Here is a 57671-nt window from a genome sequence, read left to right on the forward strand (position 1 = left end):
CAACCCGGCGAACACCATCCATTGGATGACCTGGGCCGGCTGCTGGAACGTGCTCCCGCCGAAGTCCTCGCTTCACGCCTGCCCGGTGCGGAGGGTAGGCTGGCACGGCTGGAAACCCAACAGAAGCGCCAGGCAGCGCCGCTGCCTTACTCGTTGTCGGCCCTGCAGGTCGATGCCGCGCGCCGCTACAAGCTGTCGGCCAAGATGGTGCTGGATGCCTGCCAGAGCCTTTACGAACGCCACAAGCTGATCACTTACCCACGCAGCGACTGCCGTCACCTGCCCGAAGCGCACTTCGCGCTGGCGCAACGGACTCTGCAAGGCGCCTGTGGCGGCGATGGCACCCTGCGGCAGTGGTTCACCGGCGCCGACTTCACGCGCCGCTCCAAGGCCTGGAACGACCGCAAGGTTGGTGCCCACCATGCCCTGGCGCCCACCGGCACCCAGGCCGACATGAGCCGCCTGTCGAACACCGAGGCCAATGTGTTCCGCCTCATCGTGCGCAACGTGTTGGCACAGTTCTATCCGACGCTGGAGTTTCGCGAGATCAAGGCCGAGTTCGAGATCCTGGGCGAGATGTTCCGTGCCCAGGGCCGCGAGATTCTCGAGCCTGGCTGGAAGCCGCTGTTCACCACCCGCGACGAAGCCCCGCCCTTGCCACCCCTGCGCGAGGGCGAGCCGGCCAGAGTGATCGACCACGGCGTGGAAGACCGCGAGACCCGGCCGCCGGAACCGTTCACCGATGCCAGTCTGATCAAGGCGATGATGAACATTGCCCGCTATGTCGAGGATGCCGAAGTCAAACGCACCCTGCGCGACACCGATGGCCTGGGTACCGAAGCCACCCGCGCCGGCATCATCGAAACCCTGCTTACCCGTGGTTATCTGATTCGCCAGCAAAATGCCCTGCGCGCCACCCGTACCGGGCATGCGCTGATTCAGGCGCTGCCGGAGGCCGCCAGCCGACCGGAGCGCACCGCCCTGTGGGAACAGCGCCTGACGGCCATCGCCGAGCAGGACGCTGTCCCAGCGCCCTTCCTCGATGGCCTAGTCACGGATCTTCGCGAGCTGCTGGCCGCAGCCGATGCGATGCGCATGCGTGAGGCTTTCGGCAATGCCCAAGGGGTCGAGGCGCCGGCACGCACCAAGCGCCAAGCCAAGGGCCGGCGCAGTAGCGGGCCTAGACGCTCGAGCAACGGCAAGCCGGCAGCGCGACGCCGCCGTTCGAACAAGGAACCGTCATGAGCCGCCAGACGCATCTGATCGTCGGTCCCGGCGCCCTGGGCAGGTTGCTGGCCGTCTCCCTCGCCGATCAGGTACCGGTCGCATTGCTTGGGCGGCGCCAACCGCCGAGCACTCTGACCTTGACCAGCCCCGAAGGCGAGAGGCGTGTTCGCAACATCCTCGGTTTGGTGGCCGAAGACCTGCCCCCCGAGCTGGCGTCGGTGATTCATATCGCCACCAAGGCCCATGCCGCGGAGTCGGCCTTCAGCGCCATCGCCGACCGCGTGGCCCCTGATACACCGCTGGTGCTGTGGCAAAACGGCTATGGCGTTCAGGAAACCCTGACTCACCGCTGGTCGGGGCCGGTGCTGTGCGCGACCACCACCGAAGGTGCCTATATCCAAGGTGACGACGAAGTCGTTCACGCCGGCCATGGCCACACGGCACTCGGCCAACTCAAAGGCCAGCACGGCGAACTGGTCGCACGCCTGGCCGACACACTCACCGACGCCGGGCTTCCCACCACACCCGTCGACGACATCCGACTGCGGCTGTGGCACAAGCTGGCGATCAACGCCGCCATCAACCCGCTGGTGGCCCGCTTTCGGATTCGCAACGGCCAGCTACGCGACCGCCCCTTCCGCCCCATGGTCGAAGCCGTAATCGTCGAAGTCGCCGTCATCATGGCCGCCGAACGCATTCCCGAACCGCCGGATGGCTGGCATGACCTGGTGTGGAAGGTCATCGAAGGCACCGCCAACAATCGTGCCTCCATGCTGCAGGACGTGCTGGCTGGTCGCCCCACCGAACACGACGCCATTCTCGGCCCACTGCTCCGGGCCGCGAATCGGCACGGCTTGCCATGCCCGACCCTGCAAGGGCTATACGACGCCTTGAACGCACGTTGAGCGGCGGATCACCTCACCCTAGCCCCTCCTCATACCCAACAGCACGACTTCCTTCTCGATCTCTTGACCCGGCAGCGGACTCAGGGCTTATGCTCTATATTCAATCAGTCGGCAGGGTGATATTCCCGAATGGAACTGTTACCTTGCGGCTTTATCAACCTACTTACAGGGAGTCACACAAATGAGTCTCAGAATCGGTGATACCGTTCCGGATTTCACTGCGCAAACGACAGAGGGCACCCTGAATTTCCACGAATGGATCGGCGACAGCTGGTGCATTCTCTTTTCGCATCCCAAGGACTTCACCCCGGTTTGCACCACCGAGCTAGGCTATATGGCCAAGTTGAAACCCGAGTTCGACAAGCGCAACACCAAGATCATCGGCTTGTCGGTGGACCCGGTCGACAATCATACCGCCTGGTCGAAGGACATCGAGGAAACGCAGGGTACGGCTCCCAACTACCCGATGATCGGCGACGAAACACTGGAGGTCGCCAAGCTCTACGACATGTTGCCGGCCGACCTGGAAGGCACTGCCGAGGGACGTACCCCTGCGGACAATGCCACCGTGCGGTCGGTATTCGTCATCGGACCGGACAAGAAGATCAAGGCGATGCTCGTCTACCCCATGACCACCGGGCGTGATTTCAACGAGGTGCTGCGTCTGCTGGATTCCGTCCAGCTAACCGCCAAGCACACCCTGGCCACACCGGTGAACTGGAAGCCCGGCGAAGATGTCATCATTCCGCCGTCGGTCAGCGACGAGGAAGCCAGGCAGAAATATCCGGAAGGCTTCACCACGCTGAAGCCCTATCTGCGTACGGTCAAACAGCCGTCCTGATGGGACGGATAGGGGCTCTGGTCCTCTAGGGCCCCTCTTTAACTTTCCCACTCGAGCCGCGCTTCGAGCCCTCCTTCCTGACGGTTGCGCAGGGTTAGCTGTGCTTGCTGACGTTTGGCCAGCTCCACGGCAATGGACAGCCCCAAACCACTGCCACTGATCCGCTGATCGGCAACACGTCGAAACCGCTCGGTCACCGCCTCCAGCAGTTCCTCGGGGATCCCCGGACCAGTGTCGCGAATACTCAGCCATGTGCCCCGCTCGTCACGACCAAGCGCCACTTCGACCCGGCCACCATCGGGTGTGTAGCGCAGTGCATTGTCGAGCAGGTTGCGGATCAGAATGCCTAACTCAGTGGTATCGCCCTCTACCCATAGCGGTGCCGATTCCCTCACTTCCAGCTTCTGGGCGTGGGCCTCGGCCAGTGGCCATAGCTCCGCCGCCAGTTCCAGCACCAAGGCACGCAAGTCGAGACGTTCGACTAGCGTCATCCGCTGGCTGTCGAGACGCGCCAGAATCAGCAACTGATCGACGACTCGCTGCAAGCGCTCGATACCGTCATAGGCTTTGCGCAGCGAGGCCTGCTCACCGGCCATGGCATTGTCGAGATGAATCTTCAATGCCGCCAACGGTGTGCGTAACTCATGGGCGGCATCGGCGGTGAACCGTCGCTCGCGTTCCAGGGCTTCGCTCAGGCGACTCATGAAATCGTTGAACGCATCTCGCAATGCCACCAGCTCCCGCGGCACCGCGAGTTCGATATGGCTGAGGTCACGGGCACCACGTCCCTTCACTTGTCGTGAAAGACGTGCGATAGGCTCAAGACCACGGTGGATCAGCATTCCCATCAGTACCAGCAACACCGGCAAGGCAATCAGCATGGGCAGGAGGTCGGCCAGAGCCACCTTGCGTGACAGTTCGTCGTGAAAGTCCTCGCTCAGGCCGATGCTCAACCAGCTCTGCCCCTCGTTAAGCGGCAAGCTGAACACTCGCCAGCGCTGACCGCCGTATTCCTGCCAGCGATAGCCTTCCCTGTCGGGTCCCGGAAAGGGACCGGCATCATTCCATTCGGCTCCCAGCAACCAAGGGCTGCCATCGGCGTTCCAGACCCCGACGGACAACATCCGCTCTTCATGGTGGTATCGCTTGCTGGAAGACGAGTTGTCATCGGGCGCTTTATCACCATACCAGCGCGCCGGATGCCCCGGCTGATCCAGATGACGGGCAATCCTGGCATAGGTGTCGCGAGGTGTCTGCGGGTCAACCAACGCCGAAACGATACGCCCTTGCAGACTCAGCTGCGCATCCAGGATTTCTTCCATCTCGTGATGGGTGATGAAATAGGCGGCGACCAGGCTCAGTGTGGCGACAGCCACCAACACCAGTGCCAATGTCGAGGTCAGGTAACGACGGATGGAACTCATGCCACTCGACTATCCAGGCGATAACCGATCCCACGCACGGTAGCGATCAGCTTCTTATTATCGAGCTTGCGACGCAGGTGGTGCACATGCACCTCCAAGGCGTTGGACGCCACTTCCTCGCCCCACCCGTAGAGCAGGCTTTCCAGACGTGAGCGTGGCAGCACCTTGTCAGGGTGACGCGCCAGCTCCAGCAACAAGGCGAATTCACGCCGTCCCAGGATGACCTCCTGCCCCTGCCAGCTCACCCGATGCTGGGCCTCGTCGATCGCCAGCCCGCCAAGGATCAACTCCTGAGAGGCACGACCTTCGGAACGACGCGTCACCACCCGCAAGCGGGCCAGCAGCTCCTGGAGGTCAAAGGGCTTGAGCACATAGTCATCGGCACCGGCGTCCAAGCCGCGAATGCGTTCCTCCACGGCATCGCGGGCCGTGAGTATCAACACCGGCAAACGACTATGACGACGAATTTCGGCCAATACCTCCAAACCGTCGATATCGGGCAAGCCCAGGTCGAGTATTACCACCGAGAAATCCTCGGTCTTCAAAGCCGCCAGAGCATCGACGCCCCGTGACAACCAGTCCACCGCATAGCCAGCACGTATGAGAGCGGTCTTGACGCCATCACCAAGCAGCGGATCGTCTTCCACCAGCAACACTCGCATCGTCTGTCCTCACTAGGGTTTGTCCGAAAAGTCGCCGAGCGATGGCCAGACAAGGCAAACATCAGCGAAAAGACGGAGTTTACGTGGTTGTAAATGAGTACTTTGAGCTGATTTTTAACGCCGTATGGGCGAGCGCAGGTAGTTTTCGGACAAAGTCTAACTCCTGACCGCCATCATCGACGCTGTGCCTTAAGGTTTCCTTAATGGCGCCGCTCTCACCGGCATAGCTATCGGCCACCGAAGCTTAAGGATACCTTAAGCTAATGGCACCAGGCTGAGCGAGTCCATCATCCATCGAGGTCATCGCGTATGCCTGCCCCTCTGGTCTCCCTAATCGTTCCCGCTAGGGACGAAGCGGACAATCTGCCCTCACTTCTCGACGAAATCGAGCGAGCCTTGGGTACGCTCGATCATGAAGTTCTGGTGGTCGACGACGGCTCTCGCGACCATAGCTGGGAGCTGCTGTGCGAACGTGCCGCCGACGATCCACGGCTGATGGTGTTGCGGCATGCCGTGAGTGCCGGTCAGAGCACCTCGATCTGGCATGCAGCCCGCCTCGCACGTGGCTCTTGGCTGGCAACCCTGGACGCCGACGGCCAAAACGACCCGGCCGATATCCCTCGCTTGCTGGAGCAGGCGCAACGCAACGACGTGGCAATGATCACCGGTCACCGCACCCTGCGGCGGGATAGCTGGCTCAAACGCGTTTCGTCGCGCATCGCCAACTGGGTACGTACGACGCTGCTGGGCGATGCCACACCGGATACCGGATGCGGTCTCAAGATCGTGCGTCGCGATATTTTTCTCACCCTGCCCTATTTCGATCACATGCACCGCTTCCTGCCCGCCCTGGTTCAGTCCCAGGGCGGGTGTTGCCTGTCGCTGCCGGTCAATCACCGGCCCCGGCGGGCGGGCCGTTCCCACTACGGCTTGCACGATCGCCTGTGGGCAGGGCTGGTCGACCTGCTCGGCGTGATGTGGCTATGCCGGCGATCACGGTTGCCGATCATGAAGCCTCCCTTGGGAGCCTGCGACGATATCGTCCGTCATTCGAAGGAGGTCGCATGAACCAGAGCGGAATGTGGCTGACGGTAGGATTTCTTGGCCAGGCATTATTCAGTGCACGCTTTCTGGTGCAGTGGCTCGCTAGCGAGCGTGCGCAGCGCAGCGTGGTACCACTGGCCTTCTGGTTCCTGAGCCTCGGAGGTGGCGCGACCCTGCTGGCCTATGCCGTGTACCGCCGCGACCCGGTGTTCGTGCTGGGTCAGGGAGCGGGGCTGATCATCTACCTGCGCAATCTGATGCTGATCCGTCGCGAAACATGCCAGCGGGAGACCGCCGCATGATGGACACGTTCGCCTGTCTGCCGACATTCACGCGTCGTCACGCACGTTTGGCAACATGGCTGCTGGTGTTGCTCGCGCTGCTCGTGCTGGGACTGGGCATCGGCCTCCGCGATCCCTGGCCCGCCGACGAACCGCGTTTCGCACTCAATGCCCTGGAGATGGTCACGACCGGCGAGTTCTGGCTTCCTCATCGCGGAGGGGAACTCTATCCCGACAAACCACCGCTGTTCATGTGGGCCACGGCCTTGAGCATCGCTGTCACTGGCTCAGTGCGGGCGGGATTCCTGCTACCGTCACTGTTCGCCGCCCTGGGTACCCTCGCCCTGGTGATGGACCTGCTACGCCGCTTGCATGGTCGCCGAATCGCGCTGTTCGGTGGCGTCGCGCTGCTGGCCTCGCTGCAGTTCACCCTGCAGGCCAAGACCGCGCAAATCGACATGCTGCTAACCTTCTTCACCACCCTGGGCGCCTATGGTCTGCTGCGCCATGCCTTGCTGGGCCCGGCATGGCGCTGGTGGCGTGCGGGGTGGGCCGCCATGGGATTAGGGATTCTGACCAAGGGGGTCGGCTTCCTGCCATTGGCTCTGCTGCCCGCCTGGTATTGGTTGAGTCGCGATGGCCGGCTGACGCCTTTGCGCTTTCGCGAGTTGCTCGTTGGCATGGGAATAATGCTGGCAGTGATCGCCCTGTGGGGGTTACCGATGATCGTCATGACCACTCTCGGCGACGACCCGTCACTCGCCGCCTATCGCGACAATATCCTGTTCAAGCAGACCGGCGAGCGCTATGCCAACGCCTGGCACCATATCAAACCCTGGTATTACTACCCACTCCAGGTGCTGCCCTGGGCCTGGATGCCACTGACACTGGCCCTGCCATGGGCGGTACCCGCCTGGTGGCGGCGCATCGAACGTCGTGACGCACGCTACATCCTGCCGCTGAGTGCCATGGTGTTGATCATCGCCTTCTTCAGCCTGTCAGCGGGCAAGCGTGGCGTCTACATGCTGCCCACCATCCCATTGCTGGTACTGGTCATGACACCATTGTTGCCAGGGCTGTGGAGACAACGCGGCCTGCAGCGTCTTGGAGCGGCCACACTGGTGCTGCTGGGAGGCATTCTGCTTGCTGCTGGTACGCTGGGCAGTCTGGGCCTGCCAACCTTGCAAGCACTGGCCGAGCGACACGACCTATCGCCCTGGGCCTGGTGGATCACGCTCGGTGTGGTCGCTTTCGCCCTTCTCGGCTGGTTCAAGCCGCGACGCGGCCTGCTGGCACTGACGCTATGGCTCGCCGTGTTCTGGGTACTCTGGTCGACTTGGGGCTATGGCCTGATGGACGCCACACGCTCTCCCAATGCCATGATGCAGCGCTTAGCCGCGATCACTGGACCTGATGCCTGGTTGGCACTGCCTGCTTTCGATGAGGAATTCCTGCTCCATAGCCGCCAGCCAAGCGTGCACTTCGGCTCCCACACCCCAATCGAGTCGCAACTCGAACGCGCTTATGCCTGGTTACAGCAAGCCCCCGACACGCGCTGGATGCTCATCGACCAGGGGCACCGCGACGACTTGGCATGTGTCATGCTCGATGAGGCCCGGGATCTCGGCTTTCAGAACAACGAAACGTGGTGGCTGATTCCCGGCACAGCCGTTGTCGACTGCCAAGGTGACGAAGATGCCGCACCACTTTTCGTCGCTCCAACCAGCCTGCCAGCCTCCCGACTGGCGGTCGTGGCCAACGATGGCTAATGTAAAGGAGTCAGTCACCCGGACGCGTCCACCTTGCCGAGGTTTCGCGCCAATGGTCATGAACATGTTTCCCAAGCTTCGGCATGCCGCTGTCGTGGCAGCGCTTCCCATGATGATGGCCAGCGCCATCAACGCCGATGAAGACGTGCCTTCTTATGCCAAGGCAGGGGACTTGATGCGCCTGGATAACGGTGTGGTGATCGAAGGTGCCGACCTGACCAGCCCCGATGGCTATACCACGGGGTTTCGTGTGACGGCCGGCTTCAGCCCCTCGCAGTTGCCACGGCTAGACTTCGGGGCGGAACTGGCCTACCGCGAAAGCGACGAAGTGCCGACCTCGCTGAACAGTCAACATCTGATCCTCGACACTGTCAGTCTCGGAGGCGCCGTGCTGGCTGGTGTGCGAGTCGGCCGCCTGGGATTTTATGCCAAGTCCGGCATCGCAGGCTGGCATGGCGATTCGGTAACGCGTGAGAACGCTTTCCCATCCGAGACTGGCGGCACCACTTGGCTACAGGGTTTCGGGGCCAAGTTGCAATTCGATCGCCTGATCAGCCGCCTCGAATACGAGGAAATAGATGCGCCGAGCCTGGCGCATCTGAATCTGGCTACCGCCTCGATCCATTATCCCTTTTAGGCTTTGCCTTCTAGCCGGTGTTGCGCAGGCCTGCGGCTATCCCCGCCATGGTCACCATCAACGCACGGGAGAGTTCCGGGCTGATGGCACCATCGGCATCGCGATTGCGCTGCAGCAGCTCGGCCTGCAGGCCGTGCAACGGGTCGATGTAAGGATTGCGCACCTCGATGGCTTGCCGGATCAGCGGCGTTTCCTCGAGCAGTTCCTGCTGGTCGAGGATGTGCAACAGTACGTTCTGCAGCCGGACGAAACGCTCGCGCAGATCCTTGCCCAGCGCTTGCAAGGCCGGCTCGTCCACCAGGCGATGCTCGTAATAGGCGGTGATCTCCACGTCGCCCTTGGCCAGCAGCATCTCCAGCATGTCCAGATAGGTACCGAAGAAGGGCCAGTTGTCGCGCATCTCGCGCAGGCGTTCCAGGCCACCCTCTTCTTCCAGACGCGTACTGAAGGCATCGCCACTCCCCAGCCAGGCCGGCAACATCAAGCGAGTCTGGGTCCAGGCGAAGATCCACGGGATGGCGCGCAACGTTTCCACCCCACCATCCTGGCGACGCTTGGTGGGACGCGAGCCCAGTGGCAGACGCCCCAGCGCGCCCTCCGGCGTGACTGCGCGAAAATACGGCACGAAATCCGGATTCTCACGCACTACGCCAACATAGCCGCGATGGGCGATATCGGCCAGGCGATCCATCTCCTCGCGCCATTCGGGCCGGGGAGATGGCGGCGGCAGCAGTGTGGCCTCGAGCACCGCACAGGCGTAGATCTCCATCGAGCGTAACGCGATGTCCGGTTGCCCGAACTTGAAGCGAATCATCTCGCCCTGCTCGGTGACGCGCAGGCTGCCGTTTACCGAGCCCGGTGGTTGCGACAGGATTGCCGCGTGTGCCGGACCGCCTCCGCGGCCGACGGTCCCGCCACGACCGTGGAATAGGGTCAGGTCGACGCCATGCGATTCACAGACCTGAACCAGCGTTTCTTGTGCCCGGTACTGAGCCCAAGCAGCGGCAAGCTGCCCGGCATCCTTGGCCGAATCAGAGTAGCCGATCATCACTTCCTGGGCGTCGCCCGCCAGGTAACGGTAGCCCGGCAAGGCCAGCAGACGGTCGATGACGTCGCCGGCACGATTGAGATCGTCCAGGGTCTCGAATAGCGGCGCTATGGGCAGGCGCACGTCACCGCCCACTTCCTTCATCAACAGGGCCACGGCCAGGACATCGGAGGGTTGGGCGGCCATGGAAATGATGTAGGTCCCCAAGGCTTCGCGCTGTTCCCGGGCGATGACACGGAAGGTGTCGATCACCTCGCGGGTCTCGGTGGAGCATTCCCAGCGACGGGGAATCAGCGGCCGTGGCGATTCGAGCTCGGCAAGCAGGAAGTCCTGGCGTTGCGTCTCGTCCCAGTCGCGATAATGCCCCAACCCCAGGAAATCGGTCAGTTCCTCGAAGACCTGGGCATGCCGGCTGGCTTCCTGACGAATGTCGAGCTTGGTGAGGGTCACGCCGAATACCGCCACACGACGCAGGGTATCCAGCAGCACGCCATTGGCGATGGTGTCGAGCCCCACGTCGCACAGCGAGCGGTAGCAGGTCAACAGCGGAGCATAGAGCTGGTCGCGATTCTCGATGATCGGTCCGCCTTCGTAGGGACGACCGTCAAGACACGCCTTTGCCCAGTCGCGGGTAGCCTCGACGCGCGCCGCCAGGCGCTTGAGCAGCACACGGTAGGGCTCGGCTTCGTCGCCGACCTCGGCCCGCAATGCGCTGTTGGCCTTCCACATCGAGAGCTCGGCCTTCAATTGATCGAGGTCACGCAGATAGAGGTCGGCGGCCATCCAACGTCCCAGCAACAGTACCTCGCGGGTGACCTTGGCGGTGACATTGGGATTGCCGTCGCGATCACCTCCCATCCAGGAGGCGAAGCGCAGTGGCGCGGCGTCCAGCGGCAAGCGCTCGCCGGCGGTTTCCAGCAGCAGCACATCGAGATCGCGATGGAAATCGGGCACCGCCTGCCACAGCGAGTTCTCGATCACTGCGAATCCCCACTTGGCTTCGTCCACCGGGGTCGGGCGCTCGTGGCGAATCTCGTCGGTATGCCAGGCCTGGCTGATCAGTTCTTCCAGGCGGCCATGTACGCGGCTGACCTTCTCTGGGTAGTCGCTCGAGGCTTCGATGGCCGTCAGGCACTCATCGATGGCGTCGTACTTCTGGATTAGGGTGCGGCGAATGACTTCGGTGGGATGCGCTGTCAGCACCAGCTCGACACGCATGCCGGCCAGGGTTTCCACCAGCTTGCGCGGTGAGTGCCCCCGCTGCTGGGCACGCTCGAGCAATTCGCCCAGCACCGGCTGGGAGCCGGGTTTGTAGTCCTCGACGCGACGAAAGCGCGCCCGGTAGTGCTGTTCGGCGATATTGGCCAGGTTGAGGAACTGGTTGAAAGCACGCGTCACCGGCAATAGGTCGCGATCGGGCAGCCGCCGCAGGTACTCGATCAGCTCGCGACGTGCCGGCTGATCACCCTGGCGACCGCGCTTGGCATAACCACGGATGGCTTCGATCCTGTCGACGAAACCATCCCCCAGATCGTCGGCAATGGTCCGTCCCAGGCTGTCACCCAACACCCGCACATTTTCGCGCAGGGATTCATGCAAGTCGTGGCTCATGGACTCCCTCCTCATGGCATCGCGGGTATTGTCCCACGACACTCAACGATTGGTTTCGATGCGCTTGGCCTGTTGCCAATGTCGCTCCATCTCATCGAGGTCGGCCTCGCCGAGACGTCCCTCCTCGGTCAACGCCGATTCGACATGACGGAAGCGCCGCTCGAATTTGGCATTGGTGGCCCGCAGCCGTTGCTCCGGGTCGGTTTTCAGGGTGCGTGCCAGGTTGACCACGGCAAACAGCAAATCGCCAACCTCTTCCCTTGCCAATTCACTCTCGTCGGCTGCCAGGGCCTGTTCGACCTCCTCGAGCTCTTCGCGAATCTTGGCGATCACCCCGCGTGCATCGGGCCAGTCGAAGCCGACCCGCGCGGCACGCTTGGACAACTTGGCCGCGCGCGACAGTGCCGGCAGGGCACGCGGTACATCGTCAAGCACCGAAGTAGAGGCTCGTTCGGCACGCTCCTCGGCCTTGAAGCTTTCCCAACGCGAATGGACCTGGTGTGTCTCGACCTCGGCCGCAGTCGCTCCACCGCGTCGCGAAGCCAAGGTACCGTCGGGAAACACATGGGGGTGGCGACGCAGCATCTTGGCGGTCAGCGCATGTACCACGTCGTGGAAGTCGAAGCGCCCCTCTTCCGCGGCGAACTGGCTATAATAGACGACCTGAAACAACAGGTCGCCGAGCTCTCCGGGCAGTTCGTCGAAGGCTCGACGCTCGATGGCATCGGCCACTTCGTATGCCTCTTCCAGGGTATGCGGTACGATCGAGTCCCAGTCCTGCTTGAGATCCCAGGGACAGCCATCCCGTTCGTCGCGCAGCACCGCCATCAGGATCAGCAGGTCTTCGAGGTCATGTCGACGATCGTTCATACCTGCCGCCTCTTGTGCTTGCTGCCCTTGGCACCACTGCGTAGACGCTTGACGTCGATCACGTTCGGCAACTGCTGAATACGCGAGAACAGCCGTCCCAGCGTCTCAAGCCCATCCACTTCCACGGTGATCGACAGGCGCGCGAGGCTGTCGTCGGTATTGGTTCGCGTATTCACCGACAGCACATTGACCTTGTCGTGACTGAGCACGCCGGTGACATCGCGCAGCAATCCGGAACGGTCCCAGGCTTCGATCTCGATATCCACCGGATACTGAGTATGGGCACGCTCGCCCCACTCGACGTCAACGATGCGCTTGGGCTCGTCGAGCCGCAATTGCAGGATGTTGGGGCAGTCCTGACGGTGGATGGTCACTCCGCGCCCTTGGGTAATGAATCCCACGATCTGCTCTCCGGGGACCGGATGACAGCAATTGGCCATGCTGGTCTTGAGATTGCCGATTCCCAGCACTGTGATCCCGTCGCTGGGGTCCTTGCTCGGAGCACGCCTGGGCTTGGCCAGCAAGCGGTCGAGCTGCTCCTGATCGTCGCTGTCACCGAATAACTGCTGGGCCTGGTGCAGTACTTGGCCGATACGCAGATCACCGGCTCCCAAGGCCGCATACATGTCATCGGGCGATGCATAGTTGACCGCTTGGGCCAGCTTGTCGAGGTCGATACCCTCGATGTCCAGCCGTTTCATTTCCTTGTCGAATAGCGCCCGGCCTTCCTCGAGGTTCTGGTCGCGAGCCTGCTGCTTGAACCAGGCCTGGATCTTGGATCTCGCCCGAGAAGTACGCACGAAGCCTAGCGACGGATTCAACCAGTCGCGACTCGGCCCACCCTTGGTGGCAGTGAGGATCTCCACCTGCTGGCCGGTCTTGAGCTTGTAGGTCAGCGGCACGATCCGGCCATTGACCTTGGCACCACGACAGCGATGCCCGATTTCGGTATGCACCCGGTAGGCAAAGTCAATCGGTGTGGCGACCTTGGGCAAATCGATCACGTGGCCGTCAGGGGTGAAGACATAGATCCGATCCGGTGCCACGTCGCTGGCCAGCCCCTCACGCAGATCGCCGAGATCGCCGACTTCTTCCTGCCATTCGAGCACTTGGCGCAACCAGGCGATCTTCTCCTCGTAGCTGCGACTCTTGGCGTCGGTATCGTGCCCCTTGTAGCGCCAGTGAGCACAGACACCAAGCTCGGCCTCCTCGTGCATGGTGAAGGTGCGGATCTGAATCTCCAGCACCTTGTTCTCGGGGCCGATCACCGCCGTATGCAGCGACTGGTAGCCGTTCTTCTTGGGGTTGGCGATATAGTCGTCGAACTCGTTGGGCACGTGGTGCCAGCGCGAATGCACAATGCCCAGCGCCGTATAGCAATCGGCAACCTCGGGTACCAGGATGCGCACTGCCCGCACGTCATAGACCTGGGAGAAATCGATGCGCTTGCGCTTCATCTTGCGCCAGATCGAATAGATGTGCTTGGCACGACCATCGACGTCATAGCGGGTGATCCCCTGTGCCTCGAGCAGCCCCTTGAGGGTTTCCACCACATCATTGATATAGCGGTCGCGATCAAGGCGCTTCTCGGCCAGCAACGAGGCGATGGCCTTGTAATCGTCTTCGTGCAGGTAACGGAAGGAGAGGTCCTCCAATTCCCACTTGAGGTGCCCGATCCCCAGCCGGTGGGCCAGCGGTGCATAAATATCGAACACCTCGCGGGCCACCCGCAGCCGCTTCTCGCGGGTAGCATCCTTGACCTGGCGCAAGGCGCAGGTACGCTCGGCGATCTTGATCAACGCCACACGCACGTCGTCGATCATAGTCACCAGCATCTTGCGCAGGTTGTCCTGTTGATTGTGTTGCGACAGCCCCTGGCTCGGTGCCTGATGACTGATCGCCGCCATCTGCAACACCCCCTCGATCAGGCCGGCGACCTCATCGCCAAACTGCTTGGCGATAGCCTCGACCCCGATCAGGCCTTCGCGAACCGCACGATACAGTACCGCAGCTTCGAGCGAAGGTTGATCGAGCCGGAGTTCTCCCAGGATATCGGCCATTTCCAGGCCGGTGCGAAAGCTCGAACCATCGACCAGCCAGGCCTTGTGCGGGCGCTCCGCCTCTTGCGCCAGCCGCTCGGCGAGCTGGCATGCCTCGCGCATCTCATCGACATCGCGCAGCGTCGCATCTTCTTGCAAGCGTGCCAACCACCGATCGATATTGACGCTACCGTCATCGCTCAGCGGCTGGTCTTCTCGCACCTTAACCATGTCCCAGCACTCCTCCTTTGGTGTCGCGCCCGGTATCGCGTTCGAAGAGCAGCATCGACTCCAGATGCGCCGTCTGCGGGAACATGTCCGCCACGGCCGAACGGACAATGCGGTAACCTCCTTGCACAAGCCATGCCGCATCGCGAGCCAGGGTCGCCGAGTCGCAGGAAACATAGAGGATACTCGGCACGCGGCTGTCGGAGAGCCAACGGCACACGCTCTCAGCGCCTTCACGGGGAGGATCGAGGACCACCAGGTCGACGCCATCCCGTGACATCTCCTCCAGTGACTCGGCCCTACCGAGATCCGCCTGCCTAGCCTCTACATGTCTCAGCTCGTTGCGCCGGGCATTGTCGGCAAGGCATTCCACCATGGCTGGATTTCCCTCCACACCGGTTACCGCCGCGGTCTGAACCGCCAGCGCCAGACTGAAGTTGCCGACCCCGGCGAACAGGTCGAGCACCCGCTCGTCGCCGCCCAGCGACAACCATTCGAGCGCCGTGTCGACCAGGCGCTGGTTGATCTCGGCGTTGACCTGCAGGAAGTCGCCCGGTGCGAAACCCAAGCACAGCTCGCGGGAACCACTCTTCAGGGTATAGCGCAGATCGGGCGACTCGGTCAGCCAGATGAGTCGTGGCGACTCCCGCCCTACCAACCAGGCTAGTGCCACCCCGTGCTCGGTGGCGAAAATTCGCCAGGAATTGGCATCGGCAGGATTATCACGCAGTTGGCGCACCACCACGCAAGGGCCAGTATCACTGGCCAACAACTCGATATGGCCGACCTGGCGCGGAGCCTGCAGGGTGGCAAGTTGACGACGCAAGGAATCCAACAAGCAGGAAAGCGATGGCACCAGGATGGTACATTGCTGAATATCCACCAGATGGTGGCTATGACGAGCACGGAAACCAAGATGCACCTGCCCCTGGGCATCGACCTTGACCCCCAGGCGAGCACGCCGCCGATAGCCTTCGCCGGACGCAGCGATCAATTCGGGTTTGGCGGTCAACTCGATGCCTTGGCGGGTCAATTGCTCGACCAGCACTTCTCGCTTGTGATCGCGCTGTGCCGCCAAGGCCAGATGCTGCAGATCACACCCCCCACATTGCCCGAAATGCTGGCATTGTGGCGTCACACGCTCGGGCGATGCCTCTAGCAACTCTCGCGGATGCGCTTCATCGAAACGTTTGCGCGAGCGATGCACCGCCACCTCGAGCCGCTCGCCGGGCAAGGCGCGATCGACGAACAACGTCTTGCCGGAAGCCGAACGCGCGATTCCACGACCATCATGAGCCAGACGCAGGATCTCGATACCCTGCTCCGGGGTCGCCTGACGCCCGATGTCTTTGGCGCGAGGCTTGTTCGGCGCCGGCCGCGGTGACCGACGCTTGCCCAACATGGCCATCTCAATGCTCCGGTGCGAACAGGCCAGTGGACAGATAACGGTCGCCACGATCGCAGACGATGAACACGATCACGGCATTCTCGACTTCTTCGGCGATACGTAGCGCACCGGCCAAGGCACCACCCGACGATACGCCGGCGAGGATACCCTCTTCACGTGCCAGACGACGCATATGCTCCTCAGCCTCGAACTGGCCGATATCCAGTACCCGATCGACCCGCGAAGCGTCGAAAATGCTCGGCAGATATTCGGGAGGCCAGCGGCGGATACCGGCAATGCTGGCACCATCCTCGGGCTGCAGGCCCACGATTTGTATCTCGGGGTTACGCTCCTTGAGATGCCGGGACACCCCCATGATGGTACCGGTCGTGCCCATCGAGCTGACGAAGTGGGTAACACGTCCTTGCGTCTGCTCCCAAAGCTCGGCGCCGGTGGTGCGGTAATGGGCCAATGGGTTGTCCGGGTTGGCGAACTGATTGAGTGGCTTGCCCTCACCGCGAGCAATCATGGTGTCGGCGAGATCACGCGCGCCCTCCATGCCAGCTTCCTTGGTCACGGTGATCAGCTTGGCACCATAAGCCGCCATGGCTTGCTTACGCTCACTGGACGCGCTTTCGGGCATGATCAGCACCATACGGTAGCCCTTGATCGCCGCGGCCATGGCCAGGGCGATACCGGTATTGCCGGAAGTTGCTTCGATCAGGGTATCGCCAGGACGGATTTCGCCACGCGCCTCCGCCTCGGCCAGCATCGATAACGCCGGACGATCCTTCACCGAGCCGGCCGGGTTGTTGCCTTCGAGTTTGGCCAGCAGGGTATTGTTCCGCCCCGCCGCGATGCGCTTCAGGCGCACCAGAGGCGTGTTGCCGACCACATCCTCGAGCGTTGGGAAATGCATCTAACCTTCCTTCTGGAAAAGCCTGTGCGCATTATATCCGTGCCGGACGACAGGTGACAGGTATTACACCGCCCTATGGCATACTAGGGAATCTCGATTGTCGTTACTGGATATCCGCAATGCCGATGAGAACGCGCCTGTTGCTGCTGCTGTTGGGTGCTCCCCTGGCTGTGATGCTGCTGCTTTCCTTCCAGTCGATCCGGCACGACGCCCAGATTCGCAAGGCGGGCCTGGAGACACGCCTGATCACTAGCGCCGAATTGTTGGCCCCAGCCGTGGGCAATGCCCTGTCCCAAGAAGCATCGGGGCTGCTGCACGACCTTGCCCAGCGGTTGCTCAACATCGACGAAGTCCGCTCGCTGCGCATTCATGACCGCCAAGGTCGAACCTGGCTGCACCTCGGCCAACAACAGCCCAATGTCGCTCCACCGAGCACGGCCGATACCCGCTTGCTCGACGCCGACGATCATTGGTATCTGAGCGTTCCCATACCCGAGCAAGCCCGGCAAGGGGCCCCGACCGAGCTATGGCTGACGTTGGCCGTCGACACCACCTCCCTGGCACTGGGCACCTACCGCCAACTGGCGATCACCGCGCTGACCGGCCTGGTCACCGGACTGCTACTGTTCTTGCTGGCCTATCTCGCCAGTCGACGCCTGACACGGCCCCTGCACGATGCCCAACAAGCCCTGCTGCGTCTCAATGCCGGCGACTACCGGCATCGCATGTCTTCCCGAGGACCCAAGGAGGCGAAGCAGCTCGCCGCAGGAATCAATGCACTGGCCGAACATCTGAGCCACGCTCATGACGACATGCAACGCCATATCGAGCAAACCACCCACGACCTCCAGGAGTCGATGGAAACGATCGAGATCAAGAATATCGAACTCGACATGGCCCACCGCCGGGCACTGGAGGCCAATCGTATCAAGACCGAATTTCTGGCCAACATGAGCCACGAGATTCGCACTCCCTTGAACGGTATCATCGGCTTCTGTCAGCTGCTGAGCCGCTCCCCGCTGGACACCCGCCAGCGGGAATGGCTGGAGCACGTGCACAAGGCATCCGACAGCCTGCTGTCGTTGATCAACGATATCCTGGATTTCTCCAAGATCGAGGCCGGCAAACTGGAGTTCGAGGCCGTCGATCTCGACATGGTGGCGCTGGTGGACGACGTGCTTGGCCTGCAGGCTCCCCAGGCACATCAGAAACGCCTCCACCTGCTCGCACTGGTCTACGACGACGTACCAGCCCAAGTGCAGGGTGACCCCTTGCGCATCAAGCAGGTCCTGACCAACCTGGTCCACAATGCCATCAAATTCACCGAACATGGCGAAGTGATCGTGCGCGTCACGGTCGAGGATTTCCTGGCCGGACAGGTCACTCTCAAGATCAGCGTCAGCGACACCGGCATCGGCCTTGATCCCGAATGCCACGACCGGCTGTTCAAGGCCTTCAGCCAAGCCAGTGTCAGCGATACCCGCCAGTATGGCGGCACCGGCCTGGGCCTGATGATCTGTCGACAACTCGTCGAGCAGATGGGCGGCGAGATCGGTGTTGAAAGTCAACCGGGCCAGGGCACCACCTTTGCTTTTACCTTGCCTTTGCTGGCTCGGAGTCTCGAGGAACGTCCTCCCGAACTGTCCCTGCCGGGCACCCCGATCACCCTGCACGAAACTCATGCACCGACTCGCCGCGCCCTGATGCACCTGTTGAAACGCTGGGGGGCCCGCGTGACGCTGCTCGATGCTTCCTCGAGTGCCGATGCCGAGTCGCCGGTCCTGCTGCTGGCTGGTTTGCAGAGCGAGGATCTGGAGGGTGCGGCACTGGCGGATTGGCAGGAACGCCTCGATGCCATGCTCTGCCCGGCGGTGCTGTTGATCAATGCCAGTGCCTTCGATGTACCCGATCTACATCTGCCGCATGGCGGGGAAATCCTCACGCGCCCGCTGTCGCGTCAGGTATTGGCCTCGACACTGGAAACCCTGCTCAAGGGGCGTTCGCACCAGGCTCCACACCCCTTGCCGACTTCCCAACGGACTTCTTCCCGTGTCCTCGTCGTCGACGACACGGCATCGAACCGTCTCCTGGTCAAGGAACTGCTCACCGACCTGGGGCTGACTGCTCTGCTCGCCGCCAGCGGCGAGGAAGCCCTGGCTCTGGCACAAAGCGAACCACTCGACCTGGTGTTGATGGACATTCGACTACCCGGCATGGACGGAGTCGCCACTACTCATGCCCTGCGCAAGCTGGGCGGTGCCTGGCGACACTGCCCGATCATTGCCGTGACTGCCCACGCCCTGGAAGAGGAACGACGCCGACTACTACAAGAAGGTCTGGACGACGTACTCATCAAGCCACTCGACAGCCAGGAGTTGGCACGTCTGCTCAGTCAGCATCTCAACATGCCGCTGACGCCGTCGACTTCGACACCCGACACCCTCTCCGGCGAATTCGAGGAAGTAGTACAGGAAGGTGAATTGCCGATCGTCGACATGGCGCTTGGCACTACCTTGGCCGGCGGGCACGAGTCTCTCGCCAGGGAAACCCTCGACCGCCTGCTGGACAGTCTCGAAGACAGCGATGCGGCGTTGCGTCAAGCCTGGCGGGACAATGACGCCGAAGCCTTCCTGGATGCCATCCACGCACTCAACGGAGCCTGCCGTTACTGCGGGGTCCCCCAATTGGCCCTGATCGCCGAAACACTAGAGACACGTCTACGCACCCGTGGTCTGGCCAAGGTAGAGACGTTGCTCATCGAGCTCTTCGATGCCATGGCGCGATTGCGCGCCTGGCAGGCAACGAATCAGTTCTCGAGCACCACGAAGGCACACGCCAATTCATCCTCGTCGCTCAACGACAAGTGAATGCGGCGCACTCCCGCGCTCTCGGCAAGCCGTCTGGCCTGGCCGGAGAGTTGCAACGACGGTCGACCGAGCGTGTCGTTGACCACCTGGATATCGGTCCAGCGCATCCCCCGGCGCAAGCCGGTGCCCAGCGCCTTGACGAAAGCTTCCTTGGCGGCGAAACGCTTGGCGAGATAGGCTGCCGGCGCCGGCTCGCCGGCCAGTCGTTCGCGCTCCACCTCGCCCAGCACACGCAGTGCGAAGCGCTCGCCGTGACGTTCCATGGCAGCGGAAAAACGCTCGATGCGCGCCAGGTCGGTGCCGATGCCGATGATCATTGGCAACAACCGCTGCCGGACTCGTCGTCGTGATCATGCTCCTCGAGTGCCGCGACCAGGCCCGCTTCCTGGCCAGCGATAGCCAGCCGCTTCATTTCCGCCACGGCTTCCTTGAGGCCCACGAACAACGCCCGAGCGATGATGGCATGGCCGATGTTGAGCTCGTGCAAGCCGGGAATGGCGGCAATGGCCTCGACATTGTGATAGTTCAGACCATGGCCAGCGTTGACCGTGAGTCCCAGCTCTCCCGCCAGCTCCGCAGCGGCAGCGATTCTCGCATGCTCAAGGCGGGCAGCAGTGCCTCTTGCCTCGGCATAGGCACCGGTATGCAGTTCGATCACCGGTGCCCCCACCTCCTGGGCAGCCCGGATCTGCTCGGGCTCCGGATCGATGAACAACGAGACTTCGCAACCCGCCGCCGCCAGGCGCTTGCAGGCTTCCGAGATTGCCTCTCGGTTGCCCACCACATCCAGGCCACCCTCGGTGGTCAGCTCCTCGCGCTTTTCGGGTACCAGGCAAACATGAGGCGGCCGCACGTACTCGGCCAGGGCGATCATCTCCTCGGTCACGGCCATTTCGAGGTTCATGCGAGTATTGAGCACATCCTGGAGCAGCCGCACGTCCCGTTCCTGGATATGTCGCCGATCCTCGCGCAAGTGCACAGTGATGCCATCGGCCCCCGCCTCTTCGGCAAGCAACGCCGCTTGTAACGGATCAGGATAGCGGGTACCGCGCGACTGACGCAGGGTGGCGATATGATCGATATTGACACCGAGCAGGATTCGGGGCGCATGCATGGAAAATCTCCGCAAAAGGATGTGTTCCATCAGGATATCAGTTACCCCGCCGACGCGCGGCGAGCCGCTGCATCAAGTCGCGGGAACGCAAGGGGGTATTGCCCAGCAAGGGGGCCAGCGCAGCACGAGTCAGAACCTTGGCGGGGCCGGCCAGTCCGGGCGCTGCCCAGTCACCTTGAGCGAGCAAGCGCAGGGTACGGCCATCGAGCCCCCCGCCCGCCCCCACGTCCAGCGCTTCGAAGCGATGAGCTTCAGCACGGTAGACATAACGACGGTGGGGATCGAGCTCGGCATCGTTCAGATCGCAGAATCGTGGCTCGGCATCCAATGCCTCGAGCACGGCGACCTCCAAGCGGCGCAAAGCTGGGGCGCGGGCCTCGGGACGCGGCAAGGCGTCGAGCACGGCCGCGTAGAAAGCGAACACCTCGCGCACCGGATAGAGCAGAGGCAATACTCGAGTCAACAGTTCGTTGGCGTAGAAACCGCACAACAGCCCTTCGCCCGCCAGCATTGCTGCGCTGCCATGGGTCTCCATGAGTCGCAACCGCTTGAGATCACCCTCGCCCACCCAAGTTACGTGCAGTGGCGCGAAAGGCTGCAGCCGAGCGCGCGAACGGCTGCTCGGTCGCTGCACGCCCTGAGCCACCGCCCGCACTCGACCGTGTTCCAGCGTCAGCAGCTCGACCAGCGCACTGGTCTCGCGATAGGGCTGCTTGTGCAAGAGATAGGCAGGCTGAGGCTGCATCTTAAATCCTTGATATCAGGAGAGAGCTAGCCAAGCGCAGGCAGGGTTCAACGATATCAGTCCAGGTCGTAGCCGAGGCTCTTGAGGGCCCTGTCGTCGTCCGACCAACCACGCTTGACCTTGACCCACAGGTTCAGCATCACCTTGGCACCCAAGGCCCGCTCCATCTCCAGTCGCGCTTCACGGCCGATCTTCTTGATTCGCTCGCCGCTTTCGCCGATCAGGATCTTCTTCTGGCCCTGCCGCTCCACCAGGATCAGGGCACTGATATGGATCACCCGCCCCTCGTCGCGAAACTCCTCGATCTCGACGGTCATCTGGTAGGGCAGCTCGTCTCCAAGCTGACGCATGACCTTCTCGCGCACCAGCTCGGCGGCCAGGAAGCGCTGGCTGCGATCGGTGATCTGATCTTCCGGGTAGTAGTGGATGCTCTCGGGCAGGTACCTGGCGACTTCGGCTTCGAGCTCCGGCACATTGGTGCCGTGCTTGGCGGACAGGGGCAGGATCGCCGCGAACTCTCGCTTGGCACTGACCTGTTCGAGCCAGGGCAATAAACTGGCCTTGTCCTCGAGCCAATCGACCTTGTTGATGGCGAGGATCACGGGTGCCTGGACATGGGCGAGCTTGTCGAGCACCACTTGGTCTTCCGCCGTCCAACGAGTCCGGTCGATGATGAATACCACACAGTCGACATCGCGCAACGCCTGACTTGCCGCCTGGTTCATGAAGCGGTTGATGGCCTTGTTACGATCCTTCCCCATGATATGCATGCCGGGAGTATCGACATAGATGAACTGCGCATCCCCTTCGGTCTTGATCCCCATCACCTGGTGGCGAGTGGTCTGCGGACGGCGCGAAGTAATCGAGACCTTCTGGCCGAGAATACGATTCATCAGGGTCGACTTGCCTACGTTGGGACGCCCGACAATGGCAACGAAACCACAGGTATGACTCATGAACGTCCTCCGCCCGGCTCGAGCAGTTCCAGCGCCTTGGCAGCCGCCTGCTGCTCGGCATGGCGGCGGCTGGGTCCGATACCCAGCGTGTGTTGGCTGAGCATCTCGACATGACACTCGATAGTGAAGGTCTGGGCGTGTGCTTCGCCTTCCACCGACACCACTTCGTAACGCGGCAAGGGAGACTGACGCGACTGCAGGAACTCCTGCAGGCGAGTCTTGGGATCCTTCTGGGTATCCTGCAGATCAATGGCCTCGAGACGGGCCGCGTACCAGGACAGTACACGTGCCTTGGCCACATCCATGCCGGCGTCCAGATAGATGGCGCCAATCACCGCTTCCACGGCATCGGCAAGGATCGAGTCGCGACGATGACCACCGCTCTTCATCTCGCCGGATCCCAGACGCAAGCACTGCCCCACCTCGAATTCACGAGCCAGTTCGGCCAGCGTCTGGCCCTTGACCAGGCGAGCCCGCAGCCGCGAAAGATGGCCCTCTCGTGCCGCGGGAAAGCGGCGAAACAGGGCTTCGGCGATCACGAAGTTGACGATGGAGTCACCTAGAAATTCCAGGCGCTCGTTATTCTGGCCGCCATAGCTGCGATGGGTCATGGCCAACTCCAGCAGACCAATATCGGCAAACTCATGGCCAATTCGTCGACTGAAGGCATTCAGGGGGTTACTCACGAATCTCCCGCTCTATCTTTTGTCATGTCGTTTTGCCTATGCACGGTTGCGAATGCACAGCCTTCCCGCGTCAGCCGCAAGCCAGGGTGCGACTCATTGGATGAGTCGTATCTCCGTGAAGCTCGGCAAGCCTCCGTCCCAATGCATCCATACCGCGAAAGCCTTGCCGACGACGTTCTCTTCCGGCACGAAACCCCAGTAACGACTGTCATTGGAGTGGTCGCGATTGTCGCCCATGGTGAAGTAGTGCCCTTCAGGGACCACCAACTCACGAATCTGCGGCCCTGGATCTCGAGGATCATTGTAGATGCGGTGGCTGACCTCGCCTAACCGCTCTTCGAGCAACAGTTCGCTGGGAGCCTCGAGCGGCGACGCATTCAACAGCGCCTTGGGCACTGGCTCCCCATTGACATAAAGCTGCTTGCCCTCGTAACGAATGCGATCCCCCGGCAAGCCTACGACACGCTTGATGAAATTGACGGATGGCTCTTGGGGAAAGCGGAACACCATCACATCGCCGCGCTGGGGCTCACCGATTTCGACCACACGAGTGTTGAGCACTGGCAGTCTCAGGCCATAGGTGAACTTGTTGACCAGAATGAAATCGCCTATCTCCAACGTCGGACGCATGGACCCCGACGGAATCTGAAACGGCTCGACCACGAAGCTGCGCAGCAGCAGTACCACTACCAGGACCGGGAAGAACGAGCGCGAATAATCGACGAACCAAGGTTCCTTGGACACGCGTTTGCGAGACTTATCGTCCAGATACTCGCCGGCTTCGGCCTCGACTGCAGCCACTCGGGCCCGACGTGTCTTGCCCAACCAGACGACGTCAAGCAGCCAGATCAATCCGGTCACGGCCACGGCCATTACCAGCAGAAGTGAAAAATCCATGGGTTTCCTCGTCCCTAGTCATTCACCTTGAGCACGGCGAGGAAGGCATCCTGGGGAATTTCCACCTTGCCGACCTGCTTCATGCGCTTCTTGCCCGCTTTCTGCTTTTCCAACAGCTTTTTCTTGCGGGTCACGTCACCACCGTAACACTTGGCGGTAACGTTCTTGCGGAGAGCCTTGACAGTGGAACGGGCCACCACCTGGCCGCCGATCGCGGCTTGAATCGCCACATCGAACATCTGCCGCGGGATCAGTTCCTTCATCTTGTCGACCAGTGCCCGGCCGCGGCCATGGGCATGATCTCGATGGATGATGGCAGCCAAGGCATCCACCTTGTCGCCATTGATCAGCACGTCGAGCCTCACCAGCTTGGCAGCCTGGAAGCGCTCGAAGTTGTAGTCCAGCGAGGCATAGCCCTTGGAGATCGACTTCAGCCGATCGAAGAAATCCATCACCACCTCGCTCATGGGCAACTCGTAGGTGAGCTGTATCTGACTGCCGAGAAACTGCATGTCGAGCTGAGTACCACGACGCTGCTCGCATTCGGCAATCACATTGCCGACAAAATCCTGTGGCACCAGGATACTGGCACGCACTATGGGTTCGCGCATCTCATCGACATTGGCCATGTCCGGCAACTTGGAGGGATTGGCGACATAAATCACCTCGCCATTGTCCATGGCCAACTCGTAGACCACGGTCGGTGCAGTGGTCAGCAGATCGAGGTCGTACTCGCGCTCCAGCCGTTCCTGGACGATCTCCATGTGCAGCGTACCGAGAAAACCAACTCGGAAACCGAAGCCCAGGGCGTCGGAATTCTCCGGCTCGTAAGCCAGCGAGGCATCGTTGAGCGCCAGCTTCTCCAGGGCGTCGCGGAAGTCCTCGTAGTCGTCGGCGCTGACCGGGAACATGCCGGCATAGACCTGCGGCTTGACCTTCTGGAAGCCAGGCAGACGCGGAACGTCCGGTGTCTTGGCATGCGTGATGGTATCGCCCACCGGCGCGCCATGAATGTCCTTGATGCCAGCCACCACGAAGCCTACTTCCCCTGCACGCAGGATGCCGGTTTCCGTGCGCAGCGGCGTGAAGATGCCCACTTCGTTGGTCAGCCAGTCACGGCCGGTGGACTTCATGCGGATCTTGTCACCCTTGCGCAGGGTGCCATCGAAGATCCGCACCAGCGACACCACCCCCAGATAGTTGTCGAACCAGGAGTCGACGATCAGCGCTTGCAGGGGAGCTTCGGGGTCGCCTTTGGGAGGTGGAATGTCACGCACCAGGCGCTCGAGCAGTGCTTCCATGCCCATGCCGCTCTTGGCCGACACCTGGCAGGCATCGGTGGCATCCAGGCCGATGATCTCCTCGATCTCGTGGGCCACCTTCTCGGGATCGGCCTGTGGAAGGTCCATCTTGTTGAGCACCGGCAGCACTTCCAGCCCCTGCTCGACAGCGGTATAGCAGTTGGCCACCGACTGGGCCTCGACACCCTGGGCGGCATCGACCACCAGCAATGCCCCTTCACAGGCATACAGGGAACGCGACACTTCGTAGGAGAAGTCGACATGTCCCGGCGTATCGATGAAATTGAGCTGGTAGGTCTGGCCATCCTGGGCCTGGTAGTCCAGCGTCACCGATTGGGCCTTGATGGTAATGCCACGCTCACGCTCGATATCCATCGAGTCGAGCACCTGCTCCTTCAGCTCACGGTCGCTGAGGCCGCCGCAGATCTGAATGATACGGTCGGACAACGTGGACTTGCCGTGGTCGATGTGGGCGATGATCGAGAAATTGCGTATGTGACTCAATTGACTGCTTTTTTCGGTGCCGCTCATTCGCAAGAATCCGGTTCATGTACGCGCTTGTGTTACAGGTCAGGAAAGGTGTTCCTGTCGAGCGCGCGTTGATCGATCAGCGCATTGTACCGGGATGCGCCGGGCAGGAACAGCGAGCCCGACCGGAAAGCGGCCCAAGACGCAAGACGGGGCCCGGTGGGCCCCGTCGCACTTCAACTCAATCGGCTTATTAGCCTTGGGTCAGGCGCATCGCCACGAACAATGAACGCCCATCACGATAGAGGCGCACCGGTACCGCACGGTCAGTGCTTAGCCCTTCGACCACGTCGACCAAACTCCGAGGGGAGTCAACGCTTTGATGGTCCACCGAGACGATCACATCACCCGGACGAATGCCGGCTGCCGCGGCAGCACCATCCGGATCCACCTGGCGGACCAGTACACCGGCGTCAAGCCCCAGGCGCTGGCGCTCGCTGGAGTCGAGCTCGCTGACTACCAGCCCCAGTCGGGCCTGACGGTCCGACTGCGAGGAGGCGGGGCCATTACCGCCTTCTTCGTCTGGCCATGCACCGACGGTCACGGTCTCGGTCTGGAGATCGCCATCGCGCAGCAATGACAGCTCGACGTCGTCCCCGGGGCTAACGCGACCGATCAGACGTGGCAGAGTGCTGGAGCGGTCGACTTCATTACCGTCCACCTCGAGAATGATGTCACCGGCCTGAAGGCCATACTCCGCCGCCGGACCGTCGGGAGCCACATCGGCGATCAGTGCCCCTGTGGGTCCATCGAGACCGAAGGACTCGGCCAGATCACGGGATACCGGCTGGATCACGACGCCCAGCCAGCCACGGCTGACGTGTCCTTCTTCGCGCAACTGGTTGGCGATATCCATGGCTACGCTGATGGGAATGGCGAACGAGAGCCCCATGAAGCCTCCGCTGCGGGTGAAGATCTGCGAGTTGATCCCCACCACCTCGCCATTGAGGTTGAACAGCGGCCCACCGGAGTTGCCGGGGTTGATCGCCACGTCGGTCTGGATGAAAGGCACATAGGCATCGCTGGGCAAGGTTCGATTGATGGCACTGACTATCCCGGCGGTGACCGAGTGATCGAAGCCGAACGGCGAGCCGATTGCCGCGACCCACTCTCCGACTCGCAACTCGTCGGAATCGCCTATCTTCAGGGTTGGTAGTTCCGAGGCATCGACCTTGAGCAGAGCTACGTCGGTCTTGCTATCGGCACCGACCAACTCAGCCTCCAACTCGCGACGGTCATTGAGGCGCACCACGATTTCCTCGGCGCCCTCCACCACGTGGGAATTGGTCAGTATGTAGCCGTCCTCGCTGATGATGAAACCGGAACCCAGCGACTGGCGCTCCTCGCTATGACCACGCCCCCCACCGCCAGGCGGCATCGGGAATTGGTCGCCGAAGAAACGACGGAAGATTTCCGGGATCTCCTGGCCACCAGGCCCGTGGAATTGCATGCTGCGTGAAGGCACCATGCGCGTCGACGAAATGTTGACGACGGCAGGTGCCGCATCTTCGACGAGATCGGCGAAGTCCGGCAATCGTTGCGCCCGGTCCTGGGCCAGCGCGGACTGCCAGACGAAGGCCATCATCAGTAACAACAGCCAGATAGATAGATGTCGATTCATGCGTTCCATGTGGAGCTCCTGCGGACTGCGTCGTTAACGCGATTTCACACTTACCTTTTCAGAAACGCCCCAAGTGGGGCGCTCTTGAGCTTGCCGAATCAGCAAGCGAGGACGAAAGCTGGCGACATGGCGACGCCCGTGCCATTGCACGACTGCCCACCCTGCCGCCAGTCCTATCGCGAAGGCCAGCGGCACCATCGCATGGCCGACGCTCAAAAGGGTCTCGGCCAGCCCACCGGCCAGCAAGGCCGCTCCCAACGGGATGCCGTATACCATCAGGGTGCCTTGTAAGAACTTCGAGGCAGGCAGCGCCAGATACACACGGTCATTGACTTGCAGAGGATGTTCGCTGTGCACGGCCAGACGTTGTACCGCGCCAGACGAACGCCAGCGCGCCAGCAAGCCAGCGCCGCACCCTTGCCGCGCCGCACACCGCCGGCAGGATGAAGGCCGGGAGACCTCCACCCAGGCTCCGCCCGCGAAAGGCTCGACGACCCGTGCCTCTTCGATCAGTGATGACTGCTGCGATGTCTCGGAAAGGCTGGCACTCATGGCGTCTCTGCTGCCTCTGAAGAATCGGAGCGGTTGGCCTGATCCCGGCGCCACTCCACTTGCTCGACGACTCTCAGCAGCACCTGTGGCGGCGCCTCTCCCATGACCACGACCTGCATTGGCTGACCGCCCAGTTCCATGTGTCGCACGGCCGCATAGGAAATACCCAGACGGTGCATTCCCGGTGCCAACAAGGGACCGTCGTTATCAAGCGGCTCGACGAACAGACTCAGGCTGGACAATCCGTCGCTGAATAAGCGGTGTCCTACATTGACATCGTGTAGCGAACTCGACGTGGAGACCGGCTGGGCGATATAGCCTGGAGGCAGCCAACCAGGTTGCCAGGGATCGGAAGGAGGTTCCCGTAACTCATCGAGCGCGACATGCCCATCGTAAAGCATCGGGCGTTCGAGCTCGGTCATCTGGAAGGTCTCCAGCACGCGCCCATTATCGTCCAGCAGTTCCTGCTTGAGCGGCAGTGACGAACGGTGATCGAGCCACAGGCGGTGGCCATAACGCATGCTGTCGAGGGGTTCGATATCCAGGCGCACCGTCCTGCGGCCAGCGATTCGCTCCTCACCGCCAAGGCTCAAGCGGTAATGGTCCTCGAGGTGGGCCATGATCGCTGTCGGCGACGCCGGTGCCTGCTCGCCATCCTGCGCCCAACTGCCACGCCCGATGCGACCACGCCGTTCATAAACCACCGGTGGGCCATCGAGAAAGCGGGCAACCTCGCGCTCGATACCGTCCTGGATGTCATGCAAGAGCGCCAGCGTCCTGACGCCACCGCTGCCGATGCGCACCGCTCGCGCCCGAAAAACATAGCAATGCGTCGCCCACAGACTACGCTCGTACCATTCGGCGGCGACCTCTGGTACCGGACGGTCGGCAAGCACACGGCAATCGAACCCTTTCTCGCTATCCCATGCCGACGCCAGATCCTCGATCTCCTCGGCTTGGGCAATGCCGCTCATCATGCCGCTCAACAGCAATATCGCGAGCGGAGAGACAAGACGATTCAAGGTCAGCTCGGAGAGCATCAGCGCTGTCCCAAAGTCTCGTATCCAGACGCCCGCAGCAGCGGCATCCAAGCATCGCCGCTACGGTAGGAGGCCCCTTCGGCATGACGATCGAGATAGGATTGCAACAACCTCGCCTGTTCCTGATCATTGCGCTGGGACTGTCGAGAGTTCGGTACCATGAACATTGGCACTTCGGCCGAAGCGCCAACGGTCATCGCTCCGCGATTGGAGGATGGCGACTGAAACAACGGCAAATCGACGAGTGACGGTCGTTCGAGCGTCCTCGAGCCCACTCCATTCGATGCCGCCAAGGTCTGCCCTTCACTTCGAGAGGACGTGGTCTGAGATGCACTGTCGCTGCTCGCTACCACGCCGGGCTCGCTCTCGATCCCGGAGTTGTTGTAGAACTGAACACCGGTAATCACCATCAGGGAGACGGCTGCCGCGATCGCGGCACTGCCCGCAAAGGAGAAGGCACCCTGGCGTCTCATGGACGCCTTTTCCATTTCAGGCAAGGGCTCGTCCCGCAGCCTGGCCATGATACCGGCCGACAGATCGGTACCGACATCGATATCGCGGTCACGCTGCATCAGGCTTCGTGCCAGATGGTAGCGTCGCCAGACCTCGGTTTCATCGGGAGACTCGACCAACATCTTGAGTACGCGGCGCAACTCGAGCTCATCGCCCTCGTTGTCCATCAAGGCAGAAAGCGATTCCCGTGCATTCTGGTTCATTACTCACACCCTCACGCTCGATATGGTGCCATTCGAAAAAAACAGCCACTCTCTCTGACGCTTACACCGCACAACAGTTCAGCCACGAAACGGATAAACGTCGTCTTTTTTTGCAGTCATTCATGAATCATGTCTTGGGTTCGTGCCGTGGTGATCAACGGCTGGATATGCTTATCGACCGCCTCACGGGCACGAAAGATCCGTGAGCGCACCGTACCGACGGGGCACTGCATGATCTGGGCGATGTCCTCATAGGAGAGCCCATCCAGCTCGCGCAGAGTGATGGCGGTGCGCAAATCCTCGGGCAACTTTTCGATTGCCTCGAACACCGCGGCCTCAAGCTGGTCCCGAGCGATGGAGGCTTCCGGCGACTCGATATCCGACAGACGTCCACTGTGGTCGACAATCTCGGCATCGACGATATCCAGGTCGCTGCCGGGAGGCCGCCGCCCACGCGATACCAGGTGATTCTTGGCCGTGTTGATGGCAATGCGATACATCCAGGTATAGAAGGCGCTTTCAGAACGGAACTTGCCCAATGCCCGGTACGCCTTGATGAAAGCGTCCTGGGCCACATCGTGGACCTCGGCTTGATCATGCACATAGCGGCTGATCAAACCGATGATCTTATGCTGGTACTTCTTGACCAGCAGGTCGAAAGCCCGGTTATCTCCTTTCTGCGCGCGTTCGACGAGTTGCTGGTCGGTTTCCCTGGTGGCCATTCAACTCCCCCCCAGACAGGGAGACAAAATTGGCACGGCATGACATGCCGGCCAAGCTACATGCAAGTAACGATTCATAACGTCAATCTGAGCCCTGATGGCAAGCTGTGGTGGTTCCCGTCAGTGTTCCTGTTTATTGGCATTCCATCAAGCGGCGTCTGCCGATATCAACGATGCGCTGAGACTGTACAAGTCGACGGCAGTTCCCTATCGACGTTGATTTTTTCCACTGTCACGAGCGATAGTAGGCAGTTCACACCATCTATACGCGCGTATCACTAACAGGTAGCGGCATGTCACAACAGCAGGTCAACAATCTCAACGTCCTGGCCCAGGATGTTCTGATCACTCCCGAAGCGCTCAAGCAGGAAATCCCCTTGACCGAGGCAGCCGAACGCACGGTCATAGAGGGGCGCGAAACCATCCAACGGATTCTCGACGGCGAAGACCCCCGACTGTTGGTGGTGGTCGGCCCCTGCTCCATCCACGACGTCGATGCCGCGGTCGACTATGCACGCCGGCTACGCCGCCTGGCCGACGAAGTCAAGGACAGCCTCTATATCGTGATGCGCGTCTATTTCGAGAAGCCTCGTACCACCGTAGGCTGGAAGGGGTTGATCAACGACCCGCACCTCAACGGCTCATTCGAGATCGAGGAAGGCTTGCACATTGCGCGCCGGTTGCTGGTGGAATTGGCCGAGATAGGGCTGCCGCTGGCCACCGAGGCATTGGATCCGATCTCGCCGCAGTACCTGCAAGACTGCATCAGTTGGTCGGCCATCGGCGCTCGCACCACCGAATCGCAGACCCATCGCGAGATGGCCTCTGGCTTGTCCTGTCCGGTCGGCTTCAAGAACGGCACCGACGGCAGCCTGGATGTAGCTGTCAACGCCTTGCAGTCGGTTTCACATCCACACAATTTCCTGGGCATCGACCAAGCCGGCCAAGTGGCGATCATCCGCACCCGTGGTAATGCCTATGGTCATGTGGTGTTGCGCGGCGGCAACGGCAAGCCCAACTACGATAGCGTCAGCGTAGCTCTCGCCGAGCAGGAGTTGGTCAAGGCGGGCATCCAGCCCAATATCATGATCGACTGCTCGCATGCCAACTCCAACAAGGATCCGGCCTTGCAGCCTCTGGTGATGGAAAACGTCACCAATCAGATCCTCGAGGGCAACCGTTCGATCATCGGCCTGATGATCGAATCGCACATCGGCTGGGGCAACCAGAAGATCCCCGAGGATCGCAGCCAGCTCAAGTACGGGGTTTCGATCACCGACGCCTGCATCGACTGGGACACCACCGATCGCGCCTTCCACCACATGGCCGAGAAGCTCGCTCCAGTGCTGGACAAGCGCCGCCGGGTATCCTGACCTCCATCCCGCCATTGCCCCTGGCTACGAGCTCGCTAGATAGCGGGCTCGTTTACTCTTTGACCGTCGATTTCGCGGCTGAATGGCGGCAAAGAGTTCAGTAGCGCCTGCCCATAGCGACGCGTCAGCACCCGGCGGTCGAGCAGAGTGATACGACCGCTGTCTGCCTCCTTGCGAATCAAACGTCCACAGGCCTGGACCAACTTGATCGAGGCGTCCGGCACCGCAATACGCATGAAGGGGTTGCCACCTCGACTCTCGATCCACTCCGCCAACGTCGCACCGACGGGATCGTCGGGCACCGCAAACGGCAGGCGGGTGATCACCACGTGCGTCAAATAGTCGCCGGGCAGATCGATGCCTTCGGCGAAGCTCGCCAGGCCGAAAATGATGCTCCCTTCCCCTGCATCCACGCGGGCGCGGTGGCGTTCGATCAGCTCACGCTTTGGCAAACGGTCCTGGGCCAGCACCCGCTCGCGCAACTCCTTGGGTAACGCTTTCTCCACGGCGCGCAACTGGGCCCGTGAGGAGAACAGCATTAGTACCGCCTCTCGCGATTCCAGCCCCTCGACGAATGTCACGATGGCTCGCTCGTGGGCATCCCGATCGCCCGGATCGACGGCTTCGCGAGGCACGCTGAGCACCGCCCGCGAGTAGTCGAAAGGACTCGGCAAGCGCTGGTAGCGATAGCGGTTGGCAAGCCCTGCACGCTCCTGCAAGCGCTCGAAACGCCCCAGAGCGGTCAGCGTCGCCGACGTCACCACCGCCCCATGACAGCTCCCCCACAAATAACGTGCCAGGGTTGCCGCCGCCGACACTGGGCTCGCCGAGAAGGTCAGCTCCGCATCGCCCTGGATCCGCTCGAAGGTCAACCAGCGTGCCCGGGGCGGCTCGTTGGGGTCGTCCTCCTCGCTCATCGCCAACCACAGCGCATGCGCCTCGAGCGCCCGACCATGCAGCAGCGCAATCAAGGGCAGCCACGGCTCGGCCTGCTCACGCGGCAACCCGGTGTGTTTTTCCGGGTCGAGGCTCTCGCGCAGGATATCGGCCATGGTCTCCAGATTGCGCGCAAGCTCGGCGAAGATCACGGTCAAGGCACTGGCATGCTCACGCAACGCCGACGGTACCCGCCCCATGTCGAAACGGTGATGCCGACTGTCGTCGCTGTTTTCACCGGCAAGGCCGTTAGGAAGCTCCGCCACCCGATGCCCCAGAGCGAAGACCTCGCCGAGGCGTGGTTCAAGCGCGGCGATGGTCTCCGGCATGCCAGCCAGCAGACGCGCCACGGTCGGTTGCACGGCCAGTGCTGCATTCAGGTCGGTGAGCGATTTCTTGAGCGTGCGCAGCCAGCGCAGGGCCCCATTGACGGCGAAGCGATGAGTGAAATGCTCGATTGCCTTGTCGGGAAGATGGTGGCCCTCATCGAACACATAGATGCACTCGGATGGTTTGGGCAACACGACACCACCACCCAACGACAGGTCGGCCAGCACCAAGTCGTGATTGGCAACGATGACATCGGCGCTCTCGAGCTGGCGGCGAGCACGAAAGAAGGCGCAGGCACTGAAGTGCCCACAGCGGCGATTGGTACACTGGCGGTGGTCAGTGGTCAGGCGCCGCCATTGGGGATCGGCAATGGCCTGCGGCCAGCTATCGCGATCCCCTTCCCAGCGTCCACTGCCATAGGCCTCGGCGAGTTCCTTGACCAATACCTGGAAGTCATCGCCGTCACGGGCGTCGAGTGCCTGTTCGAACAGCGATAGGGTGGGATTGTCCTCGCCACCGTCCAGCGCCTGGTCGAGCTTGGCGACGCACAGATAACGGCCCCGTCCCTTGGCCAAGGCAAAGTCGAAATCGAGACCGCTGTGTTCGGCCAGCGCCGGCAGGTCCTGGTGCAGCACCTGTTCCTGCAGTGCCACCGTGGCAGTGGAAACCACCAGCCGCTTGCCATGGGCTTTGGCCACCGGCAATGCCGCCAGCAGATAGGCCAGGGTCTTGCCGGTACCGGTACCCGCCTCGAGCACGCACACATGTTCGTCGGAGGTACGCCGGCCAGCATCATCGACCTCGATGCTTGCCAAGGTGCGCGCGATCTCGGCGATCATCAGCCGCTGACCATAGCGTGGGGTCAGCTCGAGACGTTCCAGCACCCGGCGGTAGGCGGCCTGGATCTCGCCCTTGAGTGCCTCGTCGAGCATCGCACTCCCATCCTCGCGGCTTGGCGCTACCCTTACAGCATGCCCTCTGGGGGATGCTCGCAGGGCAACTTGTCGTTGATGTAGCGCTCGATCTCCGGCAGCGAGAAGGCATCCTCCTCACCGACAAAGCTGATCGATACGCCCTTGGCACCGGCGCGTCCGGTACGGCCGATACGGTGCACGTAATCCTCGGGATCTTCCGGCAGGGTATAGTTGATCACGTGGCTGACGTCATCGATATGAATGCCGCGTCCGGCCACATCGGTCGCCACCAGCACACGGACATCCCCCTCGCGGAAACGCTCCAGAGTCTTGATCCGTTGCGACTGCGGCACATCGCCGGAGAGCATCGCCACATTGATGTCGGCCTTGCGCAGTAGGTCGTCGAGTTTACGCACCAAGTCTCGGCGATTGCCGAACACCATCACCCGGTCGAAGGTTTCCTGCTTGAGCAGGTTGATCAACAGGCGCTGCTTGTCGTCGTCGCCGACCATGTAGACGCGCTGGTCGATAGCGGCAGCGTTGTCCACCGTGACTTCGATGTCGATGTGCGAGGCTTCGTGAGTCCATTGGCTTGCCAGATTGAGGATGTCCTCGGTGAAGGTCGCCGAGAACAGGAAGGTCTGGCGCTCCTCCTTCTTGGGCGTATGGCGTATGATGCGCTTGACGTCGGGGATGAAGCCCATCGACAGCATGCGATCGGCCTCGTCGAGCACCAGTACCTCGACCTGGGTCAGATCGACATCCCGCCGTTGGTGGAAATCGAGCAGACGCCCGGGCGTGGCCACCAGGATATCCAGTGACTTACCCAGGTTGTCGCGCTGCTTCTGATAGTCCATACCCCCCACCACGCTGGCCACGTTCAGCGAAGTAAAGCGAGCCAGCGCTTTGGCGTCTTTTTCGATCTGCAGCGCCAGCTCCCGCGTTGGAGCAATGATCAAGGCGCGCGGCGCTCCTGTTTTCTGCCCGTCGGGAGCCTTTTCCTCCAGGAAATAGGCCAGGATCGAAATCAGGAAGGCGGCCGTCTTGCCGGTACCGGTCTGGGCCTTGCCGACCACGTCGCCACCCAGCAATGTCCGATTCAATGCTTCGGCCTGGATCGGCGTGCAATACTCGAACCCCAGGGCATGAATGGCACGCATCAGCGGCAATGGCAAATCGAAGTCGTGAAAACGCCACTTCCCCGCCACGGCGGGTACCTGGAATTGCCGCAGATCCCAATTGGACTGGGACTTGCGCGGTTTACGACGACGACGTTTGGGCTTGCGGTTCTGGGCCGGTGCTTGGGTCTTTTCCGACTCGCTCATAGGCTATGATTGTGTCTCGATATCAGTGAATGTGTTGCGTTGACGGCAAACGCCCGGGCATTTTCAAGCACACTATTGTACCAGTCATTGACGAAGAGGGCGCGCTCGCTGCGAACGGCGCTTCGAAGGTCATCGTCGCCCTGATAGAATGCCTGGCAAACGCATTCAGGAGTCTTGTCCCATGACGCGCAGGAAGAAGACCCGGTCTCTGGCCGACAAGGTGACGATCCGCACCGGCAAGCGCAAGGATTACCGGAAATGGCGTCACGAGAACCCCGATCAGGTCACCTCGTCGCGCCGTTTCACCGACAAGAAAGCTCAGCAGCGCAAGCTTCAGGCTGCCCGCAAGCTGGCACGCCAGCAGCAGGCCCCCACCATCGAGATTCACTCCCCGGATAATGCCCGGAACGACGACAAGGACGAATGATGCGACTGGTATCCTTCAATATCAACGGATTGCGTTCACGCCTGCATCAGCTCGAAGCATTGATCGACGCTCACCAGCCAGAGGTGATCGGCCTGCAGGAAACCAAGGTCCAGAACAGCGAGTTTCCCGAGGATGCCATCAGGGCTCTCGGCTATCAGGTCTATTATCATGGCCAGAAAGGCCACTACGGTGTCGCGCTTCTCACCCGAGATGAACCCGAAACGGTATTCTACGGCTTCCCCGACGACGGCGAAGACGCCCAACGCCGTATGATCGGCATCCGGTTGCCGTCGGCCGACGGCGAGGCCTTGACCGTGTGGAACGGCTACTTCCCACAAGGCGAGAATGTCGACCACCCTACCAAGTTTCCCCACAAGCGACACTTCTACTCACAGCTCTCGCAGCTACTGGACGCCCTGCATCGCCCGGACGAGCGTGTCGTCGTGATGGGGGATTTCAACATATCGCCCGAGGATATCGACATCGGCATCGGCGAAGCCAACCGCAAGCGTTGGCTGCGGGAGGGCAAGACCAGCTTCCAGCCGATCGAGCGCGAGTGGCTCTCGCGCATCAAGGAGTGGGGACTGAAGGACAGCTACCGACTCTGTCACCCCGAGATCGACGACCGCTTCAGTTGGTTCGACTACCGTTCCCGCGGCTTCGATCGCGATCCCAAGCGCGGGCTGCGCATCGATTACATCCTGGTTACCGAACCTCTCGGTGAACGAGTGCGTGATGCCGGTATCGATTACGAGCTGCGGGGCATGGACAAGCCCTCGGATCACGCCCCGGTGTGGACCGAGCTATCGCTCTGATCATTACCTCCGCGATGCGACGCCTGGTCCGGGATGCCAGGTGTCGCAGCGTTCTCTCCTTCGCTTTCCTTGAGGCGCTCCAACCAGGCTACAGCCTCCTCGGCACCTAGTTCATGGGCACAGCGCCAAGCCTCGAGCGCCTTCCTTTCCTCTCCCCAGGCATACGCCAACTGGCCGAGCTGCATCCAGTCCTCGCTTTCGCCGCTTCTCTGGGCGACCGCACGCCAGGCCTGCAGAGCGCGTCGTCGATCACGTGCCGCCGTCCAGGCCTGTGCCAGCAGCCGCCGATGGTCGAGGCTGTCGGCCAATTCTCCCTGGTCCAGCGCCGCTTGCAGTATCTCACCCGCTCGTGCCGGTGTACCTCCCGCAAGGTGCAAGCGGATACGCATCAGGAGATCATCGCGTCCCGACAGGGCGCCACGTCGCCAGCCAGCCTCCCACAAGGCTGCGGCTTGGCCGTGCTCTCCCAAGCGCTGGGCGAGCCCCGCTGCACGTCGCCACTGATCGGCATCCTCGGAAGCCTGTGCCAGCAGGCGATCCAATATTTGCAACGCCTGTTTGTCCTGCCCCACACGTTGATAGACCGATGCCGCCAGCGACAGATGCGCCTCGCTAGGAGCCGAATCATGCCGCATGGCACGTTCGACCCATGGCACGGCCTCCTCCCAGTGCGACAAGGCGACTTGGGCCTGGGCCATCAACCACAGGTCGGCCGCCTCCGCATCGCTGTGCTCTGCCAACCACCTGCCTAGCAATTCACTCCCCTCTTGCGTCTGCCCGTCACGCAGTCGCAGGCGAGCTTCCTGACGCAACCAGCGGGCCCGGTGCTCGGTATCGATATCCGCCATGCCTCGCGCGTCGCGCAACCAGTCGGCCGCTTGCGCATATCGGCCTTCCTGAGCCACCGCTGTCGCCGCCAGTTGCAGGTACAGTGCCCGTGCCCAACGGTCGGCGGCATTGCCTCCCTCGAGTCTCTGCGCCTGAACCTGGGCTTTTTCAGCGACGCCCGCTGCCTCTCCCGCCGCAAGACGCTGCTGAAGCGTTTCCAGGTCCCGCACCATGTCACTCGACAAGGGCGGTGCCGCATACCCGGTCGTACACCAGGCCCAGACACCGACCAGCACACAAGCGAGACGCCACCGCGCAATCCGTCGTATATCGCTCATGGCTCACCTCAACTGAAATTCCAGCCGCTGACGCGCCCGTCTCGGCTGCCCCGCGGGGAACTCCCAGCGGGCGATCGCCTGACGCGCCGCACGGTCGAAGACATTGCGTGGTCGGGCCTCCACGATCTCGATCGAATTCGCCTCGACACGACCATCGGCACCGATCGTAAAGTGGACCTCAACGTAGCCTTCCAGGCCCCGCCGTTGTGCTCGGGCGGGATATTCCGGCGGCACGCGTCGAGTCGGTCGTGGCGATGACTCGATTCCCTCGGCTACCCGCGCTCCATCCACGCGGGCCGATGTCGCGGCCTGCGAGTCCGTTGCCTCCGCCGGTTCGCTGTCTTGTGCCAGCGACTCAGCGGGCTGTGATGCCTCGACCGGTTCGGCCTTGGGTTCGGGCCGCGGTTCCGGTTGTGGCTCTGGCTGAGGTTGCGGCTCCGGCTCGGGACGCACCTCGCTGATCTCCGGCAGAACCGTATCCAGCTCCACCTCAGGAGTCTCCAAGGCCGGCATCTCGGGTTCCGGCAAGGCAATGGCACTGTCGAAGGTCGGTGCCGGCATCGGGGCCGGAGGTGGCGACGCCGTCTGCGGCGGTGGTGGTGGCAACGCCTCCGCGGGAGCCGACGTTTCCTGTTCCGTCGATTCCGGCACATCGGTCATTGCCATCGACATCGTCACCTCGACGATCTCGCGCTCCTCTTCCGGAGGAGCGACCAGCAGCGCCAACAGAAGAAACAGCAGCAGCGCCAGCAAGACACCGCCTAACGCCGCCACGACAACACGCATCAGGGCCCTCCTCGACGGGCCGCCACGGCAACATTGTCGACGCCGGCTTCACGAATACGGTCCATGACCTCGATCAGCAGGCCTGTAGTAGAGGCACGATCAGCTTGGATGACTACCCCTCCCTGGCCGCTCACCAGGCTCGCAACCTCGCTACCGACCCGATGGATATCCACCGGCCGCCCATCGACCCAGACCGCGTTCTCGGGCGTGATCGCTACCATCACTTGGGCATCGGGGCGCGGCGACGCTGCCGAGGACTCGGGTCGTTCGACATCCACGCCACTTTCCTTGATGAAGCTGGTAGTGACGATGAAGAAGATCAACATGATGAAGACCACGTCCAGCATCGGTGTCAGATTGACTTCGTGGGCCTCGCCATGATCAGCACTCAGCCGGCGTCTACGCATGAGTTTCCTCCGCGGCGCGAGCCATTCGGTCATGCAATTTCTGATCCTCGCGCCGAATGAGTTGTTCGAGTCGTGTGGTGAACAGCAGCCCCGCCACCGCCACCGCCATGCCAACCAGCGTCGGCAAGGTGGCACGCGCCACGCCATCGGCCATTGCCCGAGCCTGGCTGACCTCACTGAGTGCCAGGCTATCGAAGACACTGATCATGCCGGTGACCGTGCCAAGCAAACCCAGCAAGGGGCAGACGCCTACCAGCAACTTCAACCAGGGCAAGGTGCGACGCAGCCGTGCCAGGAGCGCCTGGGTCCAGACTTCGCGCAGGGTCAGCGCACTCCAGCTTGTGTGATCGCGCCGTGCAACCCAGCGTCGGATCAGGGCACGCCTGGCGCGACGGTGAGTGAAACGGAAGTACCACCAACGCTCGAGCGCCATGGCAAACAACACTGCGGCCACCACGCCGATCACCACCAGCACGACCCCACCGGCATCGACCAGCCGAGCCAGGGGATCAAGCCAGAGCGGAATCATGGACACGCTGCTCCGACGTCTTGCGCTGGGCTTCCAGATGTTCGGCCAGCGCCGCGCTGGCACGCCCTTCCACCACCCCCACCAAGTGACGGCTGCGGCTGGCCAATGCCGTGTGAGCAAACAGCAGCGGTACGGCCGTGATCAGCCCAAGCACGGTGGTCACCAGGGCTTGACTGATCCCCCCCGCCATCAACTGGGGATCGCCGGTGCCGAATACCGTGATAGACTGGAAGGTCACTATCATGCCAGTCACGGTACCCAGCAGGCCGAGCAGGGGTGCCACGGCCGCCAGCAACTTGACCAGTGGCTGGCCACGCTCGAGGCGCGGCTGTTCGGCCAGTAGAGCCTCATCGAGACGCGCCTCCAGCGCTTCGGGAGCGTGATCGCTGCCCAAGGCCTGGAAGCGGGCCAGCACCCTTCCCAACGGGTTGTCGTCACGCAGGATATCGAGATCGCGAATCTGACGCCGCAGCATCATGCTCACGCGCAGTAGGTAGCCATACTGACCCAGCGCCACCAGCAGGCCGATCACCCCCAGCGTCACCACCACGTAACCCACTGCGCCGCCCTGATGGAAGCGCTCGGCCAGGCTCGGCTGCTGGGCCAGGGCGTCGATCACCTGGCCGTGCGTCGGATCGAAACTCACCTCATCGCCCGTTCCCTGCTGGAAAGCCTCGAGCCGTGAGGCGACGTCATGCGGCGTGCGCTCAGCCACGGCCAGCCGTTGCGCCTCGCCTTCACCGCTGCGATGCAACAGATCGCTTTCGCCGAAGGCCAGGAAGTCGCCCAGGCGAATCACCTCGCGTGGCGCGATACGTCCGGAATGATCGGCTACCGGCGCAGTGAACCGAATGGCGCGACCGCTCTCGGCGGTCAGGGTCATCAATCGATCGGCCAGCGACTCCACATGCTCGCCCTCGAGGACGGCCTGCTCGTCGAGTCGCTCGGGCAATGTCGCCCTACCGACGGTCAACCAGCTATCCGACAGTTCGTCGCGCAATTCGCCGCTATGCCGCGACACCACTGCCAGTACGCCATCGAGATCCCCACCTTGCTCACGGCGCCGTTCGTTCAGCTCTTGAAGCCGTTCGCGCTGTTGCTGCTGGCGAGCCTCGAGCGTCTCACGGCGTTCGCGGGCGGCATCCCGCTCGGCGGTAGCCGTTTCCAGCGCTTCCTCCAACGCTTCACGATCATCGACCAGTTCGGCCAGGCGCGCTCTATCCCGGGCTTCGGCGGCCTGGCGCTCGGCGCGTAGGGTTTCCACGGGGGCATCGGATGATTGGGCTTGCACTCCGGCGAACGGCCAGCACAGTAACATCCCCAGCGCCAAGTAACGCGCCACCGTCACGATACGGCTGTTCATGAGGCCTCCTCGCCTTGTTCTTCGACCACTTCCACGACTTGCGAGACCGGCAAGGACAGCAACTCCGGGGCACGCTGATCGCGCGCGATTCGCAGCCCCTTGCGCAGCTCACTCAATGCCTCGCCGTCGAGAGGGCGCCATTCGCCGTACGCCACCTTCCAGACTCCACCATGGCGACCGTCGGGGGTCAGATAGTAGAGCCCGACCCGCCCGATGCGCAGGAAGTCGACTTCCAGGGGAACTTCCCCTTCGAGCCGGCCACTCCAGGCATCCATTTCACGTCCATAGTCCAACTCGGTTCTCCAGGCCAAGAGAATCCGGTCGAGCTTGTCAGCCTGGCTCAGCTCACTGTCGCTGAGCATCGTTTCCAGGTCCGCGACTCGCGCCAGGCGCTCGTCACGCAGGAAGGGCAAATCGCTCTCGACGAATCGCTCAAGCCGTTCGACCAGTTCACGCATTACCACGGGCAGGACATCACGAGTCTCGGCAAGGGTATCCAGGGCCCGCTCCCGCGTGGCGATGGTCTCTGCCTGACGCTCGACCAGGGGTTCCAATTCGTCGTTGTAGGCATCGAGACGTCGAGTTTCTTGCCGTGCCTCTCGCAGCTCTTCAAGGCGTTGACGGGTCGCTTCGTCCGCCGCATCGATACGCGCTTGAAGCTCCGCCTGGGCCTTCTGGGCGCGCTGCGATTCATCCAGCAGTTCGTCGTCTGCCATCGCTATCGGCGCCAGACAGCACAACGCGATAGCCAGGCCCCAGCGCGGAATGGTCAGCTTGTCTTGCACCTCTTCTTCTCCAGGATGGGGTAAGCGATAGGAGTTGCACGCTATCCCAAATAATAATAATTATCAATAATGCCAACCTTCGAAGCACAAAAAACCGGCCCTCTCTCAAGGGCCGGCAATGATTCGTTACGATCGAAAAGTGGAGCCTACAGCTTCTGTTCGAGCTCAGGCAGCGCCTCAAATAGATCCGCGACGAGGCCATAGTCCGCGACCTGGAAGATCGGCGCCTCCTCGTCCTTGTTGATGGCGACGATCACCTTGGAGTCCTTCATCCCCGCCAGGTGCTGGATGGCGCCTGAGATGCCCACCGCGATGTACAGCTCCGGCGCGACGATCTTGCCGGTCTGGCCGACCTGCATGTCGTTGGGCACGAAGCCGGCGTCAACCGCCGCCCGCGAGGCGCCGATCGCCGCGCCCAGCTTGTCGGCGATGCCCTCGAGCAGCTGGAAGTTCTCGCCGCTGCCCATGCCGCGCCCGCCGGAGATCACCACCCGCGCCGCGCCCAGCTCGGGCCGCTCGCTCTGCGCCAGCTCCTCGCCGACGAACGCTGACAGGGCGTTGTCGACCACCGTGTCGACGGCCTCGATGGGCGCACTATTGCCTTCCGCCACCGCCTCGAAGGCCGAGGTGCGCACGGTGATCACCTTGAGGGGATCGGCGCTCTGCACCGTGGCGATGGCGTTGCCGGCGTAGATCGGGCGCCGGAAGGTGTCGACGCTCTCGACGCCGATGACGTCGGAGAGCTGGCTGACGCCCTTCAACGCGGCCAGCCGCGGCAGCACGTTCTTGCCGGTGGTGGAGGCGGGGGCTAGCACATGGCTGTAGTCATCGGCCAGCGCGGCCAGCAGCGCGCCCAACGGCTCGGCGAGCTGGTGGGCGTAGACGGCGTTGTCGGCCACCCGCACGCGGGTGATGCCGTCGAGCTTGGTGGCGGCCTCGGCCACGGCCGCGACATTCTCTCCCGCAACCAGCACGTCGATGTCGCCACCGATCTGTTGCGCCGCGGCCACGACATGGGCGGTGGCGGGACTGAGCTGCCCGTCGTGATGTTCGGCAAGGACCAGAATGCTCATGAAATCACCTTGGCTTCGTTCTTGAGTTTGTCGACGAGCTCATCGACGGAGCCCACCTTGATGCCCCCTTGGCGTTCGGCCGGCGGCTCGACCTTGAGCAGCGTGACCTTGGAGGCCACCTCGACGCCCAGTTCCGCCGGCGTCTTGGTTGCCAGTGGCTTCTTCTTGGCCTTCATGATGTCGGGCAGCTTGGCGTAGCGCGGCTCGTTGAGGCGCAGGTCGGTGGTGACGATGGCCGGCAGGCTCAGTTCGACGGTCTGCAAGCCGCCGTCGATCTCGCGGGTGACCCGCAGCTTGTCGCCTTCCACCTTCACCTCGGAAGCGAAGGTGCCCTGGGGCAGCCCGGTCAGCGCGGCGAGCATCTGGCCGGTCTGGTTGTTGTCGGTGTCGATGGCCTGCTTGCCGAGGATCACCAGTTGCGGCTGCTCCTCGTCGACGACCTTCTGCAGCAGCTTGGCCACGGCCAGCGACTCGACCTTCTCATCGGTCTCGACATGGATGGCACGATCGGCGCCCAGCGCCAGCGCCGTGCGCAACTGCTCCTGGGCGGCCTTGGGGCCGACGGTGACCGCGACCACCTCGCTGGCCACGCCGCGTTCCTTGAGACGTACCGCCTCTTCCACGGCGATCTCGCAGAACGGGTTCATGGCCATCTTGACGTTGGTAAGGTCGACGTCGCTATTGTCCGGCTTGACCCGGATCTTGACGTTGTAGTCGATGACGCGTTTGACCGCGACCAGTACTTTCATGGTGTCCTCGCTAGGTTCTTGTCGGGAACCGTTCGGTTGGGCTTAGAACAAGCAAACATGCCCTTATCGCAAAATCATCCAAGCGTTTGATAGGCTTAGGCTTTCAAGACAGGCGTTAATCTGCCACAGCGCCCGAGCGGCGACAATCCTCGAACCTTCCGATATGCCTATCCAACGCACATGGTCACCCATCGATACTTCCGGGTGCCATGATCGCCCTTGGTAGGGGTATCCTATTGTTCCTATTATGCATACCATGAGCAGAATCCAGAAGCAAACGACCGTTTGATTTAGTCGATGCGATACCCCCTCGGGTATCAAGCCTGCCCTGAATGGCGCACAATTGTATATCCGACTGGCACGAGAGGCATCCACGGCACCAGGTGTCGAAGATGAAGGAGACAAGATGTGGAACAGGTAGAACGCGAATTCATGGATTTCGACGTGGTCATCGTCGGTGCCGGCCCGGCCGGCCTGGCGGCGGCCTGCCGCCTGATGCAGCAGGCTCAGGACGCCGAGCGCGAGTTGACGGTGTGCGTGGTCGAGAAGGGCTCCGAGGTCGGCGCCCACATCCTCTCCGGTGCGATCCTGGACCCGCGGGCGGTTGACGAGCTGTTCCCCGACTGGGAAGAACGTGGCGCCCCTCTCGCCACGCCGGTGGTCCGCGACGAACTCTACCTGCTCAGAAATGCCGAGAAAGCCCAGAAGCTGCCCAATGCCCTGGTTCCCAAACCGATGCACAACATTGGCGGCGAACGAAACCGCTACGTGATCAGTGCCGGCAACCTGTGCCGCTGGCTGGCCGAACAGGCCGAGGAACTCGGCGTGGAGATCTTCCCCGGCTTCGCCGCCCAAGAGGTGCTGTTCGGGGAAGACGGTACCGTCAGGGGCATCATCACCGGCGACATGGGCGTCGGTGCCGACGGCCAGCCCAAGGACGGCCATATGCCGGGCATGGAGCTGCGCGCCAAGTACACCCTGTTCGCCGAAGGCGCCCGCGGCCACCTCGGCAAGCGGCTGATCAGCGAGTTCCAGCTTGACGAGGGCCGCGACCCGCAGCACTACGGCATCGGTCTCAAGGAGTTGTGGGACGTGCCGGCCGACAAACACGAGCCGGGCCTGGTGCTGCACGGTGCCGGCTGGCCGTTGCAAGGCAACGCCCACGGCGGCTGGTTCCTCTACCACGCCGACAACCAACAAGTGGTGGTCGGCCTGATCGTCGACCTCTCCTACCAGAACCCCTGGTTGTCGCCGTTCGACGAATTCCAGCGCATGAAGCATCATCCTTTGCTTAAGCAGTATCTGGAGGGCGGTTCGCGCGTGGCCTACGGCGCCCGGGCCATCACCAAGGGCGGGCTGAACTGTCTGCCCAGGATGACCTTCCCAGGGGGCCTGCTGATCGGCTGCGATGCCGGCACCCTGAACTTCGCCAAGATCAAGGGCCTGCACACCGCCATGAAGTCCGGCATGGTGGCCGCCGAAAGCGTCTTCGAGGCCATCGCCCAAGGCGACGAGGGCGGTAACGAACTTACCGCGTTCACCACCAAGTGGGAGCAGAGCTGGGCCTACCGGGAGCTCGACGAGAGTCGCAGTTTCGGCCCGGCAATCCACAAATACGGCACCGTGCTCGGCGGCGCCTACAACTTCCTCGATCAACTGCTGGGCGGCAAGTTGCCCACCCTGCATGACACCACGCCGGATCATGCCGCCCTGATGCCGGCCGCCGAATGCCAGAAGATCGACTACCCCAAGCCGGATGGCAAGCTGTCGTTCGACAAGCCCTCTTCGGTGTTCCTGTCCAACACCAACCACGAGGAGGATCAGCCCTGCCATCTCAAGCTCACGGACCCCGAGCTGCCGATCCGCGATAACCTGCCTGAATACGACGAGCCGGCACAGCGCTATTGCCCGGTGGGCGTCTACGAGGTGGTCGAGGACGAGGATGGCAAGCCGCGTTTCCAGATCAACTTCCAGAACTGCATCCACTGCAAGACCTGCGACATCAAGGATCCGGCCCAGAACATCACCTGGGTGGCACCGGAGGGCGGTGGCGGACCGAACTATCCCAACATGTAACTGGAAGCTGGAAGCTGGAAGCTGGAAGCTGGAAGCTGGAAGCTGGAAGCTGGAAGCTGGAAGCTGGAAGCTGGAAGCTGGAAGCTGGAAGGCAGCATCTTGCCACCAGAAGCTAGCTTCAAGGGTTTTTCTTCAAGCTTCCAGGCGCGGAGCGCCGCTCTTCTAGCTTATGACTTCCAGGCGCGCAGCGCCGCTCTTCAAGCTTCCGGCTTGGATAGCGCCTGCTGCAGCGCCGCCACCACCCGTTCCTGCTGCTCCGGCGCGAGATAGGGGTACATCGGCAGGCTGAGAATCTGCTCGCAGACCGCCTCGGCCACGGGCAGTTGGCACTCGGCATTGGCCACGGCAGGTTGGCGATGCAACGGCAACGGGTAGTGAACGGCCGAGGGAATCCCGGCCTGGCTCAGGGCCTGCTGCACGCGATCGCGCTGTGGCACCCGAATGCTGTATTGGGCGAAGACACTGGTGTTGTGGTCGATGATCCGGGGCGTCGTGGTGATGCCCCCCTCATGCAGCAGGCGGTCGTAACGCGCCGCCACCTGTTGGCGCAACGCCAGCTCCTCATCGAAAATTTCCAGCTTGGCCAGCAGAATGGCGGCCTGCAGCGTGTCCAACCGGCTATTCAGTCCGAGGCATTCATGACGGTAGCGGCGTGACTCGCCGTGCCGGGCGATCCGGCGCATCGTGACTGCCAGGTCGGCATCATCGGTGAACAACGCCCCGCCGTCACCATAGGCACCCAGCGGCTTGCTGGGAAAGAAGCTGGTACAGGCAACCCGGCTGATGCCTCCCGAGCGGCGCCCATGCTGGGTCGCGCCAAAGCTCTGGGCGGCATCCTCGATCACCGTCAGGCCATGGCGTGCGGCGACCGCTTCAATCGCCGTGAAATCGGCACACTGTCCGAACAACGACACCGCCATGATGGCACGAGTACGCGATGTGATCGCCGCTTCCAATTGGGACGGGTCCAGCAGATAGCAGTCAGGATCAATGTCGACATAGACCGGCTTGGCGCCGACCAATGCCACGCTCTCGGCACTGGCGATGAAGGTGAAACCAGGCACGATGACCTCATCTCCCGGACCGATACCCAATGCCATCTGAGCAATCTGCAGGGCGTCGGTGCCGTTGGCACAGCTGATGCAGTGCGCGACGCCGACGTAGGCGGCCAGACGCTGCTCCAGCTCCTCCACCTCGGGGCCAAGCACGTAGTGGCCGTGGGCCAGAACCCGCTGCATGGCGGCATCCAGAAGCGGTCTGATGCGCGCCTGCTGGGCGGCCAGATCAATGAAGTTCATCACAGTGTCTCCTTCACGGGGTCGAAGCCAAGCCCAATGCCAGCAGCCGGGGGTGGGCCTCACCCTCCTGGGGCGCCTCCCGCTGCGCGAGACGCACAGCCTGAACGGTTTCCAGGCTGTGGCGCACCGCGTCGATGCCGAAGCCACGGCCGGCCAGGATCTCGCGATAGCTGACGACGTGCAGGTCGGTGAAGCCACCGGAGAACTCGAACTCCTCGCCGTCACAGGTGAGAGAACGGAAGGTTGGCTGCTGGCCACGTACCGACTCCGGGAGGTCCTGGGCATCGATGGAAAGGAACCAGCGTACCCTGGCCTTCTCGTACTCCAGGAAGCCAGCCACCTTGTGATCGTCGCCATAGTGCACGACGTTGCGCTGCAGTTCACCGAAGATCAGATGCAGCATGTCGAAGAAGTGCACACCGATGTCGGCTTCCACGCCGAACGACTTGCGCGGGTCACCCTTCCAGCTGGCCTGGTACCAAGGCCCGCGGGAGGTGATATAGGTCAGCTCCACCTCGTACTTGGTATCGCGCCGTTCGGCCATCACCTTGTCGCGCAGTTCATGGATGGCCGGGTGGTGACGCAGCTGCATGATGGTGTAAATGTGCCGCTCGCTTTCCGCTTCGACGAGACGCAGTTCGTCGAGTTGCTCGACGGTGGGCACCAGCGGCTTCTCGCAAATCACATCACAGCCCAACTGGAGGCCGGCGACGATGTGGGCGCTGTGCAGGTGATTGGGAGAGCAGACCACCATGTAGTCCAGTACTTGATCACCCCTCCGCTTGAGTCGCCAGATATGCTCGAGAAAGCGCTCGAACTCGGTGAAGAAGGCGCAGTCGGTCGAAATGGAGTCGATGATCCCTACCGAATCGTTGATGTCGTAGGCCGCCACCAGGGTATTGCCGGTGTCCTTGATGGCCTGCATGTGGCGAGGTGCGATATAGCCGGCCGCGCCAATCACTGCAAAGTGCTTCATGAAAGACCCCTTCCTTTGTCTCCGTACTACCGAATGCGATGAAGCAGGTGTCATGACACGCCCTGACAGGCAGCTAGTAGGGTAACGTCAGGGACTGGATACTGTCCGCCTCGCATTCGCAATAGCCACTGGAAAGCCGACGCTTGTCAATTGCCGATGGCAACCGGTCGTCCCGGGTCGCGAATCCAATGACTCCAGGAACCGGCATAAAGACGGGGCAAGGGGCGGCCAGCAACGGCATAGGCCAAGACATTGTGGCAGGCGGTAACGCCGGAACCGCAATAAGCAATCACCTCAGGAGCGGCGGGAAGCTCGGCATCGAGCACGGTGGCAGCCTTGAAACGGCCATCTGTTCTCAGGTTATCGGCACTGGGTCGACACTGTGCTCCGGGAATATGTCCTGCAACGGGGTCGATCGGCTCGCTCTCGCCGCGAAAGCGAGGCCAGGCACGAGCATCGAGCTTGAGAGCGGAAGTGACGGCGACCTCCTCCGCGTCGGTCACGGCCGCCTCGTCGTAATCCGGTTGCCAGGTGCTGGGCAGGCGTTTTTCCTCCTCGCCGGTCTCGAGCCGCTCGCCAAGCGCTTGCCACGCCGGCAGCCCGCCGTCGAGCACGCGCACCTGTGGATGCCTTGCCCAGCAGTGCAGCATCCACCAGGCGCGGGCTGCCGCCAATTGCCCTCCCATGTCGTCGTAGACCACAACCGGCATCTGGGGTGTGATACCCAGACGCTGAAGAGTGGCGGTAAAGGCTGCTTGGCTCGGCAGCGGATGGCGACCACCCTCACCCGGTGCCGCAGCCAGGTCGCGATCAAGGTCGAGGTGCCGACTGCCGGGGATGTGGCCGTCACGCCACAAGCTTTCCCCAGCCGAGAGGTCCCCCAATCGAGCCCGGCAGTCTAGTATCGTTATCGGAGTTGCCGTTATCAGCCAGGCTTGCAGTTCGGGTGCAGTGATCAGACTGTCACTCATGCTTGCTCTCCTTCAAGTATCGCCAAAGGGGCCCGCCGGGCGATCAGTCGTCTCTTGCCCGCGTGGGCGAAGCGTACCTCGATCACCGGATTGTCCGGGTCTCCCTCGACGACTTGTATCTCGCCCTCGCCAAACACTGCATGGCGCACACGTTGCCCGACATCGAAGCATATCTCGTCCGCCACATACGGAGCGGTCGCACTGGCGACCCCGTCGGTCAGTCGTACGGCCTGAACGGGTAAGGATTGCCCCAAGGCGGCGAGATAACGCTCGACCAGTCGTGGCGAGGCAACCTCGAGCGGGGTTTCCGGCGGCATGTCTAGAGCTTCGGCTACCATCTGGCAATCCTGCCACGCCATTTCAGCCATGAAGCGGCTAGGACGATGCTCTCCCGTGTCATGCAGAATCCATAACCGCTCCCGGGCCCGAGTAATCGCCACGTAGAACAGCCGACGCTCCTCTTCAAGCCTATCCGCATCCAGCGGCGTATCGCGAGTGTAGTGGGGAAAATCTTCTTCATTGGTACCCCAGAGGGCCACCCAGGGCCACTCCAGCCCCTTGGCGCCATGCACGGTGGTGATCAGCACTCCATCGTCACGATTTTCCACCGGGTTGCCAAGCATCGCGATAAAGGCCTCCGGGTCGCCAGCCAGTTCACCGGCCTGTTCGATCAATACATCGAGCAGACGCACATCTTCCTCACCCTTCTCGCGACGCGCCGCGGCCCGCTTGAGGATCTTTTCGGCATCGAGACGCTCCACCACGTGCTCGAGCAGTTTGGCCGGCGGCCAGTTGGCCAACCGCGGCAGCTCGCACAGCAGTTCCCAGCGGCGCTTGAGATTGCGTCGCTGAATCGGCTTGAGGCCTGCCAACAACGGATCATGTCGCTCCGGCCAGCGCTGACTGTCGGCCAGTCGCTGGGCCAGGTGAACGAGTCGATCGCGAGCCACGAAGGGAGTCGGCTGTGCCAACAGCATCAAAAGATGTCGTGGTTCGCGCAGCAGGTCAGCGTGTCGGGCCAATTCGAGGTAACCGGCCAGGGCTTGCACCAGCGGCAAGCGAAAAACGAAGCGGTCCTCGCGGGCGAGCCGAAAGGGGATACCGGCCCGCAACAGTTGCAACTGTACCGACACCGACAGCGCCCAACTTCGCACCAGAATACAGGCTTCATTCAGTGAACGGCCCGAGGCGCACCACTGCCCAAGGGCCTCGACCAGCCGCGCGCCGCCCTGTCCCACTTCGATCCGGGTATCGGGATTGTCCGGCGCGGCCAGACACAACTGATCGGGGCGACGGCGATTGGCGGCGATTGCATGATTGGCCGCCAGGGCCAAGGCATGGCCGTGGCGAAAGGTCATCGACAATGGATAGTCGCGAGCCGCACCGAAGGTCGCGGTGAAATTCTCGAGCATGGTATCGGGTCGCGCTCCACGCCATTCATAGATGCACTGGTTGGCGTCGCCCACTGCCATCACCGCGGCCTGGCGACCGGCTAACAGCGCCAGCAGCCGTTGCTGAGCAAGATTGATGTCCTGATACTCGTCGATGATCACATGGTCGAGAAATCCCTGGACCCGCTCCCGCAGCCGGGCATCGGCTTCCAATGCCCGCAAGGGCCGATAGAGCAGGTCGGCATAGGTCATCAGGGCGTGATCTTCGAGCAAGGTCTCGAAGCGATCGAAGGCAGCAACGAAATGCTCGGTGTCGGAACCAAAATCCAGGCGTCCATAGAGTTCATCGGGCGCCACCATCTCAGCCTTGACCAGTTCGCAGAAATGCCCCAATGCATCGAGCCGTTCGACTTCGAGCGCCGTTTCCAGGGCCGCGTCGTCGCCTTGTAGCGCCAGCAGCGTCGCTTGACGCAGTAGACGTTCGCGTTGCCATTCATGCGACAGCAGCTGGCGCGGTGCCAGGGCACCCCAACGAGTCAAGGATTGGGTCAGGCGGTGGCCGATCGAATGGAAGGTACGCACGTCGGGCAGCCGTTGCCCGGTCGGTGCCAGGCGTGACAGCTTGGCGGTAAAGTCCTCGCGGGCGGCACGGTTGAACATCAGGACCAGAATACGGTTCGGTGCCACCCCGTTCGCTAGCAGATGCAGGACACGCGCCACCATGGTGGTGGTCTTGCCGGCACCGGCAACCGCGGCAACTCGAGCATGGCCCGAGGCATGGGTCACTACGGCACGTTGCTGCTCGGTCAATCTCACGAGGCGTCCACGCCTAGCCGCCCCAAGGGATGCCAGTGTTCGCCACTCAGCAGCCCCAGTTCGACGTCTCCGTCCTGTTCGCGGGACTCGGCTCGTTCCACCAGGTGGTAATAGACATTGCGATTGAGGCGAGCAGAGAGCCCGAAACGCACCGGGACTTCAGGCACCACTACGCCACTTGGTGTTTTGCTGAGAGAGAATGAGTGCGAAGCGTCCAGCATGACCCGGTCACCAACATTGGTGGTCAACGTCCAATTGGTGTTCTGCTGTTCGGCATCGACCACAAGGAAGGGCCGGTCTTCGACATGAATGCGCCACTTCTCTTGCGGAGAGACCAGGTAGTAGTCGCCATCGGCATCGCGCCGGAGAATCGTGGACAGCAGCCGTATCAGTCTTGGTCGCGTAAAGACCACTCCTTCATGGATCCAACGCCCGTCCGCGGCGATCACCAGATCCATCTCACCGCTGAGCGGCGGATCCCAGCGATCCACAGGCGCAATGTCGCCTTCGGGATCGATATGAGCCAGCAAGGGTTCCAGGGACATGAGTCGACCTCCGTGGCGATGCCAGACAAGAATCAGCTTAGACCGGCCTGGGCCAACGATGCTTTCATCTCGTCACTCACCTGGGGGGCTGCGGCGCGAAATAGTCGATGGAAATTCACCGTGGTCTGCATGGCGACCTCATCGACACTGATTCCGCGTTCCCGGGCGATGCACTCGGCGACCTCGACCACCCATTGCGGTTCGTTGGGTTTGCCGCGGTGAGGTACTGGCGCCAAATAGGGACTGTCGGTCTCGATCAACAGACGATCGAGGGGAAGGCGACGCGCCAGCTCGCGCAGCGAACCGGCATTGCGGAACGTCACGATACCGGACAGAGAGATATAGAAGCCATGGCGCACCGCTTCACGCGCCATGTCCAGGTCCTCGGTGAAACAGTGCAACACACCTCCTACCGCCGGGTCAGTATGCTCGCGAATCAGTGCCAGGGTATCGTCCTTCGCCTCGCGGGTATGGATGACCACCGGCAATTCGAGATCGCTGGCGGCGATCAGATGGCGAGTGAACCGCTCGCGCTGCCGCTCGCGCTGCCGCTCGCGCGGCACGCTATCGTAGTGGTAATCGAGTCCGGTCTCGCCGATGGCCACGGCCTGGTGAGCCTCTGCGCATTCCTTGATGTCGTCGACCGAGGGCTCTTCTGCCACGTCATGCAGCGGATGCACACCAGCGGAAATCACAACGTCCTGATGGATGCGTGACAAGGCCGCCAACCCCGGAACATCCTCCAAGGTCACGGCAATGGCCAGGAACTGGCGCACACCACGTACCCGCGCTGCCTCCAGCGCGGCCCCGAGATCGCCCTCATAGGCGCTCAGGTCGAGTCGATCGAGATGACAGTGCGAGTCGATGAACATGGCAAAACCTTACAGCGTATATGTCGATGCGCCTTTGTCGAGATGGCCGGCCAAGTGCGTCTCGATGCGATCACGCACGGCCTGGTCCTCGGCGCGGAATTGAATGCCGATCCCCGGTATCCGGCGCCCAGACACACCTGGCGGCGATACCCAGACCACCTGACCGGTCACCGGCAGTCGTTCGTTCTCACCGGGCAAAGTCAACAGCAGGAAAACGTCTTGACCCAGCGGGTAGTGCTCCTTGGTGGGCAGGAAAATCCCACCACGTTCCAGCCATGGCATATAGGCCGACAACAGGGCCGCAGCATCCTGGATGGTCAATGACAGCGTTTCCTGTCCCGCCATGCGAAGCCTCCGGATAAAGGACGCGCCCCTTGGGGTCGCTCATGAGCGTAACAACGCCGACCAGCGCACCAGCCAAGCTTCCAGTACCAACTGCGAATTGGGGTTGCCTCCTATCGCCAGCAAGCGACGCTGCTCACGGGCATAATCGAGTAAGCGAAACCAATCGCGCACCCGGCCATTCTTGACCGCCTGGCGATATAGGGGCAGCAAGTCGGGATCGCGTACCCCGCAGCTATCGCCTGATAGTCCCAGACGAATCAGGTCCTCCAGCCAAGCGATACCGTACCACAACACGCTTTCCACTGGATGTCTGGCTAGCCGTGAAGCCTCGGCGACCGGCTCGGCACCACGCACCAGGGCATCGAACAGCTCGTGAAGCTCCTGCCGCAACCCACGCGCCTCGGGTGTAGCCAACTCGAGCGCCAGCAAGGGGCGTCCGCTGGCCATGTTCAGCCAGAACGAGGCGTCCTGGCCGTCTCCCAAGGCCTGCGACAACCACGGCAAGCATTCCTGTGCCGCCGGTATCGCCAGGCTCCAGTGCTGGCAGCGCGAGCGGATGGTCGGCAACATCCGCGAAGGAGTGTCGGCGAGCAGCACGAACAACGTGCGGCCGCCGGGCTCTTCGAGGCTCTTCAGCAAGGCATTGGAGGCGGCCACGTTCATGGCTTCGGCAGGCTGCAGCACGATCACCCGATAACCTCCCTGCTGGGCCGTCTGGGCGACGAAGCCGTTCACCTCGCGAATGGGGTCGATACGGATCTGACGACTCTTTTCGGCAGGACTGATGCGCATCAGGTCCGGATGATAGCCGGAAGCCAGCATCGCACAGCTATGGCAACGCCCACAGGCGGTCTCGCCGGGAGCATGACACAGTGTGCGTCTCACCAAGGCTTCGGCCAGCGCTTGCTTGCCGAGTCCTTGAGGCCCCGACAGCAGCAAGGCATGGGGCATGCGGCCGCTGGCTTGCAAGGCAACCAGCTTGCGCCACAGTTCTTGCTGCCACGGGTATGGCAGACTCTCCGTTGCTGGACCTACCGCCATAGCGCCACCTGCCGTTCGAGGTGTTCAGCCAGCTCTGCCTGCACTGCCGGCAGCGAATGCGAGGCGTCAATGACCGCTATGCGCGCCGGTTCGGCGGCGGCGCGCGCCAGATAGGCATCCCGTACCGCCTGGAAGAAAGCCTGGCGCTCGCGTTCAAAGCGATCGCGCTGCCCTCCCTGCTGTCCCAAACGCTGATCGACCCGCTCCTGGGCGGCCTCAATCGACATGTCCAGCAACAGGGTCAGGTCCGGTGTCAGGCCACGCTGCACCAAGGCCTCCAACGTCGCGATACGCTGCATGTCGAGCCCACGCCCCCCCCCTTGGTAGGCGAAGGTGGCGTCGGTGAAACGGTCGCAGACCACCCAAGCACCACGCGCCAGCGCCGGACGAATGACTTGGGCCAGATGCTGGGCACGTGCGGCGAACACCAGCAACAACTCGGCATCGTCATCCAGTGGCTCCTGAGAGGAAGGATCGAGCAGCAACTCACGAATGGCTTCCGCGCGCGGCGTGCCCCCAGGCTCACGGGTCCGCACCACCTCGATGCCGCGCTCATCCAACCAAGAGCAAACCCAGTCGAGGTTGGTGCTCTTGCCGACTCCTTCGCCCCCTTCCAGGGTGATAAATCGTCCGCGCCTGTTCATGTGGCTCCTGGGCGTTGCCATGTGACGACTGCCGTGACCTGCTCAGCGATTGATGATATAGCGCCTGATCGCCGCATTGTGCTCCCGCAGGCTGCGGGAAAAATGGTGGGTACCATCGCCTTTGGCGACGAAGTACAGGGTATTTCCGGGCTGGGGATTCACTGCGGCCTCCAACGATGCCCGGCCTGGCAAAGCGATCGGTGTCGGTGGCATGCCATCGATGACATAGGTGTTGTATGGCGTCGCCTCTTGAAGGTCGGCGCGGGTGATCCGGCCATTGTAGCGCTCTCCCATGCCGTAGATCACTGTGGGATCGGTCTGCAGGCGCATCCCGGACTCCATGCGCCGCTTGAAGACTCCGGCGATCTCGCGCCGCTCCCCAGGGGCCCCGGTTTCACGCTCGATCAGCGAGGCCATGATCAGTGCCTCATAAGGAGTGTCGATGGGCAGGTCATCGGCGCGTTCCGCCCACACTTCCTCGAGCTGACTTTCCATACGCTTGTGAGACTGGCGCAAGATATCCAGGTCGCTCATGCCCTTGTGGTAACGGTAGGTATCGGGAAAGAACCACCCTTCTGGATGTTCGCTTTCCCGTCCCAGTTCGGCCATGATCGCTTCATCGCTCATCTCCGCCGTGAGCTGCTCGAGCTTGGGAGCGCTCGCAAGCAGTTCACGCATCTGGCGGAAAGTCCAGCCTTCGGGAATGGTCAACGGATAGGTGACCACATCGTCGCTACCCAGCAAAGCAATCAGTTCGCGGCCACTCATGCCTGGCTCGAGCATGTACTCTCCGAGCCGCAATTGCGGTACCGCCTCGGGCTCGAGGCGCGTCAGCAGCCGAAAGGCCCACTCGTCATCGATGATCCCACGAGCCGCCAGATCCGCCACCACCAGATTATAACCAGCGCCACGTGGTACCTCGTAGAGGGTTGGCTCGTCCACGGCAATCGGCGCTTCCAGGCGACTCTGCCAGTAACGATATGCCCCGAAGCCCGCAATCGCCGTCAGCACGGCCAACACCAGTAACACTTTCACCGCACGCATCTCGTTTCCTCGATCGCCTCAGGACGTTCCTGTCAGGGGAAGAGCCGGGTAGCCCAGCAAAGGTTGAGCCACATTCTGGAATTCGCGATGGATATCGGTCAGCTGCCATTCGACCAAAGGATGCCCTTCGGTGTCGTCGAGCCGGATCACGGGCCAGACGCCTTGCACCGAATTACCCAGCCACAGCGCCTCCGCTTCGCCAAGAATCCGGGGATCGGCTTCGACTTCGGTGATCGCCAACCGTTCGAGCAGCGCTTGGCGTAACGTGCCGGCCACTCCGCAACGATCGAGACCTGGCGTTTCCAGCACACCGCGGCGACGCCAGAAGACATTCATGCAGGTCGCCTCGACCATGCGGCCTCCTTGATCACACAATAGCCCTTCCGCCGTTCCTGGATCTGACCACTCGCGGCGTGCCAGCACGTTTTCCAGTCGGTTCAAGTGCTTCAGGCCAGCCAGAGCGGGCTGGATCGCCAAGCGCAATACGCAGTGGCGAATCCGCACACCTTCTCGCCAGTTCCGCTCATTGGCCGTGAATGGCAGGCATTGCCAACGCAGGTGAGGCTCAGGGGCCTCGGGAGGGAGGTAGCCCCGGCCACCGGAGCCCCGCGTCAGGATCAGCTTGAGCACAAGAAGCCCCACGCCTGCCTGAGCGGGCAAACGATCGAGAACGTCGCGCTCCGGCATGGGGATTCCCAGCCGTCGACAACCGGCCTGCAAACGTGCCATGTGGTAATCCCACAGGCAGGGCCGGCCATCGCGCACCAACACCGTCTCGAACAGCCCATCGCCGTAGGCCACCCCGCGATCATCCACTGGCAGCGGGGCGTCACCACTCAACATGGCTCGACCTCAGGTATCACAACCGGGTAAAGATCAACGAGCCATTGGTGCCACCGAAGCCGAACGAGTTCGACAGGACGACATCGATTTTCATCTCCCTTGCGGTATGCGGCACATAATCGAGATCACAACCCTCTTGTGGGTTGTCCAGGTTGATGGTCGGCGGTGCAATCTGGTCGCGAATCGCCAGCACACTGAACACGGCCTCGACCGCACCGGCCGCGCCCAGCAGGTGGCCAATCATTGACTTGGTCGAACTGACCGCCACGTGCTTCGCCGCATCACCCATGACCTGCTTGACGGCCCGAGTCTCGGCCAGGTCTCCCGCGGCGGTAGAGGTACCATGAGCATTGATGTAGTCGATGCGCGACGGGGCGATGCCTGCATCGCGAATGGCATTGCTCATCGACAGTGCTGCACCGCTGCCGTTTTCCGGCGGCGCGGTCATGTGGAAAGCGTCATCGCTCATGCCGAAACCGGTCAATTCGGCATAGATCCGCGCCCCGCGTGCCTTGGCATGTTCGTATTCCTCCAACACCAGGACCCCAGCGCCATCGGAAAGCACGAAGCCGTCGCGGTCGCGATCCCACGGGCGACTCGCGGCCGCTGGATCGTCATTGCGCGTCGATAGTGCACGCGCGGCGGAGAAGCCGCCCAACCCCAGTGGCGTAGTCGCCATTTCGGCTCCGCCGCACAGCATCACGTCGGCATCGCCATAGGCAATGGTACGCGCGCTGTAGCCGATATTGTGAGTCCCGGTGGTACAGGCAGTGGTGATGGCGATATTGGGTCCACGGAAGCCATGCTGGATCGCCAGGTTGCCGGAAATCATGTTGATGATCGACCCCGGCACGAAGAACGGCGAGATACGCCTTGCGCCGCCCTTGAGCAGAGCCTGGTGATTATGCTCGATCATTGGCAGCCCACCGATGCCCGAGCCGATCGCCACACCGATACGGTGAGCGTTCTCTTCGGTGCATTCGAGCCCGGCATCCTGAATCGCCTGTGCACCGGCCGCCACCCCGTACTGGATGAACAGATCCATCTTACGGGCATCCTTGGGGTTGAGATATGGACTGATGTCGAACCCCTTCACCGAACCTCCGAACCGGGTATTGAGCCCGGTGGTATCGAAGTGCTCGATGGCAGCGATGCCACTCTTGCCTGCCAGGATGTTGTCCCAGCTTTCCTTGA

53 protein-coding genes (2 of these 53 cut by a window edge) are annotated in these 57671 nt (G+C 62.2%); 12 read left to right on the forward strand and 41 right to left on the reverse strand.

Annotation, left to right across the window (positions count from 1 at the left end; translation table 11 throughout):
- The 3 genes from IE093_RS02650 to IE093_RS02660 all read left to right on the forward strand — a co-directional run.
- Nucleotides 1-1245, forward strand: partial view of a DNA topoisomerase III gene (locus IE093_RS02650; protein ID WP_189465964.1) — the 3' portion only. Its footprint begins 702 nt before the window's first position; only the last 1245 of its 1947 coding nucleotides appear in the window; the start codon falls outside the window, past its left edge; its stop codon occupies nt 1243-1245.
- Nucleotides 1242-2132 carry a ketopantoate reductase family protein gene (locus tag IE093_RS02655; RefSeq protein WP_189465965.1) on the forward strand — a complete coding sequence of 297 codons (891 nt, stop codon included), beginning with the start codon at nt 1242-1244 and terminating at the stop codon, nt 2130-2132. Before IE093_RS02650 ends, IE093_RS02655 begins: the two co-directional genes overlap by 4 nt.
- A gap of 181 nt (nt 2133-2313) precedes the next feature.
- The gene (locus IE093_RS02660; RefSeq protein WP_189465967.1) at nt 2314-2973 is read left to right on the forward strand and encodes a peroxiredoxin; all 660 of its coding nucleotides are present in this window, start codon (nt 2314-2316) and stop codon (nt 2971-2973) included.
- 38 nt (nt 2974-3011) lie between these two features.
- Here IE093_RS02660 and IE093_RS02665 read toward each other — a convergent pair whose 3' ends face one another.
- Nucleotides 3012-4397 carry an ATP-binding protein gene (locus IE093_RS02665; RefSeq protein ID WP_189465969.1) on the reverse strand — a complete coding sequence of 462 codons (1386 nt, stop codon included), beginning with the start codon at nt 4395-4397 and terminating at the stop codon, nt 3012-3014.
- Nucleotides 4394-5059: a response regulator gene (locus IE093_RS02670; protein WP_189465971.1), complete on the reverse strand. Its 666-nt coding sequence runs from the start codon at nt 5057-5059 to the stop codon at nt 4394-4396. Before IE093_RS02670 ends, IE093_RS02665 begins: the two co-directional genes overlap by 4 nt.
- 309 nt (nt 5060-5368) lie before the next feature.
- Between IE093_RS02670 and IE093_RS02675 the strand changes: the two genes are divergently transcribed.
- The 4 genes from IE093_RS02675 (at nt 5369) to IE093_RS02690 (ending at nt 8790) form a co-directional block, all read left to right on the forward strand.
- Nucleotides 5369-6127 (forward strand): glycosyltransferase family 2 protein, encoded by a 759-nt coding sequence (locus tag IE093_RS02675; protein WP_189465973.1) that lies wholly within the window; start codon nt 5369-5371, stop codon nt 6125-6127.
- Nucleotides 6124-6405 (forward strand): lipid-A-disaccharide synthase N-terminal domain-containing protein, encoded by a 282-nt coding sequence (locus IE093_RS02680; RefSeq protein WP_189465974.1) that lies wholly within the window; start codon nt 6124-6126, stop codon nt 6403-6405. Before IE093_RS02675 ends, IE093_RS02680 begins: the two co-directional genes overlap by 4 nt.
- Nucleotides 6402-8153, forward strand: a complete 1752-nt coding sequence (locus IE093_RS02685; protein ID WP_189465975.1) for an ArnT family glycosyltransferase — start codon at nt 6402-6404, stop codon at nt 8151-8153. The genes IE093_RS02680 and IE093_RS02685 overlap by 4 nt, the downstream gene beginning before the upstream one ends.
- 64 nt (nt 8154-8217) lie before the next feature.
- Nucleotides 8218-8790 (forward strand): hypothetical protein, encoded by a 573-nt coding sequence (locus tag IE093_RS02690; protein ID WP_189465976.1) that lies wholly within the window; start codon nt 8218-8220, stop codon nt 8788-8790.
- Between the two features lie 10 nt (nt 8791-8800).
- On the opposite strand, the gene ppc is transcribed toward IE093_RS02690, so the two are convergent.
- From ppc to cysM, 5 genes are read right to left on the reverse strand one after another with little or no spacing between them, the layout of a single operon-like run.
- On the reverse strand, nt 8801-11449 hold the full coding sequence (gene ppc / locus IE093_RS02695) for a phosphoenolpyruvate carboxylase (RefSeq protein WP_189465977.1): 2649 nt from the start codon (nt 11447-11449) through the stop codon (nt 8801-8803).
- Nucleotides 11450-11491: 42 nt separating this feature from the next.
- Entirely contained in the window at nt 11492-12319 is an 828-nt protein-coding gene (mazG, locus tag IE093_RS02700) for a nucleoside triphosphate pyrophosphohydrolase (protein ID WP_189465978.1), read from the reverse strand.
- The gene (gene relA / locus IE093_RS02705; protein WP_189465979.1) at nt 12316-14589 is read right to left on the reverse strand and encodes a GTP diphosphokinase; all 2274 of its coding nucleotides are present in this window, start codon (nt 14587-14589) and stop codon (nt 12316-12318) included. Before relA ends, mazG begins: the two co-directional genes overlap by 4 nt.
- On the reverse strand, nt 14582-15994 hold the full coding sequence (gene rlmD, locus IE093_RS02710; protein ID WP_189465980.1) for a 23S rRNA (uracil(1939)-C(5))-methyltransferase RlmD: 1413 nt from the start codon (nt 15992-15994) through the stop codon (nt 14582-14584). Before rlmD ends, relA begins: the two co-directional genes overlap by 8 nt.
- A 1-nt stretch (nt 15995) precedes the next feature.
- Nucleotides 15996-16892: a cysteine synthase CysM gene (cysM, locus tag IE093_RS02715; protein ID WP_189465982.1), complete on the reverse strand. Its 897-nt coding sequence runs from the start codon at nt 16890-16892 to the stop codon at nt 15996-15998.
- Nucleotides 16893-17011: 119 nt separating this feature from the next.
- On the opposite strand from cysM, the gene IE093_RS02720 reads away from it, so the two are divergent.
- Nucleotides 17012-19759: a hybrid sensor histidine kinase/response regulator gene (locus IE093_RS02720; RefSeq protein ID WP_189465984.1), complete on the forward strand. Its 2748-nt coding sequence runs from the start codon at nt 17012-17014 to the stop codon at nt 19757-19759.
- Here IE093_RS02720 and IE093_RS02725 read toward each other — a convergent pair.
- The 12 genes from IE093_RS02725 to rpoE all read right to left on the reverse strand — a co-directional run bounded on the left by IE093_RS02725 (nt 19699) and on the right by rpoE (nt 30637).
- Nucleotides 19699-20076, reverse strand: coding sequence for a holo-ACP synthase (locus IE093_RS02725; RefSeq protein WP_189465986.1), 378 nt, complete (start codon nt 20074-20076; stop codon nt 19699-19701). The two genes, IE093_RS02720 and IE093_RS02725, sit on opposite strands and share 61 nt — an antisense overlap.
- Entirely contained in the window at nt 20073-20873 is an 801-nt protein-coding gene (gene pdxJ / locus IE093_RS02730) for a pyridoxine 5'-phosphate synthase (protein WP_189465988.1), read from the reverse strand. The genes IE093_RS02725 and pdxJ overlap by 4 nt, the downstream gene beginning before the upstream one ends.
- Before the next feature lie 37 nt (nt 20874-20910).
- Entirely contained in the window at nt 20911-21618 is a 708-nt protein-coding gene (recO, locus tag IE093_RS02735; protein WP_189465991.1) for a DNA repair protein RecO, read from the reverse strand.
- 56 nt (nt 21619-21674) lie between these two features.
- Nucleotides 21675-22574 (reverse strand): GTPase Era, encoded by a 900-nt coding sequence (gene era / locus IE093_RS02740; protein ID WP_189465992.1) that lies wholly within the window; start codon nt 22572-22574, stop codon nt 21675-21677.
- The gene (rnc, locus tag IE093_RS02745; RefSeq protein WP_189465994.1) at nt 22571-23260 is read right to left on the reverse strand and encodes a ribonuclease III; all 690 of its coding nucleotides are present in this window, start codon (nt 23258-23260) and stop codon (nt 22571-22573) included. Before rnc ends, era begins: the two co-directional genes overlap by 4 nt.
- A gap of 93 nt (nt 23261-23353) precedes the next feature.
- On the reverse strand, nt 23354-24157 hold the full coding sequence (gene lepB, locus IE093_RS02750) for a signal peptidase I (protein ID WP_189465996.1): 804 nt from the start codon (nt 24155-24157) through the stop codon (nt 23354-23356).
- 14 nt (nt 24158-24171) lie between these two features.
- Nucleotides 24172-25989, reverse strand: a complete 1818-nt coding sequence (gene lepA, locus IE093_RS02755; RefSeq protein WP_189465998.1) for a translation elongation factor 4 — start codon at nt 25987-25989, stop codon at nt 24172-24174.
- A 190-nt stretch (nt 25990-26179) separates the two neighbouring features.
- Nucleotides 26180-27616 carry a DegQ family serine endoprotease gene (locus IE093_RS02760; RefSeq protein WP_189466000.1) on the reverse strand — a complete coding sequence of 479 codons (1437 nt, stop codon included), beginning with the start codon at nt 27614-27616 and terminating at the stop codon, nt 26180-26182.
- A 24-nt stretch (nt 27617-27640) separates the two neighbouring features.
- A complete protein-coding gene (locus IE093_RS02765) occupies nt 27641-28159 on the reverse strand; it encodes a SoxR reducing system RseC family protein (protein WP_189466002.1) in 519 nt (172 codons plus the stop codon).
- Nucleotides 28156-29199: a MucB/RseB C-terminal domain-containing protein gene (locus tag IE093_RS02770; protein WP_189466004.1), complete on the reverse strand. Its 1044-nt coding sequence runs from the start codon at nt 29197-29199 to the stop codon at nt 28156-28158. Before IE093_RS02770 ends, IE093_RS02765 begins: the two co-directional genes overlap by 4 nt.
- Nucleotides 29199-29915, reverse strand: a complete 717-nt coding sequence (locus IE093_RS02775; protein ID WP_189466006.1) for a sigma-E factor negative regulatory protein — start codon at nt 29913-29915, stop codon at nt 29199-29201. Before IE093_RS02775 ends, IE093_RS02770 begins: the two co-directional genes overlap by 1 nt.
- Nucleotides 29916-30031: 116 nt before the next feature.
- The gene (gene rpoE / locus IE093_RS02780) at nt 30032-30637 is read right to left on the reverse strand and encodes an RNA polymerase sigma factor RpoE (RefSeq protein ID WP_189466008.1); all 606 of its coding nucleotides are present in this window, start codon (nt 30635-30637) and stop codon (nt 30032-30034) included.
- 293 nt (nt 30638-30930) lie between these two features.
- On the opposite strand from rpoE, the gene IE093_RS02785 reads away from it, so the two are divergent.
- Entirely contained in the window at nt 30931-32010 is a 1080-nt protein-coding gene (locus IE093_RS02785) for a 3-deoxy-7-phosphoheptulonate synthase (RefSeq protein ID WP_189466010.1), read from the forward strand.
- A 35-nt stretch (nt 32011-32045) separates the two neighbouring features.
- On the opposite strand, the gene dinG is transcribed toward IE093_RS02785, so the two are convergent.
- Both dinG and rhlB read right to left on the reverse strand, forming a co-directional pair.
- Nucleotides 32046-34208, reverse strand: a complete 2163-nt coding sequence (gene dinG / locus IE093_RS02790) for an ATP-dependent DNA helicase DinG (protein WP_189466012.1) — start codon at nt 34206-34208, stop codon at nt 32046-32048.
- Between the two features lie 32 nt (nt 34209-34240).
- The gene (gene rhlB / locus IE093_RS02795; RefSeq protein ID WP_189466014.1) at nt 34241-35515 is read right to left on the reverse strand and encodes an ATP-dependent RNA helicase RhlB; all 1275 of its coding nucleotides are present in this window, start codon (nt 35513-35515) and stop codon (nt 34241-34243) included.
- 181 nt (nt 35516-35696) lie between these two features.
- On the opposite strand from rhlB, the gene IE093_RS02800 reads away from it, so the two are divergent.
- Nucleotides 35697-35942 carry a hypothetical protein gene (locus IE093_RS02800; RefSeq protein ID WP_189466016.1) on the forward strand — a complete coding sequence of 82 codons (246 nt, stop codon included), beginning with the start codon at nt 35697-35699 and terminating at the stop codon, nt 35940-35942.
- Nucleotides 35942-36757 (forward strand): exodeoxyribonuclease III, encoded by an 816-nt coding sequence (xthA, locus tag IE093_RS02805; RefSeq protein ID WP_189466456.1) that lies wholly within the window; start codon nt 35942-35944, stop codon nt 36755-36757. The genes IE093_RS02800 and xthA overlap by 1 nt, the downstream gene beginning before the upstream one ends.
- Here xthA and IE093_RS02810 read toward each other — a convergent pair.
- The 8 genes from IE093_RS02810 to IE093_RS02845 all read right to left on the reverse strand — a co-directional run bounded on the left by IE093_RS02810 (nt 36724) and on the right by IE093_RS02845 (nt 43615).
- Nucleotides 36724-37923, reverse strand: a complete 1200-nt coding sequence (locus IE093_RS02810; protein WP_189466018.1) for a tetratricopeptide repeat protein — start codon at nt 37921-37923, stop codon at nt 36724-36726. The genes xthA and IE093_RS02810 overlap by 34 nt on opposite strands.
- A 3-nt stretch (nt 37924-37926) precedes the next feature.
- Nucleotides 37927-38709: an energy transducer TonB gene (locus IE093_RS02815; RefSeq protein WP_189466020.1), complete on the reverse strand. Its 783-nt coding sequence runs from the start codon at nt 38707-38709 to the stop codon at nt 37927-37929.
- The gene (locus IE093_RS02820; RefSeq protein ID WP_189466022.1) at nt 38709-39116 is read right to left on the reverse strand and encodes an ExbD/TolR family protein; all 408 of its coding nucleotides are present in this window, start codon (nt 39114-39116) and stop codon (nt 38709-38711) included. Before IE093_RS02820 ends, IE093_RS02815 begins: the two co-directional genes overlap by 1 nt.
- The gene (locus tag IE093_RS02825) at nt 39109-39651 is read right to left on the reverse strand and encodes a MotA/TolQ/ExbB proton channel family protein (protein WP_189466024.1); all 543 of its coding nucleotides are present in this window, start codon (nt 39649-39651) and stop codon (nt 39109-39111) included. Before IE093_RS02825 ends, IE093_RS02820 begins: the two co-directional genes overlap by 8 nt.
- Nucleotides 39626-41008: a MotA/TolQ/ExbB proton channel family protein gene (locus IE093_RS02830; RefSeq protein ID WP_189466026.1), complete on the reverse strand. Its 1383-nt coding sequence runs from the start codon at nt 41006-41008 to the stop codon at nt 39626-39628. Before IE093_RS02830 ends, IE093_RS02825 begins: the two co-directional genes overlap by 26 nt.
- Nucleotides 41005-41793: a DUF3450 domain-containing protein gene (locus IE093_RS02835; RefSeq protein WP_229803201.1), complete on the reverse strand. Its 789-nt coding sequence runs from the start codon at nt 41791-41793 to the stop codon at nt 41005-41007. The genes IE093_RS02830 and IE093_RS02835 overlap by 4 nt, the downstream gene beginning before the upstream one ends.
- 146 nt (nt 41794-41939) lie before the next feature.
- Nucleotides 41940-42866: an electron transfer flavoprotein subunit alpha/FixB family protein gene (locus tag IE093_RS02840; RefSeq protein ID WP_189466028.1), complete on the reverse strand. Its 927-nt coding sequence runs from the start codon at nt 42864-42866 to the stop codon at nt 41940-41942.
- On the reverse strand, nt 42863-43615 hold the full coding sequence (locus tag IE093_RS02845) for an electron transfer flavoprotein subunit beta/FixA family protein (protein ID WP_189466030.1): 753 nt from the start codon (nt 43613-43615) through the stop codon (nt 42863-42865). Before IE093_RS02845 ends, IE093_RS02840 begins: the two co-directional genes overlap by 4 nt.
- A 408-nt stretch (nt 43616-44023) precedes the next feature.
- Between IE093_RS02845 and IE093_RS02850 the strand changes: the two genes are divergently transcribed.
- On the forward strand, nt 44024-45691 hold the full coding sequence (locus IE093_RS02850; protein ID WP_189466032.1) for an electron transfer flavoprotein-ubiquinone oxidoreductase: 1668 nt from the start codon (nt 44024-44026) through the stop codon (nt 45689-45691).
- Between the two features lie 197 nt (nt 45692-45888).
- Here the strand turns inward: IE093_RS02850 and IE093_RS02855 are convergent, their stop codons facing one another.
- From IE093_RS02855 to fabF, 12 genes are all read right to left on the reverse strand, one after another.
- Entirely contained in the window at nt 45889-46989 is a 1101-nt protein-coding gene (locus tag IE093_RS02855; RefSeq protein ID WP_308427189.1) for a DegT/DnrJ/EryC1/StrS family aminotransferase, read from the reverse strand.
- 13 nt (nt 46990-47002) lie between these two features.
- On the reverse strand, nt 47003-47965 hold the full coding sequence (locus IE093_RS02860) for a Gfo/Idh/MocA family protein (RefSeq protein ID WP_189466034.1): 963 nt from the start codon (nt 47963-47965) through the stop codon (nt 47003-47005).
- A 146-nt stretch (nt 47966-48111) separates the two neighbouring features.
- A complete protein-coding gene (locus tag IE093_RS02865; RefSeq protein WP_189466035.1) occupies nt 48112-48936 on the reverse strand; it encodes a sulfurtransferase in 825 nt (274 codons plus the stop codon).
- Nucleotides 48933-51143, reverse strand: coding sequence for an ATP-dependent helicase (locus IE093_RS02870; protein ID WP_189466036.1), 2211 nt, complete (start codon nt 51141-51143; stop codon nt 48933-48935). Before IE093_RS02870 ends, IE093_RS02865 begins: the two co-directional genes overlap by 4 nt.
- Nucleotides 51140-51688 (reverse strand): DUF1285 domain-containing protein, encoded by a 549-nt coding sequence (locus IE093_RS02875; RefSeq protein ID WP_189466037.1) that lies wholly within the window; start codon nt 51686-51688, stop codon nt 51140-51142. Before IE093_RS02875 ends, IE093_RS02870 begins: the two co-directional genes overlap by 4 nt.
- Before the next feature lie 32 nt (nt 51689-51720).
- Nucleotides 51721-52560, reverse strand: a complete 840-nt coding sequence (locus tag IE093_RS02880; RefSeq protein WP_189466038.1) for a TatD family hydrolase — start codon at nt 52558-52560, stop codon at nt 51721-51723.
- Nucleotides 52561-52569: 9 nt separating this feature from the next.
- The gene (locus IE093_RS02885) at nt 52570-52905 is read right to left on the reverse strand and encodes a PilZ domain-containing protein (protein WP_189466039.1); all 336 of its coding nucleotides are present in this window, start codon (nt 52903-52905) and stop codon (nt 52570-52572) included.
- 39 nt (nt 52906-52944) lie between these two features.
- Entirely contained in the window at nt 52945-53946 is a 1002-nt protein-coding gene (locus tag IE093_RS02890) for a DNA polymerase III subunit delta' (protein WP_189466040.1), read from the reverse strand.
- Complete coding sequence (tmk, locus tag IE093_RS02895; protein ID WP_189466043.1) at nt 53937-54590, reverse strand: dTMP kinase; 654 nt, start codon at nt 54588-54590, stop codon at nt 53937-53939. The genes IE093_RS02890 and tmk overlap by 10 nt, the downstream gene beginning before the upstream one ends.
- 42 nt (nt 54591-54632) lie before the next feature.
- The gene (gene mltG, locus IE093_RS02900; protein WP_189466045.1) at nt 54633-55634 is read right to left on the reverse strand and encodes an endolytic transglycosylase MltG; all 1002 of its coding nucleotides are present in this window, start codon (nt 55632-55634) and stop codon (nt 54633-54635) included.
- Between the two features lie 18 nt (nt 55635-55652).
- Nucleotides 55653-56477, reverse strand: coding sequence for an aminodeoxychorismate lyase (pabC, locus tag IE093_RS02905; RefSeq protein WP_189466046.1), 825 nt, complete (start codon nt 56475-56477; stop codon nt 55653-55655).
- 16 nt (nt 56478-56493) lie between these two features.
- On the reverse strand, nt 56494-57671 hold the 3' portion of the coding sequence (gene fabF / locus IE093_RS02910) for a beta-ketoacyl-ACP synthase II (protein ID WP_189466048.1). It continues 61 nt past the right edge of the window; 1178 of the gene's 1239 nt are visible here — the last part of the coding sequence; its start codon lies off the right edge, out of view — the gene reads right to left on this strand; it ends in the stop codon at nt 56494-56496.

The organism is Litchfieldella qijiaojingensis (assembly GCF_014651875.1).
Taxonomy (GTDB): domain Bacteria; phylum Pseudomonadota; class Gammaproteobacteria; order Pseudomonadales; family Halomonadaceae; genus Litchfieldella; species Litchfieldella qijiaojingensis.

Bases quoted from the DNA above. Each gene is read 5' to 3' on its own strand.
- IE093_RS02655 (WP_189465965.1), top strand. From the start codon at position 1,242: ATGAGCCGCCAGACGCATCTGATCGTCGGTCCCGGCGCCCTGGGCAGG.
- IE093_RS02660 (WP_189465967.1), top strand. From the start codon at position 2,314: ATGAGTCTCAGAATCGGTGATACCGTTCCGGATTTCACTGCGCAAACG.
- IE093_RS02665 (WP_189465969.1), bottom strand. From the start codon at position 4,397: ATGAGTTCCATCCGTCGTTACCTGACCTCGACATTGGCACTGGTGTTG.
- IE093_RS02670 (WP_189465971.1), bottom strand. From the start codon at position 5,059: ATGCGAGTGTTGCTGGTGGAAGACGATCCGCTGCTTGGTGATGGCGTC.
- IE093_RS02675 (WP_189465973.1), top strand. From the start codon at position 5,369: ATGCCTGCCCCTCTGGTCTCCCTAATCGTTCCCGCTAGGGACGAAGCG.
- IE093_RS02680 (WP_189465974.1), top strand. From the start codon at position 6,124: ATGAACCAGAGCGGAATGTGGCTGACGGTAGGATTTCTTGGCCAGGCA.
- IE093_RS02685 (WP_189465975.1), top strand. From the start codon at position 6,402: ATGATGGACACGTTCGCCTGTCTGCCGACATTCACGCGTCGTCACGCA.
- IE093_RS02690 (WP_189465976.1), top strand. From the start codon at position 8,218: ATGTTTCCCAAGCTTCGGCATGCCGCTGTCGTGGCAGCGCTTCCCATG.
- ppc (WP_189465977.1), bottom strand. From the start codon at position 11,449: ATGAGCCACGACTTGCATGAATCCCTGCGCGAAAATGTGCGGGTGTTG.
- mazG (WP_189465978.1), bottom strand. From the start codon at position 12,319: ATGAACGATCGTCGACATGACCTCGAAGACCTGCTGATCCTGATGGCG.
- relA (WP_189465979.1), bottom strand. From the start codon at position 14,589: ATGGTTAAGGTGCGAGAAGACCAGCCGCTGAGCGATGACGGTAGCGTC.
- rlmD (WP_189465980.1), bottom strand. From the start codon at position 15,994: ATGGCCATGTTGGGCAAGCGTCGGTCACCGCGGCCGGCGCCGAACAAG.
- cysM (WP_189465982.1), bottom strand. From the start codon at position 16,892: ATGCATTTCCCAACGCTCGAGGATGTGGTCGGCAACACGCCTCTGGTG.
- IE093_RS02720 (WP_189465984.1), top strand. From the start codon at position 17,012: ATGCCGATGAGAACGCGCCTGTTGCTGCTGCTGTTGGGTGCTCCCCTG.
- IE093_RS02725 (WP_189465986.1), bottom strand. From the start codon at position 20,076: ATGATCATCGGCATCGGCACCGACCTGGCGCGCATCGAGCGTTTTTCC.
- pdxJ (WP_189465988.1), bottom strand. From the start codon at position 20,873: ATGCATGCGCCCCGAATCCTGCTCGGTGTCAATATCGATCATATCGCC.
- recO (WP_189465991.1), bottom strand. From the start codon at position 21,618: ATGCAGCCTCAGCCTGCCTATCTCTTGCACAAGCAGCCCTATCGCGAG.
- era (WP_189465992.1), bottom strand. From the start codon at position 22,574: ATGAGTCATACCTGTGGTTTCGTTGCCATTGTCGGGCGTCCCAACGTA.
- lepB (WP_189465996.1), bottom strand. From the start codon at position 24,157: ATGGATTTTTCACTTCTGCTGGTAATGGCCGTGGCCGTGACCGGATTG.
- lepA (WP_189465998.1), bottom strand. From the start codon at position 25,989: ATGAGCGGCACCGAAAAAAGCAGTCAATTGAGTCACATACGCAATTTC.
- IE093_RS02760 (WP_189466000.1), bottom strand. From the start codon at position 27,616: ATGGAACGCATGAATCGACATCTATCTATCTGGCTGTTGTTACTGATG.
- IE093_RS02765 (WP_189466002.1), bottom strand. From the start codon at position 28,159: ATGAGTGCCAGCCTTTCCGAGACATCGCAGCAGTCATCACTGATCGAA.
- IE093_RS02770 (WP_189466004.1), bottom strand. From the start codon at position 29,199: ATGCTCTCCGAGCTGACCTTGAATCGTCTTGTCTCTCCGCTCGCGATA.
- IE093_RS02775 (WP_189466006.1), bottom strand. From the start codon at position 29,915: ATGAACCAGAATGCACGGGAATCGCTTTCTGCCTTGATGGACAACGAG.
- rpoE (WP_189466008.1), bottom strand. From the start codon at position 30,637: ATGGCCACCAGGGAAACCGACCAGCAACTCGTCGAACGCGCGCAGAAA.
- IE093_RS02785 (WP_189466010.1), top strand. From the start codon at position 30,931: ATGTCACAACAGCAGGTCAACAATCTCAACGTCCTGGCCCAGGATGTT.
- dinG (WP_189466012.1), bottom strand. From the start codon at position 34,208: ATGCTCGACGAGGCACTCAAGGGCGAGATCCAGGCCGCCTACCGCCGG.
- rhlB (WP_189466014.1), bottom strand. From the start codon at position 35,515: ATGAGCGAGTCGGAAAAGACCCAAGCACCGGCCCAGAACCGCAAGCCC.
- IE093_RS02800 (WP_189466016.1), top strand. From the start codon at position 35,697: ATGACGCGCAGGAAGAAGACCCGGTCTCTGGCCGACAAGGTGACGATC.
- xthA (WP_189466456.1), top strand. From the start codon at position 35,942: ATGCGACTGGTATCCTTCAATATCAACGGATTGCGTTCACGCCTGCAT.
- IE093_RS02810 (WP_189466018.1), bottom strand. From the start codon at position 37,923: ATGAGCGATATACGACGGATTGCGCGGTGGCGTCTCGCTTGTGTGCTG.
- IE093_RS02815 (WP_189466020.1), bottom strand. From the start codon at position 38,709: ATGCGTGTTGTCGTGGCGGCGTTAGGCGGTGTCTTGCTGGCGCTGCTG.
- IE093_RS02820 (WP_189466022.1), bottom strand. From the start codon at position 39,116: ATGCGTAGACGCCGGCTGAGTGCTGATCATGGCGAGGCCCACGAAGTC.
- IE093_RS02830 (WP_189466026.1), bottom strand. From the start codon at position 41,008: ATGAACAGCCGTATCGTGACGGTGGCGCGTTACTTGGCGCTGGGGATG.
- IE093_RS02840 (WP_189466028.1), bottom strand. From the start codon at position 42,866: ATGAGCATTCTGGTCCTTGCCGAACATCACGACGGGCAGCTCAGTCCC.
- IE093_RS02845 (WP_189466030.1), bottom strand. From the start codon at position 43,615: ATGAAAGTACTGGTCGCGGTCAAACGCGTCATCGACTACAACGTCAAG.
- IE093_RS02855 (WP_308427189.1), bottom strand. From the start codon at position 46,989: ATGAACTTCATTGATCTGGCCGCCCAGCAGGCGCGCATCAGACCGCTT.
- IE093_RS02860 (WP_189466034.1), bottom strand. From the start codon at position 47,965: ATGAAGCACTTTGCAGTGATTGGCGCGGCCGGCTATATCGCACCTCGC.
- IE093_RS02865 (WP_189466035.1), bottom strand. From the start codon at position 48,936: ATGAGTGACAGTCTGATCACTGCACCCGAACTGCAAGCCTGGCTGATA.
- IE093_RS02875 (WP_189466037.1), bottom strand. From the start codon at position 51,688: ATGTCCCTGGAACCCTTGCTGGCTCATATCGATCCCGAAGGCGACATT.
- IE093_RS02880 (WP_189466038.1), bottom strand. From the start codon at position 52,560: ATGTTCATCGACTCGCACTGTCATCTCGATCGACTCGACCTGAGCGCC.
- IE093_RS02885 (WP_189466039.1), bottom strand. From the start codon at position 52,905: ATGGCGGGACAGGAAACGCTGTCATTGACCATCCAGGATGCTGCGGCC.
- IE093_RS02890 (WP_189466040.1), bottom strand. From the start codon at position 53,946: ATGGCGGTAGGTCCAGCAACGGAGAGTCTGCCATACCCGTGGCAGCAA.
- tmk (WP_189466043.1), bottom strand. From the start codon at position 54,590: ATGAACAGGCGCGGACGATTTATCACCCTGGAAGGGGGCGAAGGAGTC.
- mltG (WP_189466045.1), bottom strand. From the start codon at position 55,634: ATGCGTGCGGTGAAAGTGTTACTGGTGTTGGCCGTGCTGACGGCGATT.
- pabC (WP_189466046.1), bottom strand. From the start codon at position 56,477: ATGTTGAGTGGTGACGCCCCGCTGCCAGTGGATGATCGCGGGGTGGCC.